This is a genomic window from Acinetobacter sp. NBRC 110496 (assembly GCF_000876115.1).
In the GTDB taxonomy this organism is placed as follows: Bacteria; Pseudomonadota; Gammaproteobacteria; order Pseudomonadales; family Moraxellaceae; genus Acinetobacter.
On record NZ_BBTF01000031.1, the window covers coordinates 1 to 48,991 of the forward strand.

Below are 48,991 nucleotides of genomic sequence, written 5' to 3' on the forward strand. Positions count from 1 at the left end.
TTAAAAATTATAAAGCGACATTCGGTGTCGCAAAGCTGCTTCGGCAGTTTTTTTATTTATTTCATGAGATTTATTCCTCATTTATGGAATAGACGAAAATAAAAAATTCTCTAACACTAGAACTATGCTTTTAGTGAGGAGAGCAACATGAAATATTCAATATTAAGTGTTTTAGTGGGTAGTTTATTGTTGGTTGGGTGTGGTGGTGGAGGCTCAAATACAGAGGGGAGAATTGATGGAGCTGTCTGGAAAACAAGCGGAAAAATTGTTGATGAGAAAGGTAGCCCAATCGCTAATGCTGATATTTCGGTGAGATTGGGAAAAGTTACATATGCTACAAAATCTCACGATGATGGAACATATAATCTTGAGACACCTAAAGAATATAATTATCCTTCTACTTTTGCTGGAATTATAAAAAAGGATGGTTATATGCCCTCAACATTACTGTTTAGTTATAGTAATGGTGCGTTAGCAAAAGATGTAAACTCAGCGAATCCAAAGTTACCTTTAATACGAGAGAGCGATGTTATTTTCTTTCAAGGTTTGGATATTATTCATTTGGGAGATGATAGCTTTCAAGGTTCATCTAATTCACAATTACAAGTTCCATCACAAGGAAAAGTTTGGCTTGATACATTTAAATTTACTTCAAATTTAAAAAATAAATATGATCAAATTTGTATTAACATGACTGCCAGAGGAATAAATAGTCAAGGTAATCAAGGACAACCGTCAAACGATAATATTAGTTTGTCTGAAGATGGCAAGGTTGGTACATATATAGTCCAAATACTTAAGGATAGTGATATTTCTGGTGCCTTTACTAATATTTCCCACTGTTTTTCTTTATCAACATTTGCCCTAAATAAGAATAGTGATTCAACTATTCGTTTGCAGATAAATTCACAGCCCGCATCTGGGGATTATGATGATTTTGAAATGATTAATGTGGTTGGAACACTAAGTAATAGTAATGGTGTAACTCAACCAACTACCTCACCTAATACAGAAATGAATACGTTTGGAACTCAAAATCAAAATTATTTTATTACTGTTTCTGCTCCACTATCATCATATCCTATTCCACAGAATGGTGGATTTAATATATCTATGTCATGTGCAAGTGCATATGCTGATTTTGGTCAAAATTTTGAGTATGTAAGGCCTTCTGATCAAGTTGTGGTATCTGGTGAAACTATAAAATCAGCTGCTTGTCGTAGAGTGAATTCTGACTGGCCTAATGTTCTAAATAAAATTGATAAATTAGTAAGTACTTGTGGTTCAAAACCTTATGATAATATCGGTATTGTGGCTACTAATAGTATGAATAACTATAGTACAAATTACTCAGCATCAAACCCAATAGAATGGGGGAAACTACAAAATCAAGCATTTAAGAATTATCAAGCAGATGTAGACTTGTGTAAAAAATAAGTACTACATCTATCTTCTGCCGTATTTTTGATGCGGCTTTTTATTGCTTAAAAAGAAGACAAATCAAGTATCTAAAAAGTTTAACTATAAAAAATAGACAAAGTCTATTCCATGTTTATGGAATGGACAGGTTTATTAGAGCCTTCCATAATTTAATACGCAGGTACATTTTTGTATCTGTAATTAATTAAATTAATCAGCTAATTAAGGATAAGAAGATGAAAAAATTAGTATTTATTTTATGTGCAACCTTGTCATCTTTGGCTACGGCTAAAGTGGTGACTTGGGAAAGTCTTACACGAGTTGAAGCATGCACTGGAGCTAAACAACTTCTTGAAACGACTGGAGGAGGTAAACCTAAAAGTGATTGTGACTGCTCAAAAAATAGTAATGGAACTTGGGTTTGTGCAGCAGAAAGCAGAGATTAATTAAGTTGATGGGACTTATTTGAGTTCATGATAAGTCCCAAATTTATTTTTACCAAAAATTATTTTTATTTCAACTAATTAATAAAGAAAAGCATATGCGTGAAAATACCTTGAAAAAGTTAAAATGAAGTATTTAATTCGTATTATATAGTTTTGTTTTTCTTTTAAATCAAACTGCTTTAGCTGAAGCAGCAGAGGCTTTCGTTTGTAAAGTAACAAAGAGCACGACAACGTATAAAAATAATGAAGTTTTTAATCAAGTAAATGATAGCTGTTATGGAGATGATTGCATTCCGGAATTTATGTCTTTTGATAAAGATGAGTTACAGCAATTCTCAAGCCATTTTTATCGGCACGGTCAACCACAATATAACCTAGCACAGTTAATGAAGTAATTGCTCGCTTAAGTTGTGAGAGAACGTAGGATCTTGAAATATCAAGAATTGACGAAAGTTTTAAATATATTGGTCGAGAGTTTGGAAAAACTGAATTTGCTAGGACCACAAAAATTGAGGAGCAATCAGGTATTTGTACACTTAAAAATTTTAATACGAAGTTTTAATGATTTAAAAAAAGGAGCATATATGTTAAATCTTTCAAAAACTATTTTATCTGTAATGATTTTAAATTTGTTAAGTGGATGTACAACCATGCAAATGCTTGGAGAAAGCAAGGATGAGATTAAAAAAGGAAATTATGGATGGGGAACATTTTATGGGGCATATTCACTTATTGTTGGTCCAGTTGTAGATGTCGTTACATTGGGTGGGACATTGGATGCTGAACAAAGTACAACCCTTTGGACTGGTGTAGCAAGTCAACAAATCGCACAGCAGCAGATAAAAACAGGAAAAAAGACATTTAGTAATCTAAATTATTGTATTAAATATGACGATACTTCATCTGATAATTATGACTATTTCACTAATAATTGTGGACAAAATATTAAAATTTTATGGTGGGAAGGAGATGGTTATGCTTCTGGTAGCCATGATTTTGTTCACTTAAATACAACTAACTTACGTACGGATGAAATCCAAAAGCCTAAACGAAGTATTATTTATGTAGCTTGTCCTATGAATTCGACTTTTGCAAAACTTGATCGAAGATGGACAATGCAATGTCAGCTAATCTAATTTTATCAACTGAGATTGTGAAAAAGTGTTTGTCGTTAGAACTTTTAAATTTCAGACAAACTTCATTAATAACTGTACCAACTCACTTTGTCGATGTGTTCTGGTTTTGGTAAAAATTGATTGTAAATGTTTTCGGACAGTATCCAGTTGAATGTTGAAAGTATGCGAAATCTCTTTTAATGTTTTGGAGTCCAACAACTGTTCACAGATTTTATTTTCTACAGGTGTAAAGAGGAAAATCTGTGTGTATAGCTCTCTTTGATATTTAGCCTTGTGTTTCAAACAAGAAAAGGTCGCTAATACGACAGGACGTAAACCAAAAATTTTATGCGCTTTTTCAGGAATGAGTAAATCCAAGGTTAAAAATAAATCATGGTCAAGCATCATTGTTTTAGTCCGTTGAGCATAATCCAATGTTTGATAATGATTGTAATTGTGCTCTAACTCAAATAAATGCCGACTAAACAGGCTTTGGCAATATTCATTAAAAGTGAAGCTTCGTTGATCAATACGTAGGTGCGGATTGTTTTCACATAATTGTCTTGCTTCATCATTTAACTCTAAGACAGTTCCATTCAAATTGATGATTGCAATTGGTTGTTTAATTTTTTGGATCAGCTGAGAGCCTAATAGAGTCCGCGTTGAATATTCAAAATGATGACGATGCTGCTGAATTTTTTGTTGCAACATCGGTAGCATGTCATAAACAGGTTGTAATTCTGAACTGCTCAACGCCCCACGATGCGGGCTGGTCAGGAGTGCCAAGATCACACAAATTTTTTGATCATAAATGAGTTGGATTGCAGAACCAAATTGTATATTCAGTGGTTGTAAGACCTGCTGATAGACTTGTGTTTGATTAATTTCTTGTTCTGTAAAATGTTGTGAATCATGCATCCAGCCCTGAAATGGGGCTGAGATTGATTTTTTTAAACGTGGGTCATCGTCAATTTCTAGGCGTACATTGGTCAAAGCCACTTGATTGAGATAATCTGCATCAATACTAAGACCATGATGTACACTAAAAGACAGTGCTTGGACTTGCAGATCAACTGCTAGAAGCTGAGACAATTGTATATTAAAAGCATGATTCAGATGTTCCAAAAACATGACCCAGTCATCAATATCTTGAACTTTTTCCAAGACTTTCATGACTGCTCTTTGCTTGATTAGATCCATCTAAAACCACGGAAAGAAATCAAATGATTTCAGTTATTTTATAATAGCTTCATGAGCACGAAAATGAGCAAAAATAAAAAAATGACTCGTTTAGACAACTATCCGATGAAATGTAATATAGATCGAACTGTACTGTAGTTTCACCAATAGCAAAATTTAAAGTGCTTTATTGATCTTGGTAGCAATCAGAGCTTCTATGCACAATCAATATAGCTTATGACATCAATATTCTTTACAGTATCAATTGAAAAGTGTTCTAACTGAGTGATTTATGCGCGGTCTATACCTCATTACCAATGATGATCCAATCCAACTATTATTAGAAAAATTAGATGTGGCTCTAGCAACAGGACAGATTGCGATTCTGCAATATCGTCGTAAAAAAGTAGCAAAAGCTGATCAGCCAAGTGAAGTCGAACAGATCAAAGCACTTTGTGAAAAGCATCAAGTCCCATTTGTGATTAATGATAATTTGGCACTGGCTGAACAATTTGGTTTAGGTGTGCATCTTGGACAGTCCGATGGTGAAATTAGCGATGCGGCTACACGTTTGCCATCAGGTGTGATTATTGGGCGGACTTGTCTAAACTCATTAGAACTGGCTGAAAAGGCAATTGCGGATGGGGCGACTTATGTGGCATTTGGTGCGGTCTATGCCACCTCAACCAAACCAGAAGCGGGTAATGTAGGCATCGAAGTCATTCAGCAGGCGAAACAAAAGTTTGCTGTACCGATTTGTGCGATTGGCGGGTTGACCGTTGAAAATTCTCAAGTGGTGATTGAGGCTGGTGCGAGCCTTTGTGCAGTAATTAGTGATATATTAGGCCGATCAACAGCCGAAATTCCTGCTCGTGTAGATGCATGGGCAAAGTTATTTGACTAATTATATGTATCCGCTTCGCGGAACCTTTATTGTTTCTCGGAACGACAACGTTCCTCGTCCTCGATTCTAGGTTGAGTCTTTTATGAGCTTATCTCCAAAGCAAGAACAGCTATTTAAACAAGCAAATAAACATATTCCAGGTGGGGTTAACTCACCTGTACGTGCATTTAACGGTGTTGGCGGTACGCCAGTCTTTATCGAAAAGGCAAAAGGGGCGTATTTGTGGGATGTTGATGGCAAACGCTACGTAGACTATGTCGGTTCATGGGGCCCAATGATTTTGGGTCACGCACATCCAGATATTATTCAAGCAGTACAAACTGCGGCGGAAGATGGTTTAAGTTTTGGTGCGCCAACTGTGCACGAAACGACGCTGGCAGATACGATCTGTGACATTATGCCATCCATTGAGTTGGTGCGTATGACCAGTTCAGGTACAGAAGCAACCATGACCGCGATTCGTCTGGCACGTGGCTATACTGGCCGTGACAAAATTGTGAAATTTGAAGGCTGTTATCACGGTCATTCCGATTCACTATTGGTAAAAGCAGGTTCAGGTTTACTGACTTTAGGCGAAGGTGAGCCAACGTCAAAAGGGGTGCCTGCTGATTTTGCCAAACATACCTTAACGCTGCCATATAATAATATCGAAGCGCTGAAAGAATGCTTTAGCAAGTTTGGTCATGAGATTGCAGGTGTGATCATTGAGCCTGTTGCAGGTAACATGAACTTGGTGACACCAATCGATGGTTTCTTGCAGGCGATTCGTGATGTGTGTGATGAATACAAATCAGTCTTCATTATTGATGAAGTGATGACGGGTTTCCGCGTCGCTTTGGGCGGTGCGCAATCGGTCTATAACGTGAAACCAGATTTAACCACTTTGGGTAAAATTATTGGTGCGGGTTTACCGGTCGGTGCTTTCGGCGGTAAACGTGAAATCATGGAATGCATTGCACCATTAGGTGGTGTTTACCAAGCAGGAACTTTGTCGGGTAACCCATTGGCCATGCGTGCAGGCATTGCGATGTTCAAGCATCTTCGTGAACCTGAGTTTTATGACAAGCTTTCAGCACAGTTAGCCAAATTACTGGCAGGTTTACAGGCTGCGGCAGACGAAGCGGGGATTCCATTTAAAACCCAGCAAGTTGGCGGTATGTTTGGTTTGTATTTTACCGATCAAGAAGATATCACCAGCTTTGATTCAATGTTGGCTTGTGATGTTGAAGCATTCAAGAAATTCTTCCACGGCATGTTAAAGCGTGGCGTCTATCTTGCACCATCAGCATTTGAAGCTGGTTTTATTTCATCAATGCATTCTGATCAGGATATTGCAGAGACCATTCAGGCAGCAAAAGAAACCTTTGCTGAAATGAAATAACGCTGCGATACATACATAAGCCCGATTTATTCGGGCTTTTTTAATGGATATATCTTTAATCTGAAATGAATAGAAAGCTTAAGGTATTAAAAAAATAAGGATTGGCCTTAATGCAACCGTACTGATTTGCTACCTGTTTATAGGATAAACCTTAGCGATGAACAAAAAAGATAAATAATCTTTATTGTACCGCCAGCTAAAATAATGCTTGAATAATAAACTATATTTGCGCTGGTCTTAGGCTGTGCTTTGGGCTTGCGTAGGCTGTAGATTGCAGTTGTATCACATCTAAAAGCTTTTTTATAAGAAACCCATAGGAATGGAGTAAAACATGAAAACTAAACATTATTTAACGTCCGCTGATGTGGAAATTCTGGTTGATGCAGCCTTGCAATATGCAACAGCGCATAGCTTTAATGTCAGCATTGCAGTTGTGGACGACGGTGGAACCTTGTTAATGATGAAGCGCATGGATGGTGCGTCGGTACTCTCAACAGAGATTTGTCAAGAAAAAGCCAAATCTGCTGCGGTCAGCCGTAGAGCAACCAAGGTATCAGAAGATATGATCCGTGATGGAAAAGTTGGCTTTTTAACGATTAATGCGGCAAAAGGCATGCTAGAAGGCGGAGAGCCGATTGTGTATCAAGCACAGGTGGTCGGTGCTGTAGGGATTTCGGGGGTACAATCTTTTCAAGATGCAGAAATTGCCCAGTATGCAATTCAACAATTTCTAGAGCAACAAACCTAAATCATCATTTAAATTCGATTCTGGATGAAATATCGAGAGAAACACGAAAAAAATTAGTAAAAATACGTGTCATGCATTGTAATTCAGCGCTAAGCTTTTTATGATTGCCCGCTTGTTTTCATCCAGTCGTTGGAAGGCTACCTTGAGTGATTTTCTAAGTGAACATTTGATTCATCGTGATGAAGATTTTATGGTCATCCATAAACCTGCAGGCTTACTCACTGTGCCAGGGAAAACGCCAGATTTACAAGATTGTTTAATCAATCGTCTATTAGAACTAGAACCCAAAACCTTACTGATTCATCGTCTAGATCGTGACACTTCAGGTATCTTGGTCTTTGGCCTATCCAAATTTGGACAGAGCACGATTTCACGTCAGTTTCAGGATCGTCAGACTTCCAAAATTTATCAAGCTTTGGTTGCTGGGCATTTAGAAGGTCAGGGCACCGTCGATATTCCTGTAATTTATGATCCAAGCCGTCCACCCTTACATATTGTGGATGCCTCTTATCACAAACCTGCATTAACAGAATGGCAAGCGATCGAACATTTAGAAATTCAAGGACAAACTGTAACTCGAGTTCAACTGATTCCGATTACAGGGCGTTCGCATCAGCTTCGTGTGCATATGCAATATTTAGGTCATCCGATTCTGGGTGATACCTTATATGCCACACCCGAACAGCAGCAGCTTTATGCGCGTTTGTGCTTACATGCAACGCAATTAAGCTTCGCTCATCCTAAAACAGGTGCACAATTGACATTCGATTGTCCTGTACCGTTTTAGTCTAAAAACTTTTTTATGAAACACGATGTGATGCACGCTATTTGATTGCGCTTTGTGTCAAAATACATCGTTGAAAACTACATAAAATGCCTTAACTTTTATTTGGGTCAGGGCATAAAATGTGTAGGCTAACTTGAGATAAAGGTGGAAAAATTGCAGCAGTTTGCTATTGGTCAACGTTGGTTATCAGATACTGAAACTGAACTCGGTTTAGGGGTTCTTATTGATGTAGATGAACGTTCTATCAGCATTTTATTCCCTAAAAGTGATGAAACTCGCGTCTATGCACGCAACAATGCGCCTTTATCTCGCATCATCTTTAATGTAAACGATGAAGTCCAAGACCAAGAAGGCCTTAAGTGGATTGTTGAGTCGATTGAAGATCGTCATGGCGTACTTCGTTATGATGTGGTTCGTACATTGGAAGATGGCGAACAAGAGCGCAAGTCACTGAACGAAACCCGTATCGGTGCACAAATCCAACTGTCAAAACCTTTAGAACGTCTGTTGGCCAGCCAAGTCGATTATAAAGAATGGTATGACCTGCGTATTGAAGCGATGTTGTTGCAAGCACAAATGCATACCAGCCCTTTACGTGGTTTTCTCGGTGCACGTGTGGGCTTGATTTCACATCAGCTTTATATCGCACATGAAGTCGGTAAGCGTTTTGCACCACGTGTCTTGTTAGCGGATGAAGTGGGCCTAGGCAAAACCATTGAAGCAGGTTTGATTATCCACCAACAACTGAAAACAGGACGTTCAGAACGTATCCTGATTTTAGTGCCTGATTCATTGCAGTATCAGTGGATGATTGAAATGCGTCGCCGTTTCAATTTGCAATTCTCGCTATTCGATTTAACCCGCACTGCTTCGATCAAAGAACATGATCCTGAGCTGAATCCATTCCTGACTGAACAATGCATTATTGCCAGTGTCGACCTGATGGTTGACCATGATGACTTGCGTGAGCAAGCCATGGAAGCTGGTTTTGATTTGCTGGTTGTGGATGAAGCGCACCACTTGATGTGGAGTGAGGAAGAGGGCGGTAATGATCGCTATGACCTTGTTGAAGAACTGGCAGAACAGACCGCAGGCGTATTACTGCTCACGGCAACGCCGGAACAGTTAGGGGTTGAAAGCCATTTTGCCCGTCTTCGTTTACTTGATCCGCAACGTTTCAGTAGTCTTGACCGTTTCCTTGATGAGGAAGAGCAATATCAACATACCGCTAAAATTGCTGAAGTGTTGATGTCAGATCAAGCGTTGACAGAAGAGCATCTTGCTGCATTGGATGGCTTATTGGGTCATCGTATTGATGATCAGCCTGAACAGCGTATGCGTGCGATTCACGAATTATTAGACCGTCACGGCACAGGTCGTATCTTGTTTCGTAACACCCGTGAAGCGATTCAAGGCTTCCCTGGTCGTGATTGCCAGCCAGCGCCTTTGCCAGCACCAGAAGACTGGTCATTTGATGGCAAAATGCGCGAGCAAATGTGGCCAGAAGAAGGTCAACTCGATGGTGCATGGATGGAAAATGATCCGCGTGTGCCGTGGTTAATGGAAGTGCTACGCAAAGAGTTAAAACACAAAAAAGTGTTGTTGATCGCGCGTAGCGGCCCTGTAGTTGAAGCACTTGAAAATGTACTGCGTTTACATGCGGGTATTCGTACCGCGATGTTCCATGAAGGCATGAGCTTATTGGAACGTGACCAAGCGGCAGCCTACTTTGCTGAAGATAGCTATGGTGCTCAGATTCTCCTCTGTTCGGAAATTGGTTCGGAAGGTCGTAACTTCCAGTTTGCCAGTGATTTGATCTTATTTGACCTGCCTGCAAACCCGGATGTATTGGAGCAGCGTATTGGTCGTCTGGATCGTATTGGTCAGGAAAACCGGATTCAAATTCATGTGCCCTATCTGATGGGTACAGCACAGGAGCGTATGTTCCGCTGGTATAACGAAGCGCTCAATATTTTCAGCAATATTTCTCCAACTGCACAAACGTTACAAGAGAACTTCATTGTTGAATTGAAGGATTGTTTATTGGCAGATCAAGGCCAGACTTTTGAAGATTTACTGGAAGAAGTCAATGTACAACGTCAAGCCTTGGAAGCAGAACTACAGGCAGGTCGTGACCGTTTGCTCGAGTATAACTCTTGTCGTCCAATCGTGGCGCAGGGGATTGTCCAAGCGCTTGAAGATTATGATGACAATACCACTCTGCCAATGTTTGTGAAGCGTTTCATGTCATCCACCAATATTGACTTTGATGAGCAGAGCAACGGTACAGTGATCATCAAGCCAACGGATCAAATGCAGGTTCAAGGTCTCACTTTGGACGAAGAAGGTATGACAGCAACCTTCTATCGTGATCAGGCACAGATCCGTGAAGATGCGCAATATTTGACTTTGGAACATCCGTTTATTGAAAGTGTGATGGAAATGATCCGTACACAATCATTCGGTAGTACCAATGTGGCTTTGCTGAAATCCAATGCTTTGAAACAAGGTTCAGTTTTACTTGAAGTCTGGTTCAAAGTTGATGTGGTTGCACCAAAGGCATTGAACTTGCCATCAAGTTTACCGAAACAATTGATTCGTGTATTACTCAGTGAAAATGGTCAGGACTTGTCTGCCAAGATCGATCCAAGCATTTTACGTCCATATCTGCATCATCTTGATGGCAATAGCTGTCGCCAAGTGGTGAAAGCACGCCGTGAAGTGATTGAGTCACGTTATGCACAAGCTTTAGAGATTGCAAAAGGATCATTACCAGAGTTAATGCAGCAAGCCAAAGAGCATTACAGCGGCAAATGGCAGTATGAAATTGATCGTTTAAGCTATCTCAAGCAATTTAATCCAAGTATTCGTCAAGATGAAATTGAGCGTTTACAGAAATTCCAGAAAGAGGGCCTAGGTCTCCTAGATGGTCTTTCTGTGACGCCAGAAGCAATTCAAGTTTTGGTTGTTGTTAAACCTTAACACGACGAAATGCAATAAAAAAGCATCTGAAAAATCAGGTGCTTTTTTATTTTCAAGGTTTTTAAATTGATGGGTTTGATTGAGACGCAGTGATTTATTTATGAATAGTTTTTAGGAAATTGTGGAAACTCTAGTGAACGCGTTTGTAAAAAGGAACTCACTGCTGCTAGCGTTTCAGCCGATTTAATCCGTGTTGCTACAATTTCTGCTTCTTGATCGATACATTGAAGAATTTGTTCAATTGGAAATTTAATTTGTTTTTTGATGATTCTAAGTGAGGTTAATGAGAGTTGCCCCATTTTTTGCGCTTGTTGGTGAGCATACGTATAAGCATCTGGAACAATCTGGTTAATCAGCCGAGCTGTGAGTGCCTTCTCAGCATTAAACTTTTCGCCAGTCAGGAGTAATTCCGCGGCAAGATGATAGCCAGCTTGAGGTGTCATAAATAAGCTTGTGGCACCTTCGACAGAGAGACCCAAATTGACAAATGGAAGTTGGAATATAGCATTGTCCTCTGCAAAGACTAAATCACAATGAAACAGTAATGTTACACCAACCCCTATAGTGCATCCTCGAATTGCAGCAATAATTGGTTTTGAGCATTGCGCTAATGCCTTTAAGAAATGAAATGGAGGAAAGATATCTTCATCCAAAGTGGTTGCTTGTGTTTGAGCCAAAGATAAAAAGTAGCTCATATCATTGCCTGCGGTGAAATCCGTTTCATTACCTCGTAGAATAATCACATGTATATCGGTTGCTTCATCTGCATCAATAAATGCTTGAGCGAGTTGTGTATACATTTCACTATTTAATGCATTTTTAGCTTTGGGGCGCAGAATTGAAATAGTTAAAATACCATCGATTAAATCAAAATTTAGATGTGGGGTCTGATTTTTTAAATAATCCAACATTAGGGTATACCTTGTAATTAAAATTATAGAAATTCATTCTTAAATCTAGAATTAAGAATCATTGTTAACGGTTTTGATAGATATTAATGATTTGTATATGCCTATTAATAATGTTTTTTGATTCAGTTTTCAAGGGATCTTAAGTATTGTCCTAATGTGTATATATGTTTGGCATATAATGTTTTTTTGACAAAATTAATGTGTTTTTTTGGAATTTTTTGTCATTTTTATTTATTTTTAAATAATGTTGAATGATTTGAACTTTGTTTTAGACGGTAATTTTTTAATTTATTAAGATGTTTGAAACATAGGTTGAATCATATTGGGTAATTTATGTGATTTTTATTCTCTGAGTGCATTTTTAATTTTGATGGATTTAAAATAAATGCATTTATTTTTATTATTAAGGTGGTAGGGTCTTTTAATGGAAATAAAAACTACGGATGTCATTTTAGATGCTTCATCTACACATATTCATTATTTAGCTCATTGGGAAAAGGAAAAGCCTCATAAAAATTATTTGATACAACCTTTACCTAATGGAAAGGTCGAGCACTACACATGGGCTCAAGTAGCGTACCAAGTGCGTTGTATGGCAACATATATCAATAAATTAGGGCTTGAGCCAAAAAGTAAAATTGCTATTTTTGGAAAAAATAGTGCTCATTGGATCATGGCTGACCTAGCAATCTGGCTGGCAGGGCATATTTCAGTTCCATTATATAGTACCTTCAATAGTGAAGGCATTAAATATGTGTTAGAGCATAGTGAAGCAAAACTTTTATTTATTGGAAAGTTGGATGCCGTAGGAGATAGCTGGAATGAGGTAAAGAATGTAATTTCAAAAAATATGCCATGTATTTTTTTGCCACAAGCACCTGAGTTTGATGGATTAACATGGAAAGAAATAGTTTCTATAACTGATCCTTTGAAACAAATCGATTTTCCTAATGCCAAAGAGGTTGCAACTATTATTTATACTTCGGGTAGTACAGGAAGGCCGAAAGGTGTGATGCAAAGTTTTGAGACTTTACTTTCACCTGTAGAAGAGTTGAAAAATGCATTTGAAATTAATTCAAATGATCGTCTACTTTCACATTTGCCTCTTGCTCATATTGCGGAACGGATATTAGTTCAATCTATTCCAATTGTTAATGCTTGCACTATTTATTTTTCTAATTCTCAAGAGACATTTATTGAAGATTTAAAGCGAGCGAAACCAACGGTTTTTCTTACAGTACCTCGTTTGTGGATTAAAGTTCAATCTGGAATTAATCATAAGATTTCCCCATCAATGCAACGTATGGTTTTTAAGTTGCCAATCTTGAGTGGTGTATTAAAGAAAAAATTATTGAGTAAGTTAGGCTTAAATCATATTCGAGTGGCACTTACTGGTTCAGCACCATTACCTGCAAGCGTCATTAAATGGTACCGAAATTTAGGATTGGAACTGCTTGAAATTTATGGGATGACTGAAAACTGTGGTTATTCTCATCTTACAAGGGTTGGACAATATCAGAGTGGTTATGTTGGACATGCGCACTCTAGAGTGGAGTGTAGAATTGATAGTAATGGTGAGATTTTGGTCAAGAGCCCAGGAACCATGTTGGGTTATTACAAGAATTCTGAAAAAACAGCTGAAGATATGACGGAGGATGGCTTTTTTAGGACGGGTGACATGGGATTAATTGATGATACAGGTTGCTTAAAAATTACAGGGCGAGTCAAAGATATTTTTAAAACATCAAAAGGAAAATATGTTAAGCCAGTACCGATTGAACAAAAAATAGCTGCACATGATTTCATTGAATCTGTTTGTGTCGGGGGCTCAAGTCAGCATCAACCCGTGGCATTTATGATGTTAGCTGAAGAGGTTAGAGCTCAGCTGAATCATGGGAATAAACGTGAGGTGATTGAATTAGCAATTAATGAATTAAAAGAAAGTATAAATAAATCCTTAGAGCCTCATGAAAAACTCGGTTTTATGGTTGTGATTGATGAACCGTGGACAATGGAAAACGATTTGTTGACCCCGACCATGAAAATAAAACGGAATAAGATCGAAGAAAAATATGAACCTTATCTTGAATCTTGGGCAAATCAAAAAAGATCCATTGTGTGGGAATAAAAAAATAAGTCATTGCGCTTAAAAAAAGAAATGGATTTTTCCTTTTATTTAGCCATTTTCCACACAGATATAAATATATTTACCCTTTAATTGAATGGAATAACTAAAATTATTTTAATAAAGGAAATGCGATGGTGATGAATTACAGAATAAAGCTGGTCACTCTTACCCTCTGTTTGCCTGTAACTTCTATTTTTGCAGCAGGCTTAGAAAGAACAGCACAACCGATTTCTGCTTTTTTACAGAATCATAACTATTTTGAAGCAGGCTTTTCCGTAGTAGATCCCACAATCTCAGGCAGAGCCAATAATGCAAATGGTGGTGGTGTCATCAGTGATATGGCTGAAAGTTATTATTCGGTCCAGATGGCACTTAAGCTTCAACTGAATCCGCATTTTTCTTTTGGCTTGATTTATGATGAGCCTTTTGGAGCAAATGTTGCCTTTGCAACCTCTGATCCGCATCGAACTGATGAATCTGGGTTATTTTATAGTGGTAGGCAGAATACGAAGGTGGAGGCCAGTGCAAAAAATATTTCGTTTTTGGCTGGTTATCAGCCCGATGAGAATTGGAATTTGTTTTTAGGTGGTGCCTATCAAACGTTTCAAACCAATATACAGGTTCGTGGAACCGCAGGTGGCGGAACTAATGCATTAGGACACTATAATGCAAACTTACAGGAGGGAGGAGCAACAGGATATATCGCAGGTATTTCTTACCAAATTCCACGGAGTGCCTCAAAAGCTACAATAAGCTATCGTTCCCAAATAACCCATCAATTAGCCACAAATGAGTTTGGGCAAAGTAATATTCTAGCAATTGAAGATAACAATCCTGAAGCTGCTTATTTTAATGAGCGATCAAAAACCAAAGTTATTACGCCACAATCTGTGAATCTTGATTTGCAAACTGCATTAGCTCCGCAACTGATCATGTTGAGTTCCATTAGATGGGTGAACTGGAAGCAGTTTTCCTTTAGGCCTGCAAAATTTGGAGATATTTCTGAAGTTTTAGGAAAACAAGGTTTAGCGCCTGATAATCCGAATGGTTTTGATTTATTGACCTATGCGAAAGATCAGCTCTCAGCCTCAATAGGTTTGAGTTATAAGATGAATCAACACTGGTCTGCTAATGGTTCTCTATTATGGGACTCTGGAGCAGGGCATCCAGCCTCTAGTCTAGGGCCAACCAAGGGGTATTGGGGAGCAGGTTTAGGTGTGCAGTATAGCCCCAATAATCAGTACTTCATCGCAGGCGGGATGAAATATCTTAAAGTTGGCGATGCAGATGCTCAAACCGCATCAGTATTTGGAACGTCAAAATCGATTGCAAAATTTGAAAATAACCATCTTTTAGGCTACGGACTAAAAATAGGATATCGTTTTTAAGTTTTAGCAATAAAAAAAGAGGACCATTACAGTCCTCTTGTTTATTTTCAATACTTTTTAGTGATCAATATTGGCTTCCAAGAACCATAAATATTGATCCAGATCCTCGAGTGCTGCATGGATAATATCTTCAGAAATGGGATCTTGAATTTCGTCAATCGTGTCACGTAAATGATTGGCGACCACGCCATAGCGATCAGCCAGTTCTTTTAAATGATCCTGTACGGCATGAATCGTGACGGGATAAGGTTTGAGATGTGAACTTTTAGCAACCGATTGCGTTGTGCCCAGTGCGGTCCCACCGATCTGTACGGCACGTTCGGCGACATTGTCCAAGTGAGTGATGAGTGATGTTCTAAACATATCTAACATTTCATGCACTGCAATAAAGTTGCTCCCCCGCATATTCCAATGTGCTTGCTTGGTTAGCAAGGAAAGATCAATTAAGTTGGCAAGGATTTGATTTAAGATTTTTATGGTGGACTCTTTGATCGAGTCATCTAAATTATTACGTGTATATACTTTTAAAGCTTTTGCTGTTGAAGAATTCATAGTTACCTCATTCAATTCTAATGTGATGAAACATTGTGAATAAAAACCATTCATTACATCACTAGCTTATCGCTTGAATGTGCACTTGAGTGTTTTTGTTGTCTAGGCTTTTGTAAGTTTGCTTATCATCTATTCTCTTTTTGATAATAGCTGTTTTAATTCAGACTCATGGATCATTGCATTCGAAAAAGGGTCTTTTTGCATGTTAAGCATTGCTTAGATCAGCCCCGCATCTTTGCATTCCAATTTGATATAAGCATAGAAAATAGGGGCAACGATTAAACCACTTAATCCAAAAATGGATTCAAAAATCAGCATTGCCAATAACACTTCCCATGCACTGGCATTAATTTTAGTACCAATAATCTTGGCATTGATGAAGTATTCAAGCTTGTGAATAATCACCAGATAGGCAAGAGCGATGGCTGCCACAGACAGCGAAATGGTTAAGCCTGCCATGATGATCAAGGTATTTGAGATCAGGTTACCAATAATAGGAAGTAAGCCAAAAATAAAAGTCAGAATGGTCAGCGTCTTCGCAAAAGGCAAGTGGATATTAAAAATCGGTAAAACGATAAAAACGAAAATGATAAACAGACCAGTATTGATCAGGGAGATCTTTACTTGGGCAAATACCACATTCTTAAATGAAATTGAGAGCTTTTGAATGCGATGCAAAATTGCAGCTTTAAATGCAGGTTGTGGCGCATGTTGTTTAAAATTCTGAATCGATACCAAAATACCGACAATCAGGCCAATGACCATGGTCGCAAGGTTGTGCAGAATATCTGTGCCTGTATTTTTGACAATCGAAATATTATTTTTGATAAAGGATAAAATCTGGTTCTTGATATCGGCAACACTATGCGGTAGATAACCTGGTAAATACTGGCTCATCTCCGTCTGAAACTTAATCAGTGTTTGATCAATTTTAAAGTTAAATGAATTAAGCCCGGTTCCTTTTAGATCATAGATCACAAAACTAATCAGGCTGGTAATAAAGAAACCAAGCAAAACGATAGTGGCTACGCCTAAGATAATACTGATAAAGATTCGTGCCCGTTGTCCATCAATATGCTTCTCAACAATTGAACTTAAGCTATTAATAATTTCAAAGACCAGAAAACCAGCAAAAAAACTCGGTAACAGATGTAAAGGAATGACCATCATTAAAAATAAAGACATCAGAATAAAACTGGCGATGATACTTTGACGGTCATTAAGTAGATTCATGATCTATATGCCTGATTTGAGTTGTTGTTATGCTAAAGGACAAAAGTATGATTTTGATTACATTCGGAGAGTTTAAGCCGATAATTGAGCTTAATCAATTTCCATTTTATCAATATGACGTGCGCCTTCTAGAATCATACGGATCATCACCATGGTCTGTTCAGCGACTTCGGTACGCTGTTCAACAGGCAAATCCAGCACTTTTGCCCCCATATTGAACACCAATTGAGTAATGGCCTTAGCGACAAGATCGGCATGACTGATTTTACTGTTGTTCATTTGTTCTAAACGAATCAGGTCTTCTTGAAGCTCTTGCTGAAAGAAGTTGAGTTGCCGATCAACCGCTGCTTTATATGAGGTTGAGCCCGTATAGCCTTCGCGTAATAACAAACTCAGGTTGCCTTCATCGGTATTCAATTGTTGAATAAACACTTCTACCGAGCTGCGGATAACGCTGTGTTGCTTTGAAGCCTGCAAGCGAGCTTCACGAATAATTCTGCGCAGCACCAAGCCAGATTGATCAATCAAGGCAATAGCCAGTTCATCAATGTCCTTGAAATGGCGATAAAAACTATTGGGTGCAATACCAGCTTCACGTGCAATTTCACGTAAGCTGAGAGAGGCAATACTTTTTTGTGGGCCGATCAGATTCAGTGTGGCCTGAAACAGCTCTTCTTTGGTAATGGTTGCTTTTCTACCTACAGAGCGCACAGGAGATTTCATGGGAATGACATCTTGTTCATTTACGTTGTCATTGCCGAGCGGTAAAAAAGAAGAATGAACCATTGTTTTCAATATATAAGTAAGCTACTCGGGATTATAACGATTGTCTGTGGACTTGTGAAATGTAAATTCTTATACGAGTGTATATACAAATATATATACATATGTATAATAATTAGCAAACAACCAGAGTAAAACTGCTCATGCAAGCAATTGAAAAGAGAAATTCTCTATTTAATTCGTTGGCTCAAAGTGTCATGAATAGCCATGACGCCAATTTTTGGTTACAGAAAATCAATCCATTGTGGTCCATTAATCAGCCTCTTGCCAAAATCGTAGAAAAACAAATTGTGGCAAAAGATACGGTCAGTCTAATGTTGCAATGCAACCGACATGTTATTCGAGGGGTTGCAGGGCAGCATCACCCTGTGACGCTCGAGATTGCAGGGCGTCATTACGAACGGACTTATAGCATGATGCAAGTCGATGCAGATCATCTTTGTTTAACCGTGAAAAAAGTGGATCAAGGTTTGGTGAGTTCATGGTTGGTTGAGCAAAGCCAAGCAGGTGACATTTTACGCTTAGGGCATCCCTACGGCGAGATGCAGCAATCTGTTGTAACCCCTCACTTATTATTGCTGGCTGCAGGAAGTGGTATCACGCCCATGTTGAGTTTGATTGAAGCTTTATGTCAGTCAAAACAATTGAATACTACGACGGTCCAATTGATGTATTGGGTAAAAACTCATGCAGATGCGGCCTATGCTGAATATCTGAAAGAAGTGTCAGAAAATTTTTCAAAATTTAGCGCTCAAATTTTATATACCCAAGAGCAGGACTCACGTTTAAATCAGAGTCATGTTGATCAATTGGTATCTTTAAATGAAACCACCGTGTATGCCTGTGGTCCCTCAGGTTTTGCTGCAACAGCAGAAAGTCTGTTTCAGAATGCTGCCGCACTGCACACAGAAGCATTTAGCTTAAGCCAATTTGAGCAAGAGCAATCCGAGACTGGCTTTATTAACGTTACGTTGACGCAATCCAATAAAACCATTGCCATTCCTAAAGGGCAGTCGATTCTTACAAGCTTGGAACATCAAGGGATCAAGCCGGATCATGGTTGTCGGATGGGCATTTGTAATAAATGTGCATGTAATAAGGTGCAGGGGGCAACCAAGAACTTGTTGAATGGAGCTGTCAATAATGAACCAACGCAGTTATTAAAAATTTGTGTCAATTCAGCCCAGTCTGATCTTGTGATTGATCTATAAGAGAGTCATTGATTATGAACATGCTTGTTAAAAATGAATTTTTTAAAAATCCAAAAAATCGGGATTTAACGACTGCAGAACTAGATGCTTTTGCTCGTGAATTGGATCAAATCAAACAAGAGGTACTGGATGATTTGGGTGAAAAAGACGCTCGGTATATCCGCCGTGTTTATTCTACCATTCGCTATAGCAGTTTGGCTGGACGTGCTTGCCTGTTCTTAGGATGGTTTCCACCAGCATGGTTGTTAGGTACTGGGTTATTAGGCTTTGCCAAAATCATGGAAAACATGGAGTTGGGTCATAATGTCATGCATGGTCAATATGACTGGATGAATGATCCGAAGTTTAACGGTCAAACCTATGAATGGGATACGGTTGGAACGTCAGATAACTGGCGCCAAACCCATAATTATAAACATCATACCTATACCAATGTAAAAGGCATGGATGACGATGTTGGTTATGGTGTATTTCGTTTATTCCCAGAACAGCGTTGGTCGAAATTTACCTTAATTCAGCCTATTTATATTGTGCCTTTTAGTCTGTTATTCCAGTGGGGCGTCGCAATTCAAAACCTTGAATTGGGTAAAGTGCTGTATAAGCGTAAAAGCATGGCTGAATTTAAACGTGAATGGCAGCCTGCACAAAAGAAAATCATGAAACAAGTGTTTAAGGACTATGTATTTTTCCCATTGATTGCAGGCCCAGCAGCACTCCCTGTATTTGCAGGTAACTTGGTGGCGAATGGGATTCGTAATGTTTGGACATTCAGTATTATTTTCTGTGGCCATTTTACCAAGGATGTTGAGGTTTTTCCGAAGTCGATTTTAAAAGATGAAAGCCGCGGACATTGGTATATGCGTCAGATCCGTGGCTCATCTAATCTTACGGGATCAGAAGCTTTCCATATCCTAACTGGGCATTTGAGTCATCAGATTGAACATCATCTATTCCCAGATATTCCTGCACGTCGCTATCGCCAAGTTGCTCCCAAAGTGCAAGCCGTGTGTGAAAAATATGGTCTGCATTATAACAATGCCAGCTTTGTGAAGCAGTTTAGTGAAGTGGTTGGGCGTATTTTTAAATATGCACTGCCTTTTAAAAAGTAAGCCATAAAGCCTTAAAAAAAGCCCTGAATACATTTGCTTCAGGGCTTTTTATTTTATTTTATTTCTTCTTTTTGGAAATCCACATGGTAATGGTGGCATGGAAAACTTTTTCATTGTGCTGATTAAGGACATCGACATTCACCAAGTATTCTCCAGCTTTGTCCCAATCGTAATGGTCATCAACAGGGGTAGCGATTGCAACCAGATCAGATTCGGCCTTCTTTAAATATTCAACGGTCATACCTTTGGGAATCCAGCGATGTGTTGCTGGAACCGTGACTTCAGTCATGGTACCACCTGCCAGTTCGGCCATATTGCACATCGCAATTGCGTGTACCGTACCAATATGATTCAGCACAGAGCGCTTTTTCTTGATGCTGATTTTACAAAAATTGGGTTTTAGTTCTTCAAACAAAGGCGAGATGCTACTGAAATAAGGGGCTTTAACACACAGTAGTCGAGTGAATGTCCACTTTCCTGCAGGTAAGACTGAGACTTTATTCCATAATTCTAAGGTTGAAGCCATGGTTAGATTTCCTTTTGGAGAATTAAATTCTTTTACAGAATATAATTCTGTTTACAAGTCGTGGTCAAGTCATACACAATAGTTCCGACCATTGGTAAATTTGATTGAACTATGCAAACGGCACAGCAGTTATTGGAACGCTTATATCCACAACGTCGATCGTTGCTAAAAAGACAAATTTTGTTAGATGCATTGTCTTGTTTTCTTGAACATGGTTTGGAAACCACCAGTATTGAAATGATTAGGGAAAAATCTGACAGTAGTGTGGGGGCGATTTATCATCATTTTAAGAATAAAGATGGGGTCGTTGCAGCATTGGTATTTGCGGCTTTAGATGATCAGGCACAATTGCGAGATCAATATTTACAACAAGCAAAATCGCTGAAAGAACTGCTCTATGCGCTGATTTATAGTTATACGGATTGGGTCTCTGATCAGCCCAAGTTTGCACAGTTTTTATTACTTGCCCATTATAATGTGCGGCAGGGTGAGTATGGGCAAAGCTTAAATGATAAAAATAAACTCAGGAATCAAAAGATTGCCGGTTATATTTCCAATTATGCAGATGCCAGTTTATTCAAATCAGTACCAACCGAGTTAATGATGTCTTTGGTGATTGGTGCAACAGAAAGCTATTGTCGCGCTTGGTTGTCTGAAAAAGTAGTAACCAATCCTAAAATGTATAGAGAAAGCTTGGCGCAGGCGGCTTGGGATTCCTTACAACATTTAAGCAAAGTTCCATCAGATCAAGAGCATTAGGGGCATAAATGATGACAGCAAATCATTCGAAGCTACACTGTTAAATAGTATCTTGGTTAATCAATATAAATTAAATAATTCATTTAAAGTTGTGATGAGTTAGCTCTAAAATATTTGGGTGAAACGTTCTTCCAGCGTTTAAATGCTCTAGAGAAGGCAGAAGCTTCAGAATAGCCCAACTGTGCGGCAATTTCTTCAATGGTTAATTCTGTTGTGGTAAGTAAATCTTCTGCTAAATCTTCACGAATATTACTCACTAAGCGCTCATAGGTAATGCCTTCACTTGCTAGATGCCGTTGTAACATCCGAACGGTGATTTCAAGCTGTGTTGCTATCTCCTCTATATTAGGCATTTGTGAGGGTTTTAATAACAGGATATTGCGAATTTTTTGGCTAAACTTGCCGATGGTACTTCTACGTATCCAAAGATTTTGACATTCTTTTTCATAATAGGTACGGGTAAAGTGATCGGCTTGAGGCAGAGGTAAATTTAACAGACGGGTCTCAATAATAATGCAACTGCGAGGTTGGTCAAAATTAATGGCATAACCTGTCAGTTCTACAAATCGATCCGCATACACCGGAGTGGGGAGAGCGACATTAATTTCCATGACAGGAAGTGAGAGCGGCAATATATCCTTTTGTAGTGACATGATGGTGGTGTAGTCCCGCTCAGCGAGAAAATAGACCAAATCTTGCGGTAAGCTATCATGATTAAAGGTGATAACAGTATGTTCCCCAACTTTACTGGTTTCGAGTTTGCAAAAAAAAGAACTCAACTGCAAATATCTTAAGGCGAGATGTAAAGCTGCTTCGATGGTTGGGCTACTGAGAATGGCAAACCCCCATGCCCCAAAGGTGGTGGTATGATGTCTTAAACCAGCTTCAACCCCTATAGGGATTTCAGAACCTAATAAATCAATTAAGTTACGTAATACTTGAAATTCTTGCTGAACATTAATTTCATGGTGAATTTTCGATAAATCTTCAAGGGTAATATCACTATTTTTTAGACATTGTGTAACGGTCAAACCATGCGATTGCCCGACGGCAAGTAGTACACGAACAGCATTTATATGGCGTGGAAAATCCCAGTGATGTTGCATATACTTATGTCACGAAATGTCATGTTTTCTATTATAAAGTCATTCTTTTGTGATGCAATCCTTTATATCTTTGACCATGTTGTCAAGTTAGATTGGAAGGTTGCAAATGTTAGCCACACACAACGATGGCTCTAGTAATAATCAAAGTTTAGCCCTTGAGTTAAAGGCTTTATATGATACAACTAAAGCAAAAGTTGGTGATGAAGATTTAGCTCATATCAGAAATGTTGCTGCGTATTCAAAAGCAATTAAAGCGCGTAGTGATAAGCTGATTCAACAAGGTGGAAAACCCAATGCTGTACTGCGAGGCTCAGTATTGGGTGCGTTGCATATCTTATTAGAGTTTTCTGAACTGGGTCATAACATTATGCATGGTAGTTATGACCATTTGCCAAATTGTGGTGAATTCCATTCTGCGCGCTGGGTGTGGGAGATTGTTGCAGATCCGCATGAATGGCGTGTGATGCACCATCAAAATCATCATCCTTTTACCAATATTGTTGGTAAAGACCATGATATAGGCTATTCATTTCTGCGTTTAAAACCTGGTCAGAGTTGGTATGGGCATAATATTATTCAATTTCCATTACTCTGGTCGATAGCTTTAACACCAAGTTATTATTTTACCTTTGTCACGGGAACATCGGCTGCACGTACAGAAGGGCGTCGTGTGTTAAGTAAAGAGACTTTAGCCCAATCGTTTAAACTTATTCAGCAACATGCTTTAAAAAATTTTATAAAAGAACCGCTTTCTGTCTCCCCTAAGCGAGTGTTGCCGACCTTTGCAGGGAATTATGCGAGTACGGTACTGGGCTACTTTCTGACTACCGCAGTTTTATTGCTGGAACATCATGCCCCGAATGTCGAATTATTTAGTGACCCTGGTGATGAGTCGGAAGAGGAATATTTCCGTCGTCAAATTTTAGCAACCAGTAATTTTACGCCGTATGCCGACCTAGATAATTATTTTAAAAAACTGCTTGCGGAAGAAGTGAAGTTTGATCACCCGCCACCATTTGACGTATTTTATGGCGGCTTAAATACTCATCTGGAGCACCATTTATTTCCCGATTTACCCTGTAATCGCCAACGTGAAATTCAACCGCTGGTTAAACAGCTTTGTTTAAAATATGGGCTGCCCTATAACGTGACACCGTTTGAAACGGTTGTTCCTTATATGATTAAAAATATTTTTAAACTCACTTTGCCAACTGGTGAACTTGAACAAGGGAAGCCGACAAAAATTCTAAAAAAACCGATGGAACTGCTGCGTCGCATTGCTTATGGTACTCGCTATAAACAACCCGACAGCATGACCTATTTACAAAAAGCATCGTTTTATAATGTGCCAGTTAAAGTGGTAGCGGCCTATCCACAGGCTGAGGGACAAGCCCTTAAAATACATCTGCAAAAGCCTTTGGGCTGGGATGAGGTGACATGGGAAGCTGGCGCATTTATTTCAGTCCGTGTCGAGGTCGATGGTCAATCGCTTGTTCGCCAATATAGCTTATTAAAAGACAGTATTGATGCTGGGAATAGCCTGGAAATTACCGTTAAACGCGTTGCGGATGGTCGGGTTTCAAACTATATCAATGGCCACATCAAGACCAATTCGACAATGATTGTCGTCGGTACACCGCAATCATCACCCGATTTTATTATGAAAGAAGTGCCACAACAATCATTGTTTTTGGCGGGTGGTGTGGGCATTACCCCGATCATCAGTATGTTGCGTAAAGCACATCGCGAGGCGCCGGATAGTCGAGGGACATTGTTGTACTTCAACCGCAATGAAAGCTCAATTATTTTTGAACATGAACTACGTGAAATTGCTGATGCATCAGGGTTTGACGTACAGTTTATCTGTGATGCGCTCAATTCGGAAGATGCACATCGGGGACAGATGCAGCAGGCTAAATTAAGCCCTGAACTGCTCTCAACACTGGTGCCAGATATCACGCAACGTGAAGTCTATGTTTGTGCCCCGCCAGGATTCATCGCCGCGTCAAAATCCATGCTATTAGACTTGGGTTTGCCTGAAACACAGTTTCATACTGAAAGTTTTACCGCACCGAGTGTAGAGCACCCGACCGATGGCAAAGACCATGTCATTTGGTTTGCGCGAAGTGATGTAGAGATTATTGTCGATGGCGGTACAACTTTACTAGAAGCAGCTCGGCAAGCTGGGGTTCACATTGCCTCAGGCTGTGAAAGAGGACTGTGTCGTGCGTGTGTATGTAACAAACTTGAAGGCTTGACCCACCTCGATGAGCATAAGGCTAGCCCTGATACACGTATTACTACCTGTAACAGCCTGCCACGCTCTGACAGACTGGTTTTGGATGTGTAAGTGTAAGCACATTATGGATAATCGCTTAGATGAGAAAAATGCATGACGAAAATTGCAGTAATTCAGCCATCTTTATTGCTGGGTGAGGTTGATGCGAATCTGAAACGAGTTGAGGCTTTAATTCGCGACGCCAATCGTGAACATGCACCCGAGATTATCGTTGTTCCTGAGGCTTTTACTTCACCTAATGTTTATTCGCCTATCTTGCGAACCACGCCACAGCCAATTGATGGCCGCCCATTTCAATTGATGAGAAATTTGGCAAGAGAACTAGGTGTAGTTCTGGCTGGTGGTTTCCTCTCGATTCGGGGGAAGCATACGTATGGCACTTATCTGTTAGCTGAACCCAATGGGGTCGTGCATCTGCATGACAAGGATATTCCTACGGCCTGGGAGCAAAACTTTTATATTGGTGGCAAAGATAATGGTGTCGTGGAATGCCAAAGCTTAGGTTGCAAAGTTGGCCTTATGTCTGGTTGGGAGTGGGCCCGTATGGGGACAGCTGCCCGTGTGCGCAATGAAAAGGTACAACTGGTGCTTGGTGGTATGTGTTGGTGGTCAATGCCCTTGAATTGGTACGGCCCGCTAGGCCGCCTCTTGAGAGCGGAACATGCGTTGTATCGCGAGCAACAACGTCAATTACCAGGACAAGTGGCTAGGTTGACTGGCGTACCCGTGGCGCATGCTGCGCATGTGGGAAAAATTCAATGCAATACCCCTTTACTGCCTGTAGTCAACTGGCAAACTGAAATGATTGGTGAGTCTCAGATATGTGATTCTTCAGGGAAAATATTAGTAAGACTTGGTTACGATGATGGCGAAGGCCACGTTGCTGCTGATGTTTCTATCGATATGCCAAAACCTATTGATCCCATTCGTGATCAATATTGGATTTTTAAAATAACGCCATTAAGCCAAATCGGATGGCTTGCAACAAATTTACATGGAACTGTTTCTTACCGATTACGCCATCGACTCGGGAGATTTCCTTGGCAATCGTTGAAGTCACATGATTTGCCAAATTTCATAGATTCAGAACATGGTTGTTTATAACAAATCCCGTCATCAGCATCTATATGCATTTCTTTTGAATGATGTCATTTCAGCAAATGGCATTTTACTATCTGTAGAATATCGAGTTAGAACATGAGCAAGACCAATTACATTTCTCTAAACCGTTTTGCCTATCAGCTGCCATTTATTGCTAGGAAGCTGCCAAAAATGTTGCAGGGCTTATTGATTACTCAAAATAGCAATGCCAAGTCCAAGACTGGTTTAGGCTGGGCTGTAGAAAAGGCAGCCAAGAAAAACCCTCAAGGTACGGCAGTGCTTTATCAAGATGTAAAACTGAGCTATCAGGAGTTTAATGCTTGGGCTAATCAGATTGCCAACTATTTTAAGGCACAGGGTTTTCGTAAAGGGGATGTCGTTGCTGTTCTAATGGAAAACCGGCCTGAATTATTGGTTTTGGTTGCGGGTTTGGCCAAAATAGGGGGCGTTGCTGCACTGATTAATACTTCACAAAGTGGTCGAGTACTTGAACACAGTATTAATCTGGTTAAGCCAAGAGCAGCAATTGTTGGGCAGGAAATGTATGAAGTACTGGCTCAGTCACAACACAATATTGAATTGACACAGGCTGCAATCTATTGGGTAGCGGATGCGGATACTCGTATTGACGTGGGTTGTGAACCTGAAAATACACAAAACTTGATGCATTTGATTAGAAATTCTGCAAAACATAACCCTGCTACGACCAATAGTATTTGTGGCAGTGATGGTTTATTTCTGATTTATACTTCGGGGACAACAGGTTTACCAAAGGCTGCGATATTTAATCATGCCCGTTTTATGAAAGCTTATGGTGGTTTCGGATATACCTTGCAACTTGATAAAGACGATATTATTTATGTTACATTGCCGCTTTATCATGCAACGGGGATGGTGGTCTGTTGGGGGGCGGCTTTGGCTGGTTATTCCGGCATTGCGTTGCGGCGTAAGTTTTCGGCTTCTGCGTTCTGGAAAGATATTTCTGCGTTTCAGGCAACTGCTTTTGGTTATGTTGGGGAGTTATGCCGATATTTATTGGAGACACCCCCATCAGCATATGATAGTAATCATCGACTGACTAAAATGATTGGTAATGGTTTACGTCCTAATATCTGGATGGAGTTTAAGCAACGTTTTGGTGTGCAACAGGTGATGGAGTTCTATGCCTCATCTGAGGGAAACATTGGTTTTAGCAATGTTTTCAATTTTGATAATACCATGGGCTTTTCACCTATGCCTTATGCTGTGGTGAAATATGATGAGGTGGCTGGCGAACCGCTACGCAATCAACAAGGCCATTTAATTCGTGTTAAACGTAATGAGACAGGTCTGTTGATTGGTAAAATTACCAAAAGAACCCCTTTTGATGGTTACACAGATGCCAGTAAAAGTCAGAGTTCTATGCTTACAGATGTATTTAAACAGGGTGATTGTTACTTTAATACAGGAGATCTGGTCAAGAATATTGGTTTCCGTCATACGCAATTTGTCGATCGTACCGGGGATACCTTTCGCTGGAAAGGTGAAAATGTCTCAACAACAGAAGTTGAAAATATCATTAGCAGTTTGCCATTTGTGCAAGATGCAGTGGTCTATGGTGTTGAAATCGCGGGGACGAATGGGCGCGCAGGGATGGTCGCAATTACACTCGCAGGCGGATCTGCTATCGACAAGATAAAATTAAGCGTGCTGTTAAACCATTTAAAAGACAATTTGCCGAACTATGCGGTCCCACTTTTTGTTCGTATTCGGCAAAATGTGGAAACGACGGCAACATTTAAATATCAGAAGCATAGTTTAAAACAAGAGGCTTTTAATCCTGAAAAAGTGGGCAATGATAGATTGTTTGTGCTATTGCCCAAAGCTCTCCATTTTTCCCCTATAGATCATGTAATCTATGATGCAATTCATCAGGGTGACTATCGTTTTTAATATTTTTTAGTTATTCAATAAGACTCAACTTTAGAACAACCAATTTATTTCTAATTGGAAGCGTTGGATAAAAATTAAATATTGCTCACGCAATTTTAGAGGGCGTATACGCTACTACGCCCTCGACCCATATTGACTTATTTAAACTGGATTGAACCATTGGCACTGACCGTGATTTTTGATTCACCTGCAGCCATGTCCTGTGCTGGTGCAGCTTCAGCCATTGCAAACTTGGCCATGCCACCACGCATCATTGGTTGCGGGAAATAATTGCTGGTATTCAAGTTTAAACTCACAAGATTATATTGGCCTTTATTCCATGCTTGGGTAATGGCTTGAGCACGTTGTTGGAAGTTTTTCGATGCTTCAATCATGAGTTCATTTTCAACTTTTTTACGCTGTTCATCAGAGACAGTGAAGTTAACCGATTGAGTTTGGAAACTCTGTTGCAACTCGCTGATCAACTGACTTGCTGCTTTAAAGTCTTTGCTTTCCAGCTGGATTTCAGCACGAGCACGCCACTCTTTCAATTTATTGCTGTCATTGTCGTACACCGGGTAGGTACTTTGTGCACCTGTTTCGACTTTAACTTGTGGATATTTACGGGCAATCGCTTGCGCCTGATTCATCAGTTGGTTGATCTGGCTAGAGAGCTCTGCAGGTTGTTTGTTACTTTTCTCAATAAATAATACGGCACGCATTTCATCATTGGCGACTTGGCGTGAGGCATCCGCCTGGATATTAACGATGTTGTAGTTCAAATTCTCAGTCTCGTGAGCAAAAAGGTTTGGGCTTAATGCTGCCCCGATCATTAATGTAGCAAGTGCTAAAGTACGCATAAAAATGTCCTTAGAATTGGGTATCGAAAAATTATTTTTACTCGTTCGATATTAAAAAGAACTGATGGTGAACTTCAGCATATTTTGTGGTGACTTTGTAAGGGATTAGCAGTGTTTTGCAACTAAAAAATAAAACAAAAACTATTATAAATGAAAGGATTATATGTATTGATTTGACCATTTATCTAAAAACGCAGGCAGGATTAAAAAAAGCTTACTTTCTTTAGCTTGTCACATAGTATGATGATAATTCATCATAACGATTGGAATGAGACATCTTTTCAATACGTTTAGATGCAGCTAAGACAGAAAAAGTGTTTATTTTATTTCAAAATTAGGTATCATCTCGCTCCTAGTTGAAAGATATAAACAAGTGTCTGCACTAGATTCTAAAAAGCACCGAGTCAAACGACCGCAAGTCACCAGACTTATTTCTTTTACCCATATCAGAGATGGTAATTCGATATGAGCGTTACTTCCGTAAATCCTGCCGCTAATGCAACTAACGAATATTATCTGACTCGCCAAAGTCAGATGGAATCGAATGTTCGTAGTTATCCACGTAAATTACCGTTAGCGATAGCAAAAGCACAAGGCTGTTGGGTTACTGATGTTGAAGGTACAGAGTACCTTGATTGTTTAGCTGGGGCAGGAACATTGGCTTTGGGCCATAATCATCCTGCGGTGATTCAAAGTATTCAAGACACATTGGCAAGTGGTTTGCCATTGCATACTTTAGACTTAACGACTCCTTTAAAAGATGCGTTTACTGAAGCGCTTTTGGCTTATTTGCCAGGTGGTCAAGAAGAATATTGCCTACAGTTCTGTGGTCCATCTGGTGCAGATGGTACAGAAGCAGCGATTAAATTAGCGAAAACTTATACGGGTCGTAGCACAGTGATTAGTTTCTCTGGTGGCTACCATGGTATGACGCACGGCGCACTTGCAATGACAGGTAACTTGTCAGCCAAGAATGCGGTGAATGGCTTAATGCCAGGCGTGCAATTTATGCCATACCCACATGAATATCGTTGCCCACTTGGTTTAGGTGGGGAAGCAGGTGTTGACGCTTTAACTTACTTCTTTGAAAACTTCATTGAAGATGTTGAAAGTGGTGTCACCAAGCCTGCAGCTGTGATCCTTGAAGCGATTCAAGGTGAAGGTGGTGTTGTTACTGCACCAGTAAAATGGTTGCAAAAAATCCGTGAAGTGACTGAAAAGCACAACATCGTTTTAATTTTGGACGAAGTTCAAGCTGGTTTTGCACGTTCAGGTAAAATGTTTGCCTTTGAACATGCAGGAATCGAGCCTGATGTTGTGGTGATGTCTAAAGCGGTAGGTGGTAGCTTACCACTTGCAGTATTGGGTATTAAACGCAAGTTTGATGCTTGGCAGCCTGCAGGTCACACGGGAACTTTCCGTGGTAACCAACTTGCGATGGGTACAGGTTTAGCATCACTTCAAGTGATCAAAGAACAAAACCTTGCTCAAAATGCGCAAGAGCGTGGTGATTTCTTACAAGCCGAGTTCAAGAAACTTGCGCAAGAATTCCCATGTATTGGTAACGTACGTGGTCGTGGTTTGATGATCGGTGTTGAGATCGTTGACGAGCGTAAACCTGCGGACCATATGGGTTCATTACCTGCGGATGCTCAATTGGCTGCTGCGATCCAGACGGCTTGTTTCAACAATAAATTATTGCTTGAAAAAGGTGGTCGTAACGGTACTGTAATTCGTTTACTTTGCCCATTGATTATCAATCAAGAAGAGTGCGTAGAAGCGGTTGCTCGCTTCAAGAAAGCTGTTGCTGAAGCATTGAAAGCAGTACGAGGCTAATTCATGGTTGATTTTGCAGAACATCGTAAAGCGTTACTCTGCAATGATGCTCAATCCATTGCTGACTATCAGTCAGCAATGGGCGAGGCGGTAACGGCCGTTTCAGCATGGTTGCAAAATGATAAAATGTACACGGGTGGCAGCATTAAAGATTTGCGCGAAGCAATTTCTTTTGCTCCTTCAAAACAAGGTTTAGGTGTACAGCAATCATTACAACGTATGGTTGAGCTTTTTCTCAACAAAAGCTTAAAAGTACATCACCCACATTCACTTGCACACTTACACTGCCCAACCATGGTGATGAGCCAGATTGCGGAAGTGTTGATCAATGCAACCAACCAATCAATGGACTCATGGGATCAAAGCCCAGCGGGTTCTTTGATGGAAGTACAACTCATTGATTGGCTTCGTCAAAAAGTGGGTTATGGTGCAGGTCAAGCAGGTGTGTTCACTTCTGGTGGTACACAGTCAAACTTGATGGGTGTATTGCTGGCGCGTGACTGGTGTATCTCGAAAAACTGGAAAGACGAAAATGGCAAGCCATGGTCGGTTCAGCGCGATGGTATCCCAGCAGAAGCGATGAAGAACGTCAAAGTCATCTGTTCTGAAAATGCACATTTCTCTGTGCAAAAGAACATGGCCATGATGGGAATGGGCTTCCAGTCTGTTGTCACTGTTCCTGTGAATGAAAATGCACAGATGGATGTTGATGCACTGGAAAAAACCATGGCACATCTTCAGTCTGAAGGCAAAATCGTAGCCTGTGTTGTTGCAACCGCGGGTACGACAGATGCTGGTGCGATTGATCCACTCAAGACAATCCGTGAAATTACCACTAAATATGGTTCATGGATGCATATCGATGCAGCTTGGGGCGGTGCACTGATTCTTTCAAATGACCATCGTGCAATGTTAGATGGTATTGAATTATCAGACTCAATCACGCTTGATTTCCATAAGCATTATTTCCAAAGCATTAGCTGTGGTGCTTTCTTGTTGAAAGACGAAGCAAACTATCGCTTTATGCATTATGAAGCAGAATATCTAAACTCTGCTTATGATGAAGAACATGGTGTACCTAACCTTGTGTCTAAATCATTACAAACGACACGTCGTTTTGATGCATTGAAATTATGGATGACGGTTGAAGCATTAGGCGAAGAGCTTTATGGTTCCATGATTGATCATGGTGTGAAATTAACACGTGAAGTTGCAGATTATATTAAAGCAACTGCAGGTCTTGAATTGTTGGTTGAACCACAATTCGCTTCAGTCCTGTTCCGTGTGGTACCAGAATCTTATCCTACTGAGTTCATCGATAGCTTAAACCAAAACGTGGCAGATGAATTATTTGCTCGTGGTGAAGCGAATATTGGTGTAACCAAAGTAGGTAATGTTCAATCATTGAAAATGACGACTTTAAGCCCAGTTGCAACGCTTGAAAACGTTCAAAACTTGCTTGCACTTGTGCTTGCTGAAGCTGATCGTATTAAAGATGCAATTGCTGCGGGAACTTATGTTCCAGCGATTGATTAATTTCAGTCTGGCACATCCATCAAAATAAAAAAGAGGTCCGTTCGGGGCCTCTTTTTTATTGCATTTTAAGATTAAATTTAAGCATGGACTAGGCCGCAAAAATTGGATTGAATCCCATTTTTCTTAGCAGTCGACGATACATACTTGAGCTACGGTCAGCGGGGAAGTGTGCTTCCATCGATAAATCCAGGGGGAGATATTCAGGTTTCTGGGTTTCGACAATCAGGCGATCTTCTTCAAAAATCTGTAAATTGAATGCATAGGCATCCTCAACAGGTAAATCTTTATCATAATTACGGCAGATGGGTGCAAATAGGCGAGTTTGTCGCGCACTTACGGGAGAAGCGGCATTCATGATGACCTGTTTAGTTTGATTTGGGAAATGGATGGTCAGTGTTGCCGTAAAAGGCAGGCTGATTTCAAAATGTCTGAGCCAGTTAAAATTGTCTTGCCCGCGTTGCGCTGTCCCGATCGGATAGCGACCGACACTGCTGACATAATCCGCACTGAATCCATAACTGGTTTCTGTGGTGTGATAGTCTGGCACTTCAACATCGTCAGGGTCGCCAAAAGTATCAGGATGTACCCAAGCAAAATGGGCGACATCAATAAACCCTTCTAACTGGCGACCCGCAAAGCAATTTAAATTGACAAATGGACATACCAGTTGTTGGTAGTCTGAATCTTCCCAGTAGGGCATGTTGGGGATAACCGCTTCCTCATCAGGGCGAGCAGCTAAGCAACACCAGATCAGTCCATACCTTTCAGTGGCGGCATAGGTGGTGAGATGAAAGCGCTCAGAGATTTTATGCTGTGGATGTGCTGGAATGCGATTGCATTTTCCCTCATGCCCAAAGCGTAATCCGTGATAGCGACACACGATGCCCTGACCGTCATTATGGCCTAAGCTGAGGGGCACACCGCGATGCGGACAAATATCTTTTGCAACAATCAGTTCATCTGCCATTTTGTAAATCACCAATGGCATATCCAGCAACATGGCTGCTGTTGGCTGTTCCGAAATATCACGGGCAAGCGCGATGGGGTACCAGTGCTGAGCAAGCAGTTGCCAATCGTGCTCTGAAAACGTCATATGTACGGGCAAATCTATAGGATTAAAGCTTGTGATCACTTTGCTATTCATCTTGTTATCTTCTGGCTTATTTGTATTGAATATAACGAAGCCAGCTGTTCTAAGAAATTTCAATTAATTGAATGAAGTGTCGTAACTTTTAGAACGCAGAAGCTGGGCTGAAATTTTTGATGCAATGCCTGAAACTGGCATTGTAGAAGGAAGAGCATTTGACTTGCTGTTTAGATAGATTCTGTCCAGAGTTAATACGATGCTTTTTTATAATAACTCAGTAGAAAAATGTCGCTGTTATGCACAAAATGTGCATTTTAAATCTCAATCAGAAATAATTATGCATAAACTGTGATGCACAAATTCCATATTGTAGTGATAGATGCTCAATATTTTGATGGATAGATGTCATCCATTTTGTACTTGCAACCGCGTAGGTTAGATAAGGCAAAAATCATGATTACAATGAATAGAAGGAACAAGGTATGCAACACTTGAATATGCAAAACCCATTTAAACTCATTATTAACGGTCAATCTTGTCTGGGTGAAGCAGGCGAACTTGAGATTATCAATCCTGCGACAGGTGCAGTTGCAGCACAATGTGCACAAGCTTCGATTGCGCAAGTGAATCAGAGCATCGATGCAGCAAAACAAGCATTTAAATCTTGGCAACACAGTTCCCATCAGGAACGTAAAACCATACTGAATAAGATTGCGGATGGGATTGAGCAACATGCTGAAACTTTGGCTGAACTGATTGTACTCGAGCAGGGCAAACCATTGGCGTTGGCTCAAATGGAAGTACAGGGTGCAATTGGCTGGACACGTTATACCGCAAGTCTAGAGCTGCCAGTTGATGTTATTGAAGACAGCGAACAGAAGCGAATTGAACGCCATTATCAGCCCTTGGGTGTGGTGGCTTCAATCACGCCGTGGAACTGGCCGCTGATGATTGCGGTATGGCATATTATGCCTGCTTTGCGTGCGGGTAATGTGGTGATTAATAAGCCGTCTGAATTTACCCCATTAGCGACTTTGAAACTGTGCGAAATCATCCAGCAAGAAGTGCCCGCGGGCGTGATTTCAATCGTGGTAGGTAAAGGTGATATTGGTGAGGCTTTGTCGAGCCATCCTGATGTCCAGAAAGTTGTTTTTACAGGTTCGACCAAGACGGGTCAGCACATTATGTCTGGAGCCGTAAAAACCTTAAAGCACCTGACCTTAGAACTGGGTGGCAACGATGCAGGAATTGTTTTACCTGATGCCGATCTTGACCAAATTGCCAATCGAATTTTTAACGTCGCATTCTTAAATGCTGGACAAACCTGCGCAGCCTTAAAACGTTTATATGTACATGAAAGCCAATATGAGGCTTTGGCACAAAAACTGGCTGATATTGCCAATGCGCAGGTTGTCGGTGATGGCATGGCATCTGAAACGACCTTCGGGCCAGTGCAAAACCAGTTGCAATACCAGAAAGTCAAAGCCTTGATCACTGATGCGATTGTACAGGGAGCGAATGCTTTATCGGGTGATCAAGCATTACCTGAACAGGGCTATTTTATTGCACCGACTATTCTCACAGGACTGGATGAAACATGCCGCGTCGTACAAGAAGAGCAGTTTGGCCCAGTGTTGCCGATTCTAAAATATACCAGCATTGATGATGCGATCGCACGCGCGAATGCCAGTGAATTCGGGTTGGGCGGTTCAATTTGGTCTTCTAATCTAGATGCTGCAGAGTTTTATGCTTCACAATTACAGTGCGGCACAGTCTGGATCAATACCCATGCTGAAATTGTACCTCATGCACCTTTTGGTGGTTGGAAAATGTCTGGTGTCGGTGCCGAATTTGGTATAGAAGGCTTGTTGGAGAATACCGTTGGGCAAACACTACACATCAATAAACTTTAACTGAGCTTATTTTTAAGGCGGATGTGATATCCGCCTTTTTTATTTTGTTCAATCACTTGGTTTAAGTGGCTGGATGATAGTTATGATTTTTGGATTTGCTAAGGAAGTGATTCTGTTCTTTTATTTTTTTTAACACAATGTAAGATTTTATATGCCCGATAAAGCCATAAGACAATAACCGTTCCGTGACGAACTGGGACAATTGTTCCAGATTTTCTGCAACGACTTTTAAGATAAAATCGGCATCGCCACTGATTGAAAAAGCATCTTGAATATGGTCTTCTGCTTCGATTAAATCCTGAAAAGCTTGTTGTGATTTTGCTTCGTGGATCCTTAAATTAATATGAATCATAGCCGTCACCTCAAAGCCTAAGGCTTGTTGATGAATGCGTGCTGCATAGCCCAAAATCACGCCTTTTTGTTCAAGCAGTTGTCTTCTTCTAGAGCATTGTGAAGCAGATAAACCGATTAAATCTCCAACTTCCTGATTGGTGAGCCGTCCATTCTTTTGTAGGGCCTGAATGATTTGCCAGTCGAACTTATCCATTGCATAAAATCCTTTTATGATACACAAATATTGTATTTTTATTAAAATGCGTTTTTATTATGCACGAAATTTAACAGGTAGATGAAATATTATTTTTCTATGGAATAAAAAATTGACTTGAAAGGATATAAAGCAATGTTCATAGAAATCGGTGATTTTTTAAATCTTCGTCTCAAACAAATGGGTATCCAGCATCTGTTTGGCGTACCTGGTGATTTTAACCTTTCTTATCTCGAACAAGTTGAGGCCGATGCCGAACTTGAATTTATCGGTAACTGTAATGAATTAAATGCGGCTTATGCAGCTGACGGATATGCACGAATCAATGGTTTTGCTGCTTTGACCACGACCTATGGGGTCGGTGATTTAAGTGCGATGAATGGTATTGCAGGCGCTTATGCTGAAAATGTGCCTGTAGTACATATTTCAGGGACTCCACCTCTGCATGTCGTTCAAAAGGGGACCTTAGTCCATCACACCCTGATCGATGGTAACTATGACAACATCATGAACTGCATGAAAGAGTTTACCGTTGCCCAAACGCGCCTGACACCAGCCAATGCCGTCTCTGAAATTGATCGGGTGTTACGTCAATGTTTTCTAGAACGTCGTCCTGTACATATCCAATTGGCATCAGATATCACGCACGTCAAAATTGAGCTTACAGAACGTTCACTCGATTTATCTTATCCAACGGTTGAGCCAGAGTTGTTGCAAAGTGCGGTGAGCAAACTGTGCGAAGTGATTGCACAAGCCAAACGTCCAGCGCTACTGATTGATAATGAAGCTTCGGTTTTTGGGGTGACTTCGTTGCTTAGTGATTTATCACAAAAATGTGCGATCCCTTTTGCCAGTATGCTGACCGCTAAGAATATTATGGATGAAGGTTCAGCCCGTTATGTAGGCACTTATGTCGGTGGCGCAAGTCAGCCGCATGTACGTCATACCATTGAGCAATCCGACTGTCTGATTGGTGTCGGTGTCCGTTTCAGCGATGTCGGAACAGGAGTATTTACCCATCAAATCGCCCCTGAAAACTATATTGAAATCAGACCTTATAGTTTGACGATTTTCGGGCAGGATTTTCCAGGTATTGAAATCGGACAACTGCTGGTGGAGCTGAATAAAAAAGTTGCTCCACGGAAGTTAGCTCAGCCGATGTTGGAGAAGCAAGTACAACAGACCCTAGATGTGCCAGAACAGCAAAAACTCAGTCAAGACATCCTTTGGCACTATGTTGAACGTTTTCTAAAAGAAGATGATGTGATTATTGGTGAGGTGGGGACATCTAACTCTGCCTTGTCTGGGCTAAAGTTACCTGCAACGGCAAAATATATTGCTCAACCACTTTGGGGCTCTATCGGTTATACCTTGCCTGCTTTGTTGGGTAGCTTGCTCGCGGCACCTGAACGCCGTCAAATTCTATTTATGGGGGATGGCTCATTTCAGCTCACTGTGCAGGAGCTTTCGACCATTATTCGTCATGGATTAAAGCCGATTATCTTCTTACTCAATAATGGCGGCTATACCATTGAGCGTTTAATCATGGGGGAAAATGCGGCTTATAACGATATCCAGGACTGGAATTATACTGAGATTCCTCGGGTGTTTAATGGCAGTCAAGACTATAAAAGTTGTGTCGTAGAAACCGTAGGGCAGTTAAAGCAGGTCTTGGACAATATGCATCAGTTCGACGGAATGAGCTTTATTGAACTCAAACTACCTGCCATGGATGCCCCATCCAGCTTGAAAAAATTTGCGTCGGTGATTGCGCGTTTTGATTATGGTGATCGCGGTTATGAAATATTAAAGCAACGCGCCCAAGCATTGCCGTGTAAAAAAGCGATTTCCTTCTGATCTGAAGGAAAGTGAAAAATCTTCAAATTTATAAATTCATAAGAGAGCGCATCTGATTCGAAGTTCGATGTTGAGCTTCGGATTCAGCGCTGCATAAAAAGGTGTACAGGATGTGACACACACATTGGAGATAAATTGATGGATGCAAATCATACACATGAGTTAAAACAAGGACTGTCCAATCGACATATTCAACTGATTGCGCTCGGCGGTGCGATTGGGACGGGGCTGTTCCTAGGTCTTTCCCAAACCATCAAACTGGCAGGACCGTCTATTTTATTAGGTTATGCGATTGCAGGCGTGATTGCGTTTTTAATTATGCGCCATTTAGGCGAAATGGTGGTGGAAGAGCCTGTCAGTGGTTCCTTTAGTTATTTTGCCAACAAGTACTGGGGCAGAATGGCTGGTTTTATGTCAGGCTGGAATTATTGGGTGCTGTATGTATTGGTCAGTATGGCAGAGTTGAGTGCGATTGGTACCTTTATTCAGTTTTGGTGGCCAGATGTGCCCACATGGCTGACTGCCTTGATTTTCTTTATCTTGATTAACGGAATTAATCTGGTGAACGTTAGATTCTTTGGTGAGTCTGAGTTTCTGTTTTCCTGTATCAAGATTGTTGCGATTTTAAGTATGATTGGCTTTGGTGCTTATCTATTGCTTTCCGGCTCGGCTGGTCCTCAAGCTGGTATTGCCAATTTATGGCAGCATGGTGGCTTTTTCCCACATGGTACGCATGGCTTTATTATGGCACTGGCGGTGATCATGTTTGCTTTTGGTGGACTTGAGCTGATTGGGATTGCAGCAGCAGAAACCAAAAAACCTGAAACCACTATTCCGAAAGCAGTCAATCAGATCGTGTACCGCATTTTAATCTTTTATATTGGTGCAATCGGGATTCTTCTATGCCTTTATCCGTGGAATATGGTAGCGGAAGGGGGTAGCCCATTTGTGTTGATCTTCCAGTCGCTGAACAGTAATGGTGTTGCCAATGTGCTGAATTTTGTGGTGCTGATTGCTGCAGTGTCTGTGTATAACAGCTGTATTTATTGTAATAGTCGTATGCTGCACGGTTTGGCTGAGCAGGGTAATGCGCCTGCCATACTGAAAAAAGTCAATGCGCGTGGTATTCCAGTGCCTGCGGCTCTAGTTTCTGCTTCGATTACAGCGATCTGTGTGGTTGTGAACTATCTTATTCCAGGTCAAGCATTTCAGTTATTTATGATGTTGGTGGTTGCAGCACTGGTGATCAACTGGTTAATGATTTCTGTCACGCATTTAAAATTTAGCAAGGCCATGCGACTCAAGCAGCATCAAACCAAGTTTAAAAGCATCTTGAGCCCATGGAGTAATTATCTCACCATTGGCTTTGTCTGTTTCATTCTGATTATTATGGCCATGACACCTGATATGCGCTTGGCTGTGATTCTTGGTCCGATCTGGCTCGCGATTCTGGCAGCGATGTATTTCTTTAAATACCGTAAAAAAATAGTCGTTTTACCTGAAGTGCAATCCAATTTATAAATCATAAAAGGCACAGTTATGTGCCTTTTTTATTGCATCGATGTTGTATCGATCTAGAAGGGTGGAAACTTGTCCTGAACTAGATTGAGTTGAATCCCATGTTCTAAATAGGCTTTCAAGCTATCTACGACAGTAGTGAAGCCACCAGTATTATCAATAATAAAGGCAATCAGCTCATCACCTTGTAAGGGGATATTATAATTTTGAATTCTGAGATAGGTTTGATCGTCATTGATCGCTTCAAAGATAAAGTCTACGGTACTGCTCGGTTCACCCCACTGAATCTGAATCAATTCATTGCTAATGATTTTCCTCACAAAGATGGGTGTTGAAAGCTGATATTTTTTCCATGTCCATTCAACACCTTGCCATTTACCAGTCGATGCACTGAACCAGAATTTTGACGTGATTTCAGGGTTAATAAAGGCTGTAAAAACTTGGGTGGTGGGTTTACGAATCAGCATTTGTGTTTCAATTGTGACAGGATTTAGCATTGTAGCTGTCCTTTTTTATAGAGAATTGTCATAAAACATATATAAACTAGTCACAGTTATTAAGGTGCTTTCTGTGAAGAAAGATATATGTTAAGTTTTATATTTATCAATAAAATCAATTGTTAATCATCTGTTTTAAATGACTCTAAAACATCTTTACTGCAAAAGTGGAGTGAAAAACAAGCATTTGTGACGAATAACTTGCCAAAAGCTAATTGTGAAAAATGGCTATCACAAAAGCGTCATAAAGTTGTCACTTAATTGTCATATTATCTGCTCAAAATGCAGTTAACCAAAGTACAACACTTAACTTGAAAAGAGTTGTAAACCAAATTGCATAAATGAGAGAAAATAGAATGCGCTTAAATCCACGTCACATCGCAATTGCATTAGCTGTATCAGGGGCAACTGTTGTAACGACTGCAAATGCAGCTCGTGAAACGATTCAAATTGCTGGTTCATCTACTGTATTACCTTTTGCAAGTATTGTTGCTGAAGAGTTTGGCAATACTTTCCCTCAGTTTAAAGCACCTGTTGTTGGCTCAGGCGGTACAGGTGGTGGTTTGAAACAATTCTGTCAAGGTGTGGGCGATAACACCATCGACATCGCAAATGCTTCGCGTAAAATTAAAGATACAGAGCTTGATGCGTGTAAAAAATCTGGCGTAAACCAAGTACAAGAAATCAAAGTAGGTTACGACGGGATTGTATTCGCTTCAAATGTAAAAAAAGCGGCATATAAACTAAAACCTGTTCATGTATTCACTGCATTGGCAGCACAATTACCTTCAAATGGTAAATTAGTTCCAAACCCATATACCACTTGGAACCAAATCGACAAATCACTACCAAATGAACCAATTACTTTGGTTATTCCTGCATCAAACCATGGTACTCGTGAAGTATTCCAAGAAAAAATGATCGATGCGGGTTGTGAATCATTTGATTACTTTAAAAACCTGGATAAAGAAGAGCAAAAGAAAGCATGCTCTAACTTCCGTAAAGACGGTCGTGTGATTGAAATTTCAGGTGACTATACTGAAACACTTGCTCGCTTAAAAACTTCTCCAAGTGCGGTGGGCGTGTTTGGTTTAGGTTTCTATGATTCAAACCGTGATAAGTTACGTGTAGCAACAGTGAACGGTGTAACACCGTCTGAGAAAACTGTACTGGATGGTAGCTATCTCGTTTCTCGCCCGTTATTTTTCTATGTAAAAGGCGAACATTTGAAATCGATCAAGGGCTTATCTCAATATGCAGAATTCTTCTTGAACAAGAAAATTTCTGGTAAAGGTTCTAAGTTAGAAAAAGCGGGCTTGATTCCTTTAAGCGACAAAGAGCGTGCCAAAATCCTTGCTGATTTCAAAGCCGGTAAATCAGTTAAGTAACATTGTTAAAAGGGAGGCTGGTGAGACTTAGGTTCATCAGCCTTTTTGTCTAGCTAAGTTTTTTCAAATCATGAAAATTGAGAAAACAGTGGAGATTACATGAATCTGCTACTTATCGGTGTGTTATTAGCCCTTGTGGCCATTGCATATCAAATCGGGCTGAGCAAAAGCCGTAACCTAGCAGGTAAGGGAAATAACTCAGCAGCACTACATTCTCGCCCTGGTTATTATGGGACATTGGTTGCTTTGTGGTGTGGTGTTCCTGCTTTTTTAATTTTGATCATTTGGAACTTGGTAGAACCGAGCGTTTTACAACATATTATTTTCAATAATATCCCAGCTTCTGTAAGTTCGACTCTGGATGGTGCAGGGCGCGATGTCTTGACCAGTCGAGTAAAGGCAATTGCATCTGGTTTTGGGGTGACTGACCAGCCTGCAGCTTATGAGATTGTAGCAGCACAACAACTGGCAAAATTTCAAACGATTGGTTCTTTTGCAAAGATCGCAGTGGTGATCAGTGCAGCTCTTGCAGGTTTGGTCTGGGCAAAACGTCATGTGAGCCAGCAATTCCGTGCACGTAATCAAGTTGAAAAAGCCATTAATGTCGGCTTAATCCTGTGTTCTGGTGTTGCGATTTTGACAACGATCGGAATCGTTTTATCAATGTTGAATGAAGCTTTGCATTTTTTCCGTTTTGTTAGTCCATTTGATTTCTTTTTCGGGACTGAATGGAATCCAGGTTTCAGTACATCAGGCAATGCAGAAGGCAGTTATGGCATTTTACCCTTAATTTGGGGCACCTTGATGGTGAGTGGTATAGCCTTACTTGTGGCCGTGCCGATTGGCTTAATGATTGCAATCTACTTGGCTGAATATGCATCATCAAGTTTACGTTCTTGGGCTAAACCTGCGATTGAAGTGTTGGCGGGTATTCCAACTATCGTCTATGGTGTATTTGCACTGATGATTATTGGTCCATTCTTCAAAATGCTGGGGGAGCATGTTGGATTACATATTAATGCAACCAGTGCACTCACCGCAGGTTTTGTGATGGGGATTATGATTATCCCGTTTGTCTCATCACTGTCTGACGACATTATTACGCAAGTTCCTCGTGCGTTACGTGATGGTTCACTGGGCTTAGGGGCAACAAAATCAGAAACGATTCGTCAGGTAGTTTTACCTGCCGCATTACCCGGGATTGTTGGCGCATTTTTATTAGCGGCATCCCGTGCAATCGGTGAAACCATGATTGTGGTACTCGCTGCCGGAAATAGCCCATTACTACACGTTAATCCATTAGAAGCAGTTTCTACGGTTACAGTGACGATTGTGAACCAGTTAACTGGCGATACTGATTTTGCCAGCCCACAAGCACTGGTGGCATTTGCCCTTGGTCTGACGTTGTTTGTCATCACGTTGGGTTTAAACATTATTGCACTGTACATCGTGCGTAAATATCGTGAGCAATACGAATGAGTTCATCAAATACAACTTCTCTGGATCCGAATAGCTTAGATCCACAAGTGGCTGCTGAACAACGTGAACAGCGCAAAAGAAAAATTCAAAGCTCTTTAGCCAAGCGTCATCGCCGTGAAAAAACATTTCGTTTTGCGGGTTTCTCCGCAGTTGTGATTGGTCTAGCCTTTGTTGCTTTACTCTTCAGTAGTATTTTAAGTAAAGGTTTACCTGCCTTTTGGCAAAACAGTATTACGGTACCTATCTATTTTGACCCAGCCATTATCAATGCTGGTGCAAAACCAAAACCAACGCCAGGTGAAACACCTGCACATTTCGAAGAGCGTTTTGTGGCTTGGCAAACTGAGATGGGGATGGTGGACTGGGATGCTTTAATCGTCAATGGTATGGTGGCGAAAGATAAAACTTTAGAATCTCAGCGCGATTATTTGGGCAGTTTATATACCAGTTCTGAGGCCTATCGTTTACGTGATATGGTATTGAAAAATCCAGCTTTAGTTGGCAGTAAGCAAGAGATCAAATTCTTGGCTGATGCCAATGTGGATGTTTGGTTAGCAGGCAATATTGATCGTTCATTGCCAGATGATCAGCAGCAACTTGAACCTGAGGTACGTCAACTCGCAGATAAATTGAAAGCAGAAGGAATCATCAAGAGTACTTTTAATACCAATTTATTTGTCAGTCCAGACTCACGAAGTTCGCCAGCAACAAGTGGTTTGGCTGGTGCTTTCATGGGTTCGTTATTCATGATGCTCATTGTTATTGCCATTTCGATTCCAATTGGTGTTGCGAGTGCAATCTATCTTGAAGAATTTGCACCCAAGAATATGATGACCGATATCATTGAAGTTAACATTAACAACTTGGCTGCGGTTCCTTCGATTGTATTTGGTTTGTTAGGTGCTGCTATCTTTATTGGCTGGATGCATTTACCGCTATCTGCACCATTGGTGGGGGGGCTGGTGCTTAGCTTAATGACCTTGCCTACTGTGATTATTACCACACGCGCCTCATTAAAAGCCGTACCGCCATCGATTCGTCAAGCCGCACTTGGTCTTGGGGCATCAAAAGTACAAACCATTTTCCATCATGTCTTGCCATTAGCATTGCCAGGTATTTTAACTGGGGCAATTATTGGTGTCGCTCAAGCTTTGGGTGAAACAGCACCATTACTGTTAATTGGGATGAGTGCATTTGTTGCCAATATCCCTGCCACACCGCTGGATCAAGCAACGGCCTTACCTGTACAAATTTATTTATGGCAAGGTAATGAATTGCGTAACTTCTTTGAAGGACGTACCGCAGCAGCGATTATTGTATTACTTGCACTCATGATTGGTTTAAACGGCCTTGCTATTTGGCTCCGTAAGAAATTTGAAGTGCGTTGGTAATAGAGGAGAGTACAATGAATACGATTGATATTATGAACGCCGTAGAAAAGGATAAATCAGTGAATCCACAGCAAACAGAATTTACTTCACCTGAAGGGCAAGTTCAGCAATCGAACACGGCATTTGTTTCTCAGTTCGAAACGGCTGCTTCGAATAAAAAGCCAAAAACCAGTGAAGTGAAAATCAGTACCAAAGATGTTCATGTTTACTATGGTGATTCTGAAGCGATTAAAGGGATTGACCTAGATGTCTACCAAAATGAAGTGATTGCTTTCATTGGTCCATCAGGTTGTGGTAAATCGACATTCTTGCGTACCTTGAATCGTATGAATGACACTATTGATAGCTGTCGCGTGACGGGTAAGGTCACTTTAGATAATCAAGATATCTATGATCCAAACCTTGATGTGGTGTTGCTGCGTGCTCAAGTGGGCATGGTGTTCCAAAAGCCAAATCCATTTCCAAAGTCTATTTTTGACAATGTTGCTTATGGCCCTAAATTGCATGGCCTAGCACGTGATAAATATGATTTAGAAGAAATCGTGGAAAATAGCTTGCGTAAAGCAGGCTTATGGGATGAGGTTAAAGATCGTTTAAGCCAGCCAGGTACAGGTTTGTCAGGTGGTCAGCAACAGCGGTTATGTATTGCGCGTACCATTGCCGTGAGCCCGGAAGTGATCTTGATGGATGAACCATGTTCGGCACTTGATCCAATTGCAACAGCAAAAATTGAAGAGTTGATTTCTGAGTTGTCAGAACAATTTACGATTGCAATTGTAACGCACTCAATGCAACAAGCGGCGCGTGTCTCTGACCGTACTGCTTATTTCCATTTGGGTGACTTGATTGAAGTGAACTCGACTGAAAAAGTATTTACTCAACCAGATCATCAGTTAACTGAAGCTTATATTACAGGGCGTTTTGGTTAATCTGGATCAGATCAATCAAAGGGCCTGCGGGCCCTTTTTTGTTATAGCGATGAAAATGAGTCTATTTTGCAAAATCGCTATTGAATTTTTATTGAGCAGACCACATCTTAGGTAAATAATGCCGAACTTATAGAGCACATACTTTATGTTATTCCATTTACCTAAATTTCCTGCTGAAATACGTATTAGTCATTTAAATGCGCGTGTGAATGAACAAAGAAAAAAAATTGCGCAAACTACAGCATCTCGTCTGGAGTTATTACAGCTGGTTCAACAATTAGCGAAAGAAGCGAAAGTTCGTAAAAAGAATGATCAAAAAATTTATGTCCTCGATTTTAAGGGCGATGTACAGGCTTCCGCTGTTGATACCATTCGTGAAGAAATTACTTTGATTTTGGCAACTGCGAAAGCAGGGCATGACCGTGTTGTGGTTCGTCTGGAAAGCCCAGGCGGTATGGTGCATGGCTATGGTCTGGCTGCAGCTCAGTTGGTGCGCTTACGTGACGCAGGGTTCCATGTCACTATTTGTGTAGATAAAGTGGCGGCAAGTGGCGGTTATATGATGGCATGTATCGCCAATGAAATCATTTCTGCGCCTTTCGCAGTTGTTGGGTCGATTGGTGTGGTTGCACAAGTACCAAACTTCAATCGTTTGCTCAAGCAGCATAATGTCGATTTTGAACTTTACACGGCTGGTGAGTATAAACGTACTGTGACCATGTTCGGTGAAAATACCCCAGAAGGTAAAGCGAAGTTTGAAGAAGAGTTACAGCAGACACATTCACTATTTAAACACTTCGTTGAAAAATATCGTCCGCAGTTGGACGTTGCAAAAGTGGCAACGGGTGAACACTGGTATGGTGAGGATGCACGTGAGTTGAATTTGGTGGACAAACTGCAAACCTCTGATGAGTATTTATTAAGCTTGCTTGGCAAGCATGATATTTATGTGATTAATACGCGTAAACGTCCAACTTTGGGTGAAAAACTAGGTTTACAGGCGGCTCAAATGGCTGAGAACTTGATTCCTGCTGTCATGGGTAAAATTACAGATAGCTTAGCTAAAGCCAACAGTACACTGGTACAAATGCGTGATCCAAAATTCTAATTCGAATTTGCTAAAAAACCAGTCCTATCGGGCTGGTTTTTTTATTTAGTCAGAATCAATTTCTGTATATTTTATGCTTGGGATTTGAATGTTTGGTGAATTAAACAAACATGACAAAACTTTTGATCGAAGAGATTGTGGCAATTCAGATCATTTGATATTTTAACTGCAAGATGAATTACTTAATTATTCATTAATCTAAAAAGTACTTAAAAATATAATTGATAAGTGAGCATAATAATGACAAGAGTCGTTGTTTTTTCAAAGAAAAACTCGAATGTTTTACAGGATGCGCAATTGCAAAAAGTGCTATTAGACCAGCCCTCAATTGTGCAAATTGGTGTAAATCAGGGTGATATTAAATCAATTGTCAAACAGGGTAATGATCTTGTTATTACGCTAAAAAGTGGTGAGAAAATCATTGTCAGTGATTTTTATAACGAAGCCAATCTCACAGAGCACAGTTTGGCCCTTTCTAAAGGTGATGGGACTTATGCTGTTGCGGAGTTCGATGATTCAGGAAAGTTTGTGCGTTATTCAACGATGACACAAGCGACTCAGCTTCAACATACAGCGATGACGACACAAGCTGCATCTGCTTCGGCTGCTGCTGATGAATCGGGGATTAGTAAATCACAGTTGCTCAAAGTTGGTCTGGCAGCCTTAGCCGCTGAAGGTGTGTATCTATGGGCTGTAAAAGATGATGATGCAGGCAAGAACAAAAGTACGCAACCAATTGACATTACACCACCAGTTACCCCAACTGCAAACTTAGGTGCAGATACTCAAACGATTACAGGTAAAACAGAAGCCCAAGCAAAAATTGTAATTAGAGACGCTGTAGGTAAAGTGATTGCAACTGGCCAAGCCGATGCAGAAGGAAACTATAGTGTTAAATTGGATCAGCCTTTGGTCAATGGTGGAAAGGTGAGTGTGACTGCCGTCGATAATGCAGGCAATGTCTCGAAAGCAACTGTGGTAACAGGCAATAAAGATACCATTGCACCCGACGCACCAACAGCACAACTCAATGCAGACGGTACCATTGTCACAGGTAAGGCAGAAGCAAATGCCAAAGTATCCATTTATGATGCTGACGGTAAACTCCTTGGCTCTGTCACCGCAAATAAAGAAGGTTTATATTCAATCAATGTGTCACCAGCATTAACAAGTGAAAAAGGCGGAACCGTTATTGCTGAAGATGCTGCCGGAAACAAGTCAAAACCTTCTCAGGTCTTTGCTGGAAAAGATACTGTAGCACCAGACCAACCGCTAGTTGAGGTTAATAAAGAAGGGAACTCTATTCAGGGGCGGACAGAAGCCAATGGCAAAATACAAATTAAAAATGCAGATGGACAAATTATCGGTAGTGGAACGGCAGATGCCCAAGGCAAATTTCAGATTACACTTTCACCTGCCTTAACGACGGATCAAAAAGCTTCTCTTGTTGTAGAGGATGCTGCGGGCAATCAGTCTAAGCCACTTGAAATAACAGCCGGAAAAGATACCATTGCCCCTGATAAAGCTGTTGCTGAAATCAATGCGGCTGGGGATACTGTGACTGGAACGGCAGAAGCAAACAGTAAGATTGAAATTAGAAGTGCTGATGGTAAAACATTGTATGGTTCAGGTACGGTGGGAGCAGACGGAAAGTTTACGATTACGTTATCATCGGCGCTAACCGATAAAAATATCGGTAAAATTTACATCATAGACGCTGCCGGCAATCGTTCTGATGCGACTGATGTTATTGGAACAAAAGACACGATTGCACCGAATAAACCCATACTACAAACGGTGACAGATGACGTTGGCCCAGTAAAAGGCCCGATTGTTGCTGGTGGTGATACCGATGATACAAAGCCAACCTTATCAGGCATAGGTGAAGCAAAGGCGCTACTGACGGTCTATGATAATGGTCAGCCAATTGGAACTGTAACGGTTGGAGATAATGGCAAATGGAGCTTTAATGTTAATCAGGATTTAAGTTTAGGGACACATAAAATTACTTTAACATTGACTGATGCTGCGGGAAATATAAGTGAAGTCAGTGATGCATTTAGTTTTAATGTGGTGGCACCCGTTGCTAAAGCATCTTTGGCAGATACGGTTGATCTGAATTCGCTTCACGGTAATCTGCCAGAGACTGCAGTGATGAATACTGAAAAAGCGAATTTGAATGAGTTATTACCTTCTTCAGTTCAAACATCAAATCAGTTGGATAGCGTTTTGGATCAACTGCTTAGCAACCACAATGTGACGCCTGTAACAACAAATACAAGTAATTCTGCTTTGGTTCATTCTGATTATGCACAAACCGTCAAGGTGGATCCGCTGGATCAACTGGCCGTGCTGCAACATTCCATTATTTAACCGATGTCCTATAGAAACGCTTATTTTTGAATAAGCGTTTTATCTTTGAGTAGCTGGATGCTACCCATCAAGATTGCCCCGATGGTTGCAAGCAACATATCTTTATGTGCATCCCAAATATCGCCTTGTTGACCATTATAATTTTCAGCATCTTCAGGGGACAAACTGATTGCTATCCACCATTCAATCAATTCATAAAACATGCTGGATGCCATGACAAATTGAATAACAAGTAAAAATAGGGTCAATGATTTGGCTGAAGGTAACCAGACTTGAAAGCCACGGTAAAAGAAAGGGTAGAGCAGAAGTCCATACGCAAAATGAACCAGCCGATCATACATGTTGCGTGACCAACCCATACTTTTATTCAAGTCAAAATCAAAAATCTGTCCAATCCAGTCATTATACGGGACATAAGAATATAAGTAGTGCGCGCCCAAAATATGGATCAGAAGAAAGCCGAGGTAGAGACAAAAACAATAAAAGCTGAGACCAATCTTTTTCATCGCGATGATGAGTATGATCAGCATCAAAACGGTACCGGCTTGATGGAGTAAATAGGCTTCAAACTCAAGAGGCTGAATACTTGCAATCGCAACCGCCAGAAGTACAGTTACAAGTGCAAGATAATGTTTTAACCCCAGTTGTTTTTCGATCATGCTGTATCCTAAGTTACAGTCAGGCAAATTATTTA

The 48,991-nt window shown here is 40.5% G+C and carries 39 protein-coding genes; 27 read left to right on the forward strand and 12 right to left on the reverse strand.

The genetic code is table 11. The annotated features are described in order from the left end of the window. Nucleotides 1-147 precede the first annotated feature (147 nt). The 3 genes from Aba26S_RS14165 to Aba26S_RS14175 all read left to right on the forward strand — a co-directional run bounded on the left by Aba26S_RS14165 (nucleotide 148) and on the right by Aba26S_RS14175 (nucleotide 3,001). The gene (locus Aba26S_RS14165) at nucleotides 148-1,437 is read left to right on the forward strand and encodes a carboxypeptidase-like regulatory domain-containing protein (protein ID WP_005243394.1); all 1,290 of its coding nucleotides are present in this window, start codon (nucleotides 148-150) and stop codon (nucleotides 1,435-1,437) included. Between the two features lie 218 nt (nucleotides 1,438-1,655). Beyond that, complete coding sequence (locus Aba26S_RS14170; RefSeq protein ID WP_005243393.1) at nucleotides 1,656-1,865, forward strand: hypothetical protein; 210 nt, start codon at nucleotides 1,656-1,658, stop codon at nucleotides 1,863-1,865. Nucleotides 1,866-2,293: 428 nt separating this feature from the next. Beyond that, entirely contained in the window at nucleotides 2,294-3,001 is a 708-nt protein-coding gene (locus tag Aba26S_RS14175; protein WP_096911088.1) for a hypothetical protein, read from the forward strand. A 51-nt stretch (nucleotides 3,002-3,052) separates the two neighbouring features. Here Aba26S_RS14175 and Aba26S_RS14180 read toward each other — a convergent pair whose 3' ends face one another. Continuing rightward, nucleotides 3,053-4,180, reverse strand: coding sequence for a helix-turn-helix transcriptional regulator (locus tag Aba26S_RS14180; RefSeq protein WP_043972908.1), 1,128 nt, complete (start codon nucleotides 4,178-4,180; stop codon nucleotides 3,053-3,055). Nucleotides 4,181-4,451: 271 nt separating this feature from the next. On the opposite strand from Aba26S_RS14180, the gene thiE reads away from it, so the two are divergent. The 5 genes from thiE to rapA all read left to right on the forward strand — a co-directional run bounded on the left by thiE (nucleotide 4,452) and on the right by rapA (nucleotide 10,961). Next, entirely contained in the window at nucleotides 4,452-5,063 is a 612-nt protein-coding gene (gene thiE, locus Aba26S_RS14185) for a thiamine phosphate synthase (protein WP_005243388.1), read from the forward strand. An 82-nt stretch (nucleotides 5,064-5,145) separates the two neighbouring features. Then, nucleotides 5,146-6,444, forward strand: a complete 1,299-nt coding sequence (gene hemL, locus Aba26S_RS14190) for a glutamate-1-semialdehyde 2,1-aminomutase (RefSeq protein WP_005243386.1) — start codon at nucleotides 5,146-5,148, stop codon at nucleotides 6,442-6,444. 331 nt (nucleotides 6,445-6,775) lie between these two features. Continuing rightward, entirely contained in the window at nucleotides 6,776-7,192 is a 417-nt protein-coding gene (locus tag Aba26S_RS14195) for a heme-binding protein (protein ID WP_005243384.1), read from the forward strand. A gap of 142 nt (nucleotides 7,193-7,334) precedes the next feature. Continuing rightward, nucleotides 7,335-7,979, forward strand: coding sequence for an RluA family pseudouridine synthase (locus Aba26S_RS14200; protein WP_010590054.1), 645 nt, complete (start codon nucleotides 7,335-7,337; stop codon nucleotides 7,977-7,979). A 144-nt stretch (nucleotides 7,980-8,123) separates the two neighbouring features. Next, nucleotides 8,124-10,961 carry an RNA polymerase-associated protein RapA gene (rapA, locus tag Aba26S_RS14205; protein WP_005243380.1) on the forward strand — a complete coding sequence of 946 codons (2,838 nt, stop codon included), beginning with the start codon at nucleotides 8,124-8,126 and terminating at the stop codon, nucleotides 10,959-10,961. 98 nt (nucleotides 10,962-11,059) lie between these two features. Here rapA and Aba26S_RS14210 read toward each other — a convergent pair whose 3' ends face one another. Then, the gene (locus tag Aba26S_RS14210; protein WP_005243377.1) at nucleotides 11,060-11,872 is read right to left on the reverse strand and encodes an enoyl-CoA hydratase-related protein; all 813 of its coding nucleotides are present in this window, start codon (nucleotides 11,870-11,872) and stop codon (nucleotides 11,060-11,062) included. A 424-nt stretch (nucleotides 11,873-12,296) separates the two neighbouring features. Between Aba26S_RS14210 and Aba26S_RS14215 the strand changes: the two genes are divergently transcribed. Both Aba26S_RS14215 and Aba26S_RS14220 read left to right on the forward strand, forming a co-directional pair. Then, a complete protein-coding gene (locus Aba26S_RS14215) occupies nucleotides 12,297-14,000 on the forward strand; it encodes an AMP-binding protein (RefSeq protein WP_043972911.1) in 1,704 nt (567 codons plus the stop codon). Between the two features lie 131 nt (nucleotides 14,001-14,131). Then, nucleotides 14,132-15,388: an OmpP1/FadL family transporter gene (locus tag Aba26S_RS14220; protein WP_005243374.1), complete on the forward strand. Its 1,257-nt coding sequence runs from the start codon at nucleotides 14,132-14,134 to the stop codon at nucleotides 15,386-15,388. A 57-nt stretch (nucleotides 15,389-15,445) separates the two neighbouring features. On the opposite strand, the gene dps is transcribed toward Aba26S_RS14220, so the two are convergent. The 3 genes from dps to fabR form a co-directional block, all read right to left on the reverse strand. Next, nucleotides 15,446-15,940 carry a DNA starvation/stationary phase protection protein Dps gene (gene dps, locus Aba26S_RS14225; RefSeq protein ID WP_005243372.1) on the reverse strand — a complete coding sequence of 165 codons (495 nt, stop codon included), beginning with the start codon at nucleotides 15,938-15,940 and terminating at the stop codon, nucleotides 15,446-15,448. Between the two features lie 216 nt (nucleotides 15,941-16,156). Further along, entirely contained in the window at nucleotides 16,157-17,173 is a 1,017-nt protein-coding gene (locus Aba26S_RS14230; RefSeq protein WP_005243370.1) for an AI-2E family transporter, read from the reverse strand. A gap of 90 nt (nucleotides 17,174-17,263) precedes the next feature. Further along, a complete protein-coding gene (fabR, locus tag Aba26S_RS14235; RefSeq protein ID WP_005243368.1) occupies nucleotides 17,264-17,959 on the reverse strand; it encodes an HTH-type transcriptional repressor FabR in 696 nt (231 codons plus the stop codon). A 140-nt stretch (nucleotides 17,960-18,099) separates the two neighbouring features. Here fabR and Aba26S_RS14240 point away from each other — a divergent pair, with 140 nt between their 5' ends. Next, nucleotides 18,100-19,167, forward strand: coding sequence for a ferredoxin reductase (locus Aba26S_RS14240; RefSeq protein WP_005243366.1), 1,068 nt, complete (start codon nucleotides 18,100-18,102; stop codon nucleotides 19,165-19,167). Between the two features lie 14 nt (nucleotides 19,168-19,181). Then, on the forward strand, nucleotides 19,182-20,276 hold the full coding sequence (locus tag Aba26S_RS14245; protein WP_005243364.1) for an acyl-CoA desaturase: 1,095 nt from the start codon (nucleotides 19,182-19,184) through the stop codon (nucleotides 20,274-20,276). 58 nt (nucleotides 20,277-20,334) lie between these two features. Here the strand turns inward: Aba26S_RS14245 and Aba26S_RS14250 are convergent, their stop codons facing one another. Next, a complete protein-coding gene (locus Aba26S_RS14250; RefSeq protein WP_005243357.1) occupies nucleotides 20,335-20,802 on the reverse strand; it encodes a hotdog fold domain-containing protein in 468 nt (155 codons plus the stop codon). A 111-nt stretch (nucleotides 20,803-20,913) separates the two neighbouring features. On the opposite strand from Aba26S_RS14250, the gene Aba26S_RS14255 reads away from it, so the two are divergent. Further along, nucleotides 20,914-21,561, forward strand: a complete 648-nt coding sequence (locus Aba26S_RS14255; protein WP_005243356.1) for a TetR/AcrR family transcriptional regulator — start codon at nucleotides 20,914-20,916, stop codon at nucleotides 21,559-21,561. Between the two features lie 83 nt (nucleotides 21,562-21,644). On the opposite strand, the gene Aba26S_RS14260 is transcribed toward Aba26S_RS14255, so the two are convergent. After that, nucleotides 21,645-22,667, reverse strand: a complete 1,023-nt coding sequence (locus Aba26S_RS14260) for an AraC family transcriptional regulator (protein ID WP_005243355.1) — start codon at nucleotides 22,665-22,667, stop codon at nucleotides 21,645-21,647. A gap of 106 nt (nucleotides 22,668-22,773) precedes the next feature. On the opposite strand from Aba26S_RS14260, the gene Aba26S_RS14265 reads away from it, so the two are divergent. The 3 genes from Aba26S_RS14265 to Aba26S_RS14275 all read left to right on the forward strand — a co-directional run bounded on the left by Aba26S_RS14265 (nucleotide 22,774) and on the right by Aba26S_RS14275 (nucleotide 27,999). Beyond that, complete coding sequence (locus Aba26S_RS14265) at nucleotides 22,774-25,017, forward strand: fatty acid desaturase (RefSeq protein WP_005243354.1); 2,244 nt, start codon at nucleotides 22,774-22,776, stop codon at nucleotides 25,015-25,017. Between the two features lie 42 nt (nucleotides 25,018-25,059). Then, nucleotides 25,060-26,070 carry a carbon-nitrogen hydrolase family protein gene (locus tag Aba26S_RS14270; protein ID WP_005243353.1) on the forward strand — a complete coding sequence of 337 codons (1,011 nt, stop codon included), beginning with the start codon at nucleotides 25,060-25,062 and terminating at the stop codon, nucleotides 26,068-26,070. A 93-nt stretch (nucleotides 26,071-26,163) separates the two neighbouring features. Next, nucleotides 26,164-27,999 carry a long-chain-acyl-CoA synthetase gene (locus tag Aba26S_RS14275; RefSeq protein ID WP_005243352.1) on the forward strand — a complete coding sequence of 612 codons (1,836 nt, stop codon included), beginning with the start codon at nucleotides 26,164-26,166 and terminating at the stop codon, nucleotides 27,997-27,999. Between the two features lie 137 nt (nucleotides 28,000-28,136). Here the strand turns inward: Aba26S_RS14275 and Aba26S_RS14280 are convergent, their stop codons facing one another. Next, complete coding sequence (locus Aba26S_RS14280) at nucleotides 28,137-28,838, reverse strand: SIMPL domain-containing protein (protein WP_005243350.1); 702 nt, start codon at nucleotides 28,836-28,838, stop codon at nucleotides 28,137-28,139. Between the two features lie 465 nt (nucleotides 28,839-29,303). Here Aba26S_RS14280 and Aba26S_RS14285 point away from each other — a divergent pair, with 465 nt between their 5' ends. Next, nucleotides 29,304-30,674: a diaminobutyrate--2-oxoglutarate transaminase gene (locus tag Aba26S_RS14285; protein ID WP_004652118.1), complete on the forward strand. Its 1,371-nt coding sequence runs from the start codon at nucleotides 29,304-29,306 to the stop codon at nucleotides 30,672-30,674. A 3-nt stretch (nucleotides 30,675-30,677) separates the two neighbouring features. Continuing rightward, a complete protein-coding gene (locus tag Aba26S_RS14290; protein ID WP_005243348.1) occupies nucleotides 30,678-32,210 on the forward strand; it encodes an aspartate aminotransferase family protein in 1,533 nt (510 codons plus the stop codon). An 88-nt stretch (nucleotides 32,211-32,298) separates the two neighbouring features. Here Aba26S_RS14290 and Aba26S_RS14295 read toward each other — a convergent pair whose 3' ends face one another. After that, nucleotides 32,299-33,354, reverse strand: coding sequence for an aromatic ring-hydroxylating dioxygenase subunit alpha (locus tag Aba26S_RS14295; RefSeq protein WP_005243347.1), 1,056 nt, complete (start codon nucleotides 33,352-33,354; stop codon nucleotides 32,299-32,301). Nucleotides 33,355-33,779: 425 nt separating this feature from the next. Between Aba26S_RS14295 and Aba26S_RS14300 the strand changes: the two genes are divergently transcribed. Further along, complete coding sequence (locus tag Aba26S_RS14300) at nucleotides 33,780-35,210, forward strand: aldehyde dehydrogenase family protein (RefSeq protein WP_043972914.1); 1,431 nt, start codon at nucleotides 33,780-33,782, stop codon at nucleotides 35,208-35,210. A gap of 61 nt (nucleotides 35,211-35,271) precedes the next feature. Here the strand turns inward: Aba26S_RS14300 and Aba26S_RS14305 are convergent, their stop codons facing one another. After that, a complete protein-coding gene (locus Aba26S_RS14305; RefSeq protein WP_005243345.1) occupies nucleotides 35,272-35,757 on the reverse strand; it encodes an Lrp/AsnC family transcriptional regulator in 486 nt (161 codons plus the stop codon). 135 nt (nucleotides 35,758-35,892) lie between these two features. Between Aba26S_RS14305 and Aba26S_RS14310 the strand changes: the two genes are divergently transcribed. Together Aba26S_RS14310 and Aba26S_RS14315 are read left to right on the forward strand one after the other, a co-directional pair. Continuing rightward, a complete protein-coding gene (locus Aba26S_RS14310) occupies nucleotides 35,893-37,614 on the forward strand; it encodes an alpha-keto acid decarboxylase family protein (protein WP_005243344.1) in 1,722 nt (573 codons plus the stop codon). A gap of 138 nt (nucleotides 37,615-37,752) precedes the next feature. After that, nucleotides 37,753-39,135: an amino acid permease gene (locus Aba26S_RS14315; RefSeq protein ID WP_005243343.1), complete on the forward strand. Its 1,383-nt coding sequence runs from the start codon at nucleotides 37,753-37,755 to the stop codon at nucleotides 39,133-39,135. A 53-nt stretch (nucleotides 39,136-39,188) separates the two neighbouring features. Here Aba26S_RS14315 and Aba26S_RS14320 read toward each other — a convergent pair whose 3' ends face one another. Further along, nucleotides 39,189-39,629, reverse strand: coding sequence for an SRPBCC domain-containing protein (locus tag Aba26S_RS14320; RefSeq protein ID WP_005243342.1), 441 nt, complete (start codon nucleotides 39,627-39,629; stop codon nucleotides 39,189-39,191). A 356-nt stretch (nucleotides 39,630-39,985) separates the two neighbouring features. On the opposite strand from Aba26S_RS14320, the gene Aba26S_RS14325 reads away from it, so the two are divergent. From Aba26S_RS14325 to blp2, 6 genes are all read left to right on the forward strand, one after another. Continuing rightward, complete coding sequence (locus tag Aba26S_RS14325; protein WP_005243341.1) at nucleotides 39,986-41,017, forward strand: substrate-binding domain-containing protein; 1,032 nt, start codon at nucleotides 39,986-39,988, stop codon at nucleotides 41,015-41,017. 99 nt (nucleotides 41,018-41,116) lie between these two features. After that, nucleotides 41,117-42,496, forward strand: a complete 1,380-nt coding sequence (gene pstC / locus Aba26S_RS14330; protein ID WP_005243339.1) for a phosphate ABC transporter permease subunit PstC — start codon at nucleotides 41,117-41,119, stop codon at nucleotides 42,494-42,496. Then, the gene (pstA, locus tag Aba26S_RS14335; protein ID WP_005243337.1) at nucleotides 42,493-43,887 is read left to right on the forward strand and encodes a phosphate ABC transporter permease PstA; all 1,395 of its coding nucleotides are present in this window, start codon (nucleotides 42,493-42,495) and stop codon (nucleotides 43,885-43,887) included. Before pstC ends, pstA begins: the two co-directional genes overlap by 4 nt. A gap of 14 nt (nucleotides 43,888-43,901) precedes the next feature. Further along, complete coding sequence (gene pstB / locus Aba26S_RS14340) at nucleotides 43,902-44,816, forward strand: phosphate ABC transporter ATP-binding protein PstB (protein WP_005243335.1); 915 nt, start codon at nucleotides 43,902-43,904, stop codon at nucleotides 44,814-44,816. Between the two features lie 145 nt (nucleotides 44,817-44,961). Further along, entirely contained in the window at nucleotides 44,962-45,924 is a 963-nt protein-coding gene (gene sohB / locus Aba26S_RS14345; protein ID WP_005243333.1) for a protease SohB, read from the forward strand. A 240-nt stretch (nucleotides 45,925-46,164) separates the two neighbouring features. Then, a complete protein-coding gene (blp2, locus tag Aba26S_RS14350) occupies nucleotides 46,165-48,297 on the forward strand; it encodes an Ig-like repeat protein Blp2 (RefSeq protein ID WP_005243332.1) in 2,133 nt (710 codons plus the stop codon). A 20-nt stretch (nucleotides 48,298-48,317) separates the two neighbouring features. Here the strand turns inward: blp2 and Aba26S_RS14355 are convergent, their stop codons facing one another. Next, nucleotides 48,318-48,956, reverse strand: a complete 639-nt coding sequence (locus Aba26S_RS14355; RefSeq protein WP_005243330.1) for a DUF2238 domain-containing protein — start codon at nucleotides 48,954-48,956, stop codon at nucleotides 48,318-48,320. Between the last annotated feature and the right edge of the window lie 35 nt (nucleotides 48,957-48,991).

Excerpts from the sequence above, each read along its gene's own strand:
- Aba26S_RS14165 (WP_005243394.1), top strand. The coding sequence starts at position 148 with ATGAAATATTCAATATTAAGTGTTTTAGTGGGTAGTTTATTGTTGGTT.
- Aba26S_RS14170 (WP_005243393.1), top strand. The coding sequence starts at position 1,656 with ATGAAAAAATTAGTATTTATTTTATGTGCAACCTTGTCATCTTTGGCT.
- Aba26S_RS14180 (WP_043972908.1), bottom strand. The coding sequence starts at position 4,180 with ATGGATCTAATCAAGCAAAGAGCAGTCATGAAAGTCTTGGAAAAAGTT.
- thiE (WP_005243388.1), top strand. The coding sequence starts at position 4,452 with ATGCGCGGTCTATACCTCATTACCAATGATGATCCAATCCAACTATTA.
- hemL (WP_005243386.1), top strand. The coding sequence starts at position 5,146 with ATGAGCTTATCTCCAAAGCAAGAACAGCTATTTAAACAAGCAAATAAA.
- Aba26S_RS14195 (WP_005243384.1), top strand. The coding sequence starts at position 6,776 with ATGAAAACTAAACATTATTTAACGTCCGCTGATGTGGAAATTCTGGTT.
- Aba26S_RS14210 (WP_005243377.1), bottom strand. The coding sequence starts at position 11,872 with ATGTTGGATTATTTAAAAAATCAGACCCCACATCTAAATTTTGATTTA.
- Aba26S_RS14215 (WP_043972911.1), top strand. The coding sequence starts at position 12,297 with ATGGAAATAAAAACTACGGATGTCATTTTAGATGCTTCATCTACACAT.
- Aba26S_RS14220 (WP_005243374.1), top strand. The coding sequence starts at position 14,132 with ATGGTGATGAATTACAGAATAAAGCTGGTCACTCTTACCCTCTGTTTG.
- dps (WP_005243372.1), bottom strand. The coding sequence starts at position 15,940 with ATGAATTCTTCAACAGCAAAAGCTTTAAAAGTATATACACGTAATAAT.
- Aba26S_RS14230 (WP_005243370.1), bottom strand. The coding sequence starts at position 17,173 with ATGAATCTACTTAATGACCGTCAAAGTATCATCGCCAGTTTTATTCTG.
- fabR (WP_005243368.1), bottom strand. The coding sequence starts at position 17,959 with ATGGTTCATTCTTCTTTTTTACCGCTCGGCAATGACAACGTAAATGAA.
- Aba26S_RS14240 (WP_005243366.1), top strand. The coding sequence starts at position 18,100 with ATGCAAGCAATTGAAAAGAGAAATTCTCTATTTAATTCGTTGGCTCAA.
- Aba26S_RS14245 (WP_005243364.1), top strand. The coding sequence starts at position 19,182 with ATGAACATGCTTGTTAAAAATGAATTTTTTAAAAATCCAAAAAATCGG.
- Aba26S_RS14250 (WP_005243357.1), bottom strand. The coding sequence starts at position 20,802 with ATGGCTTCAACCTTAGAATTATGGAATAAAGTCTCAGTCTTACCTGCA.
- Aba26S_RS14255 (WP_005243356.1), top strand. The coding sequence starts at position 20,914 with ATGCAAACGGCACAGCAGTTATTGGAACGCTTATATCCACAACGTCGA.
- Aba26S_RS14260 (WP_005243355.1), bottom strand. The coding sequence starts at position 22,667 with ATGCAACATCACTGGGATTTTCCACGCCATATAAATGCTGTTCGTGTA.
- Aba26S_RS14265 (WP_005243354.1), top strand. The coding sequence starts at position 22,774 with ATGTTAGCCACACACAACGATGGCTCTAGTAATAATCAAAGTTTAGCC.
- Aba26S_RS14270 (WP_005243353.1), top strand. The coding sequence starts at position 25,060 with ATGACGAAAATTGCAGTAATTCAGCCATCTTTATTGCTGGGTGAGGTT.
- Aba26S_RS14275 (WP_005243352.1), top strand. The coding sequence starts at position 26,164 with ATGAGCAAGACCAATTACATTTCTCTAAACCGTTTTGCCTATCAGCTG.
- Aba26S_RS14280 (WP_005243350.1), bottom strand. The coding sequence starts at position 28,838 with ATGCGTACTTTAGCACTTGCTACATTAATGATCGGGGCAGCATTAAGC.
- Aba26S_RS14285 (WP_004652118.1), top strand. The coding sequence starts at position 29,304 with ATGAGCGTTACTTCCGTAAATCCTGCCGCTAATGCAACTAACGAATAT.
- Aba26S_RS14290 (WP_005243348.1), top strand. The coding sequence starts at position 30,678 with ATGGTTGATTTTGCAGAACATCGTAAAGCGTTACTCTGCAATGATGCT.
- Aba26S_RS14295 (WP_005243347.1), bottom strand. The coding sequence starts at position 33,354 with ATGAATAGCAAAGTGATCACAAGCTTTAATCCTATAGATTTGCCCGTA.
- Aba26S_RS14300 (WP_043972914.1), top strand. The coding sequence starts at position 33,780 with ATGCAACACTTGAATATGCAAAACCCATTTAAACTCATTATTAACGGT.
- Aba26S_RS14305 (WP_005243345.1), bottom strand. The coding sequence starts at position 35,757 with ATGGATAAGTTCGACTGGCAAATCATTCAGGCCCTACAAAAGAATGGA.
- Aba26S_RS14310 (WP_005243344.1), top strand. The coding sequence starts at position 35,893 with ATGTTCATAGAAATCGGTGATTTTTTAAATCTTCGTCTCAAACAAATG.
- Aba26S_RS14315 (WP_005243343.1), top strand. The coding sequence starts at position 37,753 with ATGGATGCAAATCATACACATGAGTTAAAACAAGGACTGTCCAATCGA.
- Aba26S_RS14320 (WP_005243342.1), bottom strand. The coding sequence starts at position 39,629 with ATGCTAAATCCTGTCACAATTGAAACACAAATGCTGATTCGTAAACCC.
- Aba26S_RS14325 (WP_005243341.1), top strand. The coding sequence starts at position 39,986 with ATGCGCTTAAATCCACGTCACATCGCAATTGCATTAGCTGTATCAGGG.
- pstC (WP_005243339.1), top strand. The coding sequence starts at position 41,117 with ATGAATCTGCTACTTATCGGTGTGTTATTAGCCCTTGTGGCCATTGCA.
- pstA (WP_005243337.1), top strand. The coding sequence starts at position 42,493 with ATGAGTTCATCAAATACAACTTCTCTGGATCCGAATAGCTTAGATCCA.
- pstB (WP_005243335.1), top strand. The coding sequence starts at position 43,902 with ATGAATACGATTGATATTATGAACGCCGTAGAAAAGGATAAATCAGTG.
- sohB (WP_005243333.1), top strand. The coding sequence starts at position 44,962 with ATGTTATTCCATTTACCTAAATTTCCTGCTGAAATACGTATTAGTCAT.
- blp2 (WP_005243332.1), top strand. The coding sequence starts at position 46,165 with ATGACAAGAGTCGTTGTTTTTTCAAAGAAAAACTCGAATGTTTTACAG.
- Aba26S_RS14355 (WP_005243330.1), bottom strand. The coding sequence starts at position 48,956 with ATGATCGAAAAACAACTGGGGTTAAAACATTATCTTGCACTTGTAACT.